Raw genomic sequence first — 57,671 nt, 5'->3', positions numbered from 1 at the left:
ACACGTAGGTAGCGCCGCTGCGGACGATCGACTCTCGGATCAGGGTGTCCATCGCGTCGATGCAGAGGTCGGGCACCTCGTGGTCGCGCTTGACGACGGAGAGCTCGGTGCAGGCGAGGATCACGGCGTCGCAGTCGAGGCGGATGAACTCGCGCATCACGCGGTCGAACTTGTGCATGTCCGCGGGCCTGCCCGCCTTCACGTCGTCATAGATGATCGACATGACGTCGGTCTGGCGCTCGGGGGAGGGCACGACCCACTCGACGCCGGCGGCCTCGCATTCGTGCGAGTAGATGCCCGTGCGGACGGTGCCGTCCGTGCCCATGATGCCGACGCGCTTGGCGCCGCGGCCCTCGACGGCCTCGCGCACGGCCTCGCGTGGCATGTGGATGATGGGCACCTTTGTGAACGACTGGATCTTGTCGTAGAAGTAGTGCGAGGTGTTGCATGTGATGGCGACGTGCGCGCATCCGAACGCCTCGAGCGCCTGGAGGTCGACGCGCATGCTCTCGAGCAGCTCGGCGTCGTCACCGGTGTTGATCGCCTCCGTGCGGTCGGGCATCGAGGCCTGGCTGATGAGGACGAGGTCGAGGTGGTCTTGGTCGCGCTCCGCCTTGGTATGGCGAATGACCTCGCTGTAGAAGTACGACGAAGCCTCGGGGCCCATGCCGCCGATGACGCCAAGCTTTTCCATGATGCACACCAGCCCGTCTTCTCCATGCGACCTGCGCATATTCGGTCTTACGTAGTGGTTAACTATACCCTTCGGAATGGATGCGTTGTGGCGGTCCTGCGAAGGCCCGCCTGCGAGCGATTTTATGGCGACCCGCGCGCGGGTCGCCGCGGACGGCGCGGCTTTGCCCCGCACCTCGCATGGAAAGCAACGGGGCTGCCCGCGCGGTGCCCGTCGGGAGGAGCCGAATGGCACGCAAGGAGAGGGTCCAGAAGACGAACGCCATGCGCGAGCTCGAGCGTGGCGGCGTGGCGTACGAGGCTATCACCTTTGAGGAGCCTGACTCGACCGGCGTGAGCGACCTCGGCGTGCGCATCGCGAACATGCTCGGCTATGCCCCCGAGCAGGGATTCAAGACCCTCGTATGCGTGACGCCCGCCGGCGGCCACGTCGTCTGCTGCGTCCCTTCCGGCGACGAACTTGACCTCAAGAAGGCCGCGGCCGCGGCAGGTGAGAAGTCCCTGTCGCTCATGCACGTCCGCGACCTCGAACCCACGACGGGCTATGTGCGTGGCGGCTGCTCGCCCGTGGGCATGAAGAAGCAGTTCCCCACCCTGATCGACGAGACCGCGCAGCTCTTCGATGACATCTACATTTCCGGCGGGCGCCTGGGCCTCACCCTCAAGCTGAATCCGGAGGAGCTCGTCTCCTTCCTGGGCGCCACCCTCGCCGACATCTGCCGAGAGGACCTCCGATGACCGACGACATTAAGGCGTCCGAGCAGGTCGACGCCCTGGCCGAGAAGCGTGGGGAGGCCGGAGCCGTCGCTGGTGTCACCGCCGTGCGTGCCGAGGCCGACGTGCCTGCCGAAGCCACCGAGGTCTCCGTGGCCGAGGCCGCCGAAGCCACCGATGCGGCAACCGACAACAACGTCGGCCGCAGCGCCGCGATGATGAGCGCCCTCGTCATCGTGAGCCGCCTCACCGGCTTCTTCCGCACCTGGGGCCAGGCGTTCGCGCTTGGCACCACGCTGCTCTCGAGTTGCTACACCGTGGCCAACAACCTGCCCAACCAGCTCTACGAGCTCGTTATCGGCGGCATGCTCATCACGGCGTTCCTCCCCGTCTACCTCGACGTTCGCGAGCACAAGGGTAAGGAGGGCGCCAACGCCTACATCTCCAACCTGCTCTCGATCCTGCTCGTCCTGCTCGGCGTATGCTTCGTCCTGTGCCTCGTCTTCGCCGCGCCCCTGATCTGGGTGCAGTCCGCCAAGACCGACCAGGCGCAGATGGCCGATGGCATCACGCTCTTCCGCTTCTTCGCGATCGAGATCGTCCTCTACTGCCTCTCGAGCTTGGCGTCGGGCATCCTCAACGCCGAGCGCGACTACTTCTGGAGCAACGCTGCCCCCATCTTCAACAACCTCATCACCATCGCGTCGTTCATCGGCTTTGCGGCGCTCGTCAACGTGAACTACTCGGCGGCCTTCCTCATCCTTGCGCTGGGTAACCCCCTCGGCGTCGCCGTCCAGGTCCTCATGCAGCTTCCGAGCCTGCGCCGCCATGGCATCAAGCTCACCTTCCGTATTGACCTGCATGATCCGGCGCTGCGCGAGACCGTGGGCATCGGCGCCCCCACCCTCATCGTCACCGCGTGCTCCTTTGTGACGACCTCGGTCATGACGTCGATGGCGCTTGCGGCCGTGCCCGAGCAGGGCGGCTCCATCCAGTACTACGCGCGCCTGTGGTACACCCTGCCCTACGCCGTGCTCGCCGTGCCCATCACCGTGGCGATGTTCACCGAGATGAGCGAAAGCTTCGCCAAGGGTGACGAGCATGCGTTCAGGCGCCAGGTCTCGACGGGCATGGGACACGTGATGTTCGCCCTCATCCCGTTCATGGTCTATCTGATGGTGTTCTCGAAGCCGCTCATGTCGCTTCTGCGCGTGGGCCAGTTCGATGCCGAGAGCGCCAACCTCACCGCCGCCTACCTCGCGACGCTCGCGCTTGCGCTCCCGTGGTACGGACTCCAGACCTTCTTCCAGAAGGTGTTCTCCGCGATGAGGCGCATGACGCTGTTCGCGCTCGCCAACGTCGCGGCCTCCGTCGTGCAGGTCGCGTTCACCGTCGGGATGGTGGGCGTCCTCGGCATCCACGCGGTTTCCCTCGGCAGCGCTATCTTCATGCTTATGCTGTGTGTGGTGTCACTTGCGTTCCTGCATCACTCCATGGGTCGGATTGGCATCCGCGGCCTTGTGATTAGTAGCGTCCGCGCGTTGGTGCTGGGGCTTGCGGGCGGCGCCGTGGGCGCGCTCGTCGTATGGCTGATGGGCGGCTTTGGCTCCCTGACGATTACGCGCGCGCTTGTCGTCATCGTTGCGGGCGGCATCCCGTCCGTGCTCGTGACCTACGGCATCGCCGTTGCGCTTAAACTCCCCGAGGCCAGCTTCGTGAGCAGTATTCTGCGTAAGTTCCGCCGCTAGGGCTCGCCCAGGCTGCGGCGCCCGCGCGCTCCTCGGGCGCGTTCGTGAACGACGCACGTGAGAGTGCGCGGGTTTTCTGCGCTTGGGCCCGCGTCAGGCGCTCAGTCGAGCGCCTGACGCGGGCCCTTTCAATTAGCGGAGTCGAAATGACGTGGCAAAAACGACGAACGCAAAGTAGACCTTTTTACAGCAATTAGTCTACCTGCGGTTTCCCAAATGAGGATCGGGCCTCTACTCGGCGCGGGCGAAAAATGCCACGTCATTTCGTCACTCTCTTCGGGGAAATCCAAAAACGACCGCCCATTTCCGCAAAGACGAAGGTGTCGGGCCAAGCTAGCAGGATGCCGTGACCGTCCTATACCGCTGACACGCCGCGACCACTTCGGACCGCCGACGTGCCGTCTGCCGCTTCGGGACGCCGGGACCGCCGAGATGCCTCGATTGTCCGGGGCCTCCGGCGTGCCGTCTGCAGTTCCGGGCCGCCGCTGACATGTTGCGATTGCTCTGGGCCTCGACACGTCGCCTGCCGCTGGGGCACCGGCGTCAACGGCCAAATTGCCGCCTGACCAGGCCGTGTGAGCATACAGTGACGCCATCTGTCTTCGGGGGTTGGGCGCGGCGGATTCCTCGCCTATACTGATACCACCCGAAAGGAGAGGGACAATGAACCTTAAACGCACAGCCCCCACCGTCGGCAAGCGCCTCGTCGTCACCGTTGTTACCGCGGGGCTTCTGTTTGCCACGTCGCCCACCGCCGCCCTCGCGGCGTCTTCGTCGGACCTCCAGGCCCAGCTCCAGCAGGCCGAGGCCCAGACCGCCAAGTACCAGGAGCAGGCTAACAGCGCCTTCGCCGAGCTCGAGCAGCTCCAGGCGGAGCTCGAGGACACCCGAGCTCAGATCGCCTCCACGCAGGAGGAGGTCTCGCAGAAGCAGACCGAGCTTGACGCCGCGCAGGACACCCTCGCCGGCCGCGTCTCCTCCAACTACAAGACCGGCGGTGTCTCACTCGTCTCGATTCTCTTCGACTCCTCGAGCTTCGAGGACCTCGTCAGCCGCGTCTACTACGCGAACCGCGTGGCGGAGTCTGACGCCGAGGTCATCAGCCAGGTCCAGGGCGTCCAGGCCGAACTCGCCGCCAAGCAGGCCGAGCTCGAGTCCCAGCAGGAGGAGCAGCAGAGGCTCGTCGATGACGCGCAGGACAAGGCCGGCGAGATCCAGAGTGCCCTCGAGCAGCAGCAGTCCTATGTGAGCTCACTGTCGAGCGAGGTCCAGGAGGCACTCGCCGCCGAGGAGGCCCAGCGTAGGGCCGAGGCGGAGGCCGCCGCGAACGCCGGCGGCAACGCTGGCTCGAGCAGCGCCGGCTCGAACAACGCCGCCTCCGGCAACTCCGGCTCGAGCAATAACTCGGGCGGCAACTCCGGCTCAAACGGCAACTCGAACTCCGGCTCGCACTCCAGCGGCAACCAGGACTTTGGCTCCGGCATCTCCGGCGCCATCGCCGCCGCCAAGTCCCAGCTCGGTGTCAGCTACTCGTGGGCCGGCAACGCCATTCCCGGCCAGGAGTTCGACTGCTCCGGCCTCGTGTGGTGGGCCTACAAGAAGGCCGGCATCTCCATCCCGCGCGGTCAGCGCATGAGCAACGGTCGCGGTAACTCGATGATCGGCTGGTGCCTCGACGGCGGTGGCTGGACGACGGATCAGAGCCAGCTCCAGGCGGGTGACCTCATGTTCTGGGGCGGCGGTGTCAACAGCACCACCCACGTTGGCATGTGCATCGGCGGCGGCCTCATGATCCACTCCAACTGGGGTGGCGTCGAAATCGCCAGCGTGTACTATTCGTCGGGCAGCTTCGTTGGCGGCGGCCCCATCGTCTAACGGGGCGGAAGAAAGCTAGACTTTGGCGGGGTGCCTTTCGGGGCGCCCCGCCTTCGTGTGAGTGTGAGACCCCGTCGCGCTGCTGGCGCGCGGCGGATGCAAGTGGGGCCACCGCGCCGGCTGCGTCGCGCGCGGCGGCTGCAAGCAAGACCGATCCGCGCGTCGAGATCGACCCGGCGCGCGTTCAGACATCCGATGCCGGCGGTGCCGGCGCGGGAGGGAGTGCGCATGAGCAGCACGGATAGGCGTCCGTTCGTCCCGGTTCTTCTCGGGACCGAGATTGCGGGATATGGCATGGCCCGCGCGTTCTATGAGGAGTTCGGCTCGACGTGCGTGGTGTACGGCACCTTTGGCCTCACGCCGACGGCCAACTCGAAGTTCATCGAGGTCCGCGTCGTGCCGGACCTGCTCGAGGGCACGCGTCTCACCGAGGTCCTGAACGCCGCGGCCGACGGCTTCGGCGATGTGGTCCCGCTGCTCGTTCCCTGCGGGGACGACTACTCCGTCGCGCTCTCGCACCAGATGGACGACCTCGACGCGCGCTACGCCGTCGTGTGCGCCTCCGGCGACATCGTCGACCGCATGAACGACAAGGAGAGCTTCTACCGGCTTTGCGAGGAGCGCCACGTCCCGTATCCCAAGACGGCCGTGACCGACGGCCCGACCGTCCCCGAGCTGCCCTTCGGCTTCCCCGTGGCGCTCAAGCCCTCCGATGCCCCGGCATACCGCGCCCACCCGTTCGAGGGCCAGAAGAAGGCCTTCGTCCTCGGCACGCCTGAGGAGCTCGAGGAGACCGTCCGCCGCATTTACGAGGCCGGCTACCCGGGCCGCCTCATCATCCAGGACTTCATCCCCGGCGACGATCGCAACATGCGCGTGGTCAACGGCTACGTCCGCGGCGACGGCACCGTGACCCTCATGAGCCTCGGTCACCCGCTGCTCGAGGACTACTCGCCCATGGCGATCGGCAACTACGCCGCGATCCTGTCGTACGCGGACGACGCCATCTACGACACGGTGGAGAGCCTGCTTGGCCACAGCGGCTACCGCGGCTTCTTCAACATCGACATGAAGTACGACCCGCGCGACGGCTCCTACCGCCTGTTCGAGGTGAACCCGCGTGCCGGCCGCAGTAGCTTCTTCACGACGCTCTCCGGCTACAACCTCGCCTGCTATGCCGTCGACGATCTCCTTGACGGCGGCGTGCTCGAGCCCGTTCGCGCGACCAACGAGGTCCTCTGGTACGGCGTGCCCAAGTGCGTCGTGCGCAAGTACGTGGAGGAGGGTCCGGAGAAGCGCCGCGCGCTCGAGCTCATGAGCCAGGGCAAGTGCGGCACGACCATCTTCGGCGCGAAGGACAACAGCCCGAAGCGCCTGTGGAACATGGCCAAGCTCTGGGTCCACTACGTGGTGGACTTCCGCAAGTACTTCGGCAAGAGGGACCTGTCCTAATGGCGGCCGAGAAGGGCGCGGGCGCCGCCGAGAAGCGCGCCGAACAGCGCGTGGGAGTCACGGGCGCGGGCACCGCCGAGAAGTGCGCCGAGCAGCGCGTGGGAGCCGAGGTCGCGGCCGTGGCCGAGAAGTGCGCCGAGCAGCCAGTGGGAGCCACGGGCGCGGCCGTGGCCGAGGCACCTGCTGCGGACACCCCCTCCGAGCTCGCCGTTCGCCAGATGCTGGCGGCGCGCTCCGGCACGAGGCCCGAGGACTGGCACCTCACGTTCAAGGCGCGTCAGGCGATGCGTGTCGCCTGCGACGCCATCGCGGCGGCGGGCGGCCGCGAGGTCGCCACGCAGCTCTTCACCTGCTGCACCGCCGTCGACCCGATTACCTCCGCGGGGCTCGTCCCTCGCTTCTGTGATATCGACCCCGACACGCTTGCGATCCCCGCCACGCTCGCCGGCGAGCCCTCCGCCGTCATGCTGCAGCACACCTGCGGCCTTATGGCGCCCGAGGCGGACGCCGCGCTCGCCTCCGCCGCTCACGCGCGCGGGGCGGTTGTGCTCGAGGACTGCGCGCACTGTGTGGGTCGTCTCGCCACCGATGCGGAGGGCAAGCCGCTCGCGGACCTGTCCTTCCACTCCTTCGGCGTCGAGAAGATGCTGCCGACGCACTTTGGCGGCGCCGTCTGGGTGAACCCAGGGTTCGCCGCCACGCCCCTCGGCGCGGACGTCGTCGCTCACCTGGAGGCGCTGCCTGTCCTCGACACTCGCCGCGCCAAGGCCGCGCGCCACTACCTCAACCAGATCCGCGTCCTCAATCACCTGCCGGCCGGCATCAGCCACGCGCTGCGCCGCCGCCTGACGGCCAGCGGGGCCTTTGAGCCCGCGATCGGCGAGATCGAGCTTGCGGGAGGGCTCGCGAGCGCGCCCGAGCGCCCGGGCGATTGGGTCTGCGACACCGCGCGCGCCGCGCTCGCGGGGCTCGACGCCAATGAGGCCCAGCGCCGCGAGGCCGTCGCTGCCTATTGCGAGGAGTTCGCGGACGTCGCCGGCGTGAGCGTTCCCGCTGCTGCCTTCGCGGGGGATGCCCAGCCGCTTTTGCGCTTCCCGGTCTTCCTCGAGGACGCCGAGCGTGCCGATGCCGCCATCAAGTCCGTGCGCGCCGCGGGACTCTATGCGGTCGCATGGTATCGCGAGCCGCTCTTCCCGGGCGTCACGAAGCCCGAGGCCTACGGCTGGGACGGCACGCTCGCCGCGTGGCCGAAGACCGCGCGTGCCTGCGAGGGTGCCGTGTCGCTCCCGACGGACGTCTCGCCCGAGCGCGCCCGCGAGGTCGCCCGCCTCGTCATCGAGGCCGCTCGCTAGCCCCGTCGGCTTTGCGCTCGGCCGCCGCCCCGCCGCCGGCCCGCTGGCCCCGCCGGCTTCGTGCCCGGCCGCTGGCCCGCCGCCAGCCCCCGCGTCCCGCCGTCAGCTCCCGTGCGCCCCGCTTCACCAACCGCATAGACACGTCCCTACATGGGCACAGTCAAGTGGCGTCGGCGTCCCCGCCGGCGTCACTTCCTATATTGAATTCGCTTACATGACCGGGCTTATATTTCGGCGATGTTAAAACGTTTTCACCTTATGGGTTTCCATCTTGCTATCCGTTTTATGCACGCTAGGATAGCTAACCAACGCGCTCGGGGGAGGCCTGACCGTGTGCGCTAAAACATCTCATCGGGCCGTATCGAGGAGGATGAAAGATGGAGTCCAAGCGTTTTGACATGACTCGTAGGAACTTCGTGAAGCTGTCTGGTGCCGCGAGCATTCTAAGCGCGACCGCTCTTGCCGGTTGCGGCAACTCCGGCTCTTCCGCGAGCACGGCCTCTGGTTCCGGTTCCGCTAGCGCGTTCAAGATCGGCAACATCGGCCCGCTGACGGGTGCCAACGCCATCTACGGCTCCGCCACCAAGAACGGTGCCCAGCTCGCCGTCGACGAGATCAACGCAGCTGGTGGCATTCAGCTCGAGCACAACTGCCAGGATGACGAGCACGATCCGGAGAAGTCCGTCAACGCCTACAACAACCTGAAGGACTGGGGCCTGCAGGTCCTCGTCGGCACCACTACCACCGCTCCGTGCGTGGCTGTTTCCGCAGAGACCAACACTGACAACGTCTTTGAGCTGACGCCATCCGCCTCTTCCAACGACGTCATCGGTGGCCAGGCTGACGCCGACGGCAACGTGACCACTCCGCGCAAGGACAACGTCTACCAGATGTGCTTCACGGATCCCAACCAGGGCACCGCGTCCGCTCAGTACCTCGCGCAGAAGCAGCTCGGCACCAAGATCGCCGTCATCTACGACAACTCCGATGCCTACTCCACCGGCATCTTCAAGAAGTTCGAGGCCGAGGCTGCCGAGCAGAACCTCACCATCGTCTCGACCACCACGTTCACGGCCGACAACGCCACGGACTTCTCCGTCCAGCTGAATGACGCGAAGAACGCCGGCGCTGACCTCGTCTTCCTCCCGATCTACTACACCCCGGCCGCGCTCATCCTCACCCAGGCTGCCAACATGGGTTATGCCCCGAAGTTCTTCGGTTGCGACGGCATGGACGGCATCCTCACCGTGGAGGGCTTCGACACCTCCCTCGCCGAGGGCCTCATGCTCCTGACTCCGTTCGTCGCCACCGCGACCGACGAGAAGACCTCCGCCTTCACCAAGGCCTACAAGGACGCCTATGGTGACGAGCCGATTCAGTTCGCCGCTGACGCCTATGACTGCGTCTACGTCATCAAGGACCTCCTCGAGAAGACCGGCTGCACGCCCGATATGAGCGCCTCCGACATCTGCGACAAGCTCAAGGCGGCCATCGTCGACGGCTACACCTATTCTGGCCTCACCGGCGAGAACGTGACCTGGAAGGAGACCGGTGAGGTCTCCAAGGATCCTAAGGGCATGGTCATCAAGGGCGGCGTGTATCAGCCGCTGGACTAGTCCTGCAGCGATCGGGCGGGCGTCTCGCACGTTCCGTCTAAGACGCGTCGTCCGTAATAGTGTGAATAGCGAGCGGGGGCCATCGGCTTGATGGTCCCCGCTCGTCGGTAGGAGACAAGGGTTGCCGGGAGGTTCCGCGCCAGTTGCGAACCGGTTTCGGTGACATGATTTGAAAGGAGGCGGCATGACATGGGCTTTCTGACGAACCTCATCAACGGCCTGTCGCTCGGCAGCGTCTACGCGATCATCGCCCTGGGCTACACCATGGTGTACGGCATCGCCAAGATGCTGAACTTCGCTCACGGCGACATCATTATGGTCGGTGGCTACATCTGCTTCTGTGCCGTGAACTACCTGGGACTTCCCACTGGAGTGGGCGTCCTGCTCTCCATCGTCGGCTGCACCGTCCTGGGTATCGTTATCGAGCGCCTTGCCTACAAGCCCCTTCGCAACGCGCCGTCGCTTGACGTGCTCATCACCGCCATTGGCGTGAGCTACTTCCTGCAGAACTCGGCGCTGCTCATCTGGGGCTCCGACACCAAGTCGTTCCCGTCCGTCGTGAACCTGCCGTCCGTTTCTCTGTTCGACGGGCAGCTCGTGGTGAGCGCCATCACCATCGTCACGGTCGTCACCGGCATCGTCGTCATGATCGGTCTGACGATGTTCACTGGCAAGACTCGTATGGGCAAGGCCATGCGCGCCTGTTCCGAGGACCGAGGCGCTGCCACGCTCATGGGCATTAACGTGAACTCGACCATTTCGCTCACGTTTGCCATTGGCTCTGGCCTCGCTGCCGTCGCCGGCGTGCTCATGTGCTCCGCCTACCCGACGCTGATCCCCACCACCGGCTCGCTTCCGGGAATCAAGGCCTTCACTGCCGCGGTCATCGGTGGTATCGGCTCGATTCCCGGTGCCTTTGTGGGTGGTCTCGTCCTCGGGGTCATCGAGATTTTCGCGAAGGCATACGTCGGCACGCAGCTCGCTGACGCCATCGTCTTCGGCGTCCTTATCGTCGTTCTGCTCGTGAAGCCGTCCGGCCTTCTCGGCAAGACCGTCAGGGAGAAGGTGTAGCGCCATGGCAGACAAGAACACCACCGCCGCAGCCGCTCCCCGCCGCATGAGCAAGCGACTGCAGTCCAACCTCATCACGTACGCCGTCGTTATCGGATTCTTCGTCCTCATGACGGTGCTCGAGGCCACGGGCATTCTGACCAACTCGCTCGCGGGCCAGCTGGTTCCCATCTGCGCCTATGTGTGCATGGCCGTGTCGCTCAACCTCGTCGTTGGCATTTCGGGCGAGCTGTCGCTTGGTCACGCAGGCTTCATGAGCGTGGGCGCGTTCTCGGGTTTCGTCGCGTTCAGCCTCGTGAACGGTATCGTCAACAACGCCCTTCTGGCTTACGCGCTCGCGCTCGTCATCGCCGCTGTCATCGCGGGCGTGGCCGGCTTTGTCATCGGCATTCCGGTCATGCGCCTGCGTGGCGACTACCTCGCCATCGTGACCCTCGCGTTTGGCGAGATCATTAAGAACATCCTGAACAACCTGTATGTTGGTCTCGATGGCAGAGGCCTGCACTTCTCGCTTGCCGACGCCAAGGCCCTTGGCATGCAGGGCGGCACGCTGCTCATCAACGGCCCGCAGGGCGCTACGGGCATCACCAAGATGTCGACGTTCGCCATCGGCATCGTGCTCGTGCTCGTTACCGTGACTGTCGTGCTCAACCTCGTGAACAGCCGTACCGGCCGCGCCATCATGAGTGTGCGCGACAACCGCATCGCCGCTGAGTCCGTGGGCATCAACGTCACCAAGTACCGCATGATCGCCTTCGTGGTCGCCGCCGCGCTCGCAGGTGCCGCCGGATGCTTCTATGCGATGGGCTACAGCTCCATCGTGCCGAAGAAGTTCGACTTCAACACCTCGATCCTGGTGCTGGTGTTCGTGGTTCTCGGCGGCATGGGCAACGTTCGCGGCTCGATCATCTCCGCCGCGCTCCTTACCGTCCTGCCTGAGATGCTGCGCGCCATCTCCGATTGGCGCATGCTCATCTACGCTGTCGTGCTGATCCTCGTGATGATCGTTTCCAACAACCCGACGCTGCGTCAGCTTGCAGGTGGCCTGAAGTCCAAGTTCAAGAGGCCCGTGAAGTCGCAGGACGACGCGACCGAGAAGGGAGGCGAGGCCGATGCCTAGCAACGCATCCTCGCGCCACGCCGCGGAGCGCCGCGAGCGCACCAAGATGGTGCCGCTGCCGAGCGACGCGATCATCCCCGAGCGCGATCTCTACGATCGTCCCGTCCTCGAGTGCCGCCACCTCGGCATTGATTTCGGTGGTCTCCGTGCGGTCGATGACTTCAACTTCACCGTTGGCAAGACCGAGATCGCCGGCCTCATCGGCCCGAACGGCGCCGGCAAGACCACGGTCTTCAACCTGCTGACCAAGGTCTATAACCCCACGCGTGGCATGGTCATGCTTGACGGCACCGATACGGCCGGCATGGATGCTGCCGCTGCGAGCCGCCTTGGCGTCGCGCGTACGTTCCAGAACATCCGTCTCTTCTCGTCGCTGACCGTCGAGGACAACGTCAAGATCGGCCTGCACAACCAGATCAAGGAGAGCGCCGTGAGCGCCGTGCTGCGCCTCCCCTCGTATTGGTCCGCCGAGAAGAAGATGCATGAGCGTGCCCTCGAGCTGCTCGACTTCTTCGACATGGGCGTCTATGCGAACCACATCGCGGGTTCGCTGCCCTATGGCGCCCAGCGCAGGCTCGAGATCGTCCGAGCGCTGGCCACCAACCCGAAGCTCCTGCTGCTCGACGAGCCTGCCGCTGGCATGAACCCGTCCGAGACGGCCGAGCTTATGGATAACATCCGCAAGATTCGCGACGAGTTCCAGATCGCCATCATGCTCATCGAGCACGACATGGACCTTGTCATGGGCATTTGCGAGGGCATCGCCGTCCTGAACTTCGGCAAGATCATCGCAAAGGGTACGCCCGAACAGATCCAGAGCAATCCGCTGGTCATCGAGGCGTATCTCGGCAAGCAGGATGACGCTCCCGCTGCTGCTGCCGCGTCTGCGACCACGACTGACGAGGAGGCCTAAGGCATGAGCATTCTTCACGTTGAGGACCTCAACGTCTACTACGGCTCCATCCACGCGGTGAAGGGTATCTCCTTCGACGTGGAGGAGGGCGAGATCGTAACCCTGATCGGCGCGAACGGCGCCGGAAAGTCCACGACGCTCAACACCGTCGCAGGTCTCCTGAAGCCGCGCGAGGGCAAGGTCGAGTTCGAGGGCGAGAGCCTTCTGGGCGTGCCGCCTCACACCATCGTGGGCAAGGGCATGGCCCTCTGTCCCGAGGGCAGGCGCGTGTTCCTGCAGATGAGCGTTCGCGAGAACCTCGAGATGGGCGCCTTCACGCGCCGTGACTCTGCGGAGATCGCCGATTCGCTCGAGATGGTTTTCGACCGTTTCCCTCGTCTGAAGGAACGCGAGGGCCAGAGCGCCGGTACGCTTTCCGGCGGCGAGCAGCAGATGCTCGCCATGGGTCGCGCGCTCATGAGCAAGCCGCGTCTTCTCATGCTTGATGAGCCCTCGATGGGCCTCGCCCCCATTCTCGTGCAGGAGATCTTCAACATCATCAAGAGCCTGCATGATACGGGCACTACGGTTTTGCTGGTCGAGCAGAACGCGCGCATGGCGCTTTCCGTCGCGGATCGCGCGTACGTGCTTGAGACCGGTCGCGTGTCGATGAGCGGCGACGCCGCTGACCTTGCGAACGACGATCGCGTGAAGCAGGCCTATCTCGGTGGCTGATGCGTTATGCACCGACGGGGGGTGCGTTCGCGAGCGGTGGTTGTCTCTCGGCGACTGCGGGCTGGTGCGGCGGCCGCGCCGGGAACGTGCGGTGCGGGGCGAACGAGCTGGGATGTGCGGTACTGGGGCAAACGCGCCTTGGCCGAGGCCGCGATGATTGCGATCCGGCGGCAGGAAAACGCCGCGCCCGAAGTCGCGAATGAGCGAGAGCTATGCAGATTACAGGAAAGGGTTGGCTTCTTTCGGGAGCCGACCCTTTCTTTTGTTCGCCCTGCCGCGGCCGAATCACGAGCGGCCACCCACGGCGCGGCCACCCACGGAGCAGCCGCCCACAGGGTAGCCATCCACGGGTCAGCCACCCGCGGGTCAGCCATCCACGGAGCAGCCGCCCACGGCGAACAAGCAGAGCTCGCATTTCCCGAGTGGCATCTTGGGTGCGTCCACGCGTTTCCACAACGCCCGGTTCTCGATTCGCCTCATCACGCATCAGTTGCGGAGGGCCAATTGCCATTTTGCGGAGGGCCAGTTGCCATTTCACCCGCTAAGTAGGGGGCTGAATCGAGTTACCTAAAGTAGAACCCCAAGTTGAGGTATATAACATACAGGTAAATTTATCGCATGCCGGCGGTCTACTTTGCGGGTTGCCAATCAGGCCCCTACTTAGCTATCGAATTCGTTTTTGGTGGGTGTTCTGAGCCTAGAAACCACACGGCTGACTGCGACAACGACACGCCGCTCGCGAAGGTGGACTCGCCGGGCCCGGCATGCCACACCGGCAACCGCAGCTGCTTCTTCAAGACCGTTTCCGAGGAGGACTAACCATGGGAGTGCACACCGCGAACGTCCAGTCCTGAAACATCGGCGAGACCCTCGACGAGCTCGCAGGTGAGCTCAACGCGCACATGAAGTAGGGCCCACGCGGCGGTGCGCAAAACCGCGCACGCGCGTGAGTAAATCGCGGTTCCCGCGCTGACATATGAGCAAGGCCAATCAGGCCGATGCGTCCGATGACTCGGGCGTGTCGGCCTGATTGCTACCGTTCGCCGGCGATAACCGACCGCTCACGCTCGCTTTTGCGTGAGTTTGCACACTATTGCTCAAATCTGCGCAGAAGTGTGCAATAGTACGCATTGTAAGATGCGAAAGCTCAGGCCCACGGGCACTCAGGCCCCACGGCTAGAGCCGGCTGAAGGAGCGTCATGCTCGCCGAGGAACGTCGCCAGCGTATGGTCGAGATGGTCGCGGAGAACGCCACGGTTTCCGTCGCGGAGTTCGCCAACCTGTTCGACACGTCAGAGTCCACGATTCGCCGTGACCTCGATCGACTCGAAGGTGCCGGTCTTCTCGTGAAGGTGCATGGCGGCGCCACCAGCGTCGAGACCGCGCTTACGCCCGCGCCCTTCGTCGCCGTCGAGCCCACCATGGCCGAGAAGCGCGACCTCCACACGCCCGAGAAGCACGTGCTGGCCGCCTGGGCAGCAGCTCAGATCCAGCCGGATGACTTTGTCTACCTTGACTCCGGCTCCACCACGCAGGCCATCGTTGAGCACCTCTCGGACACCGCCTGCCTCGCGACCTTCGTCACCAACTCCGTCTCCCTGGCGCTCGCGCTCGCCAACCGCGGCGCCCGCACGATCGTCATCGGCGGCGACGTCAAGGCTGGCACGGAGGCCATCGTGGGCCCCGGCGCGCTCGACGCGCTCTCTCGCTACAACTTCTCCAAGGGATTCTGGGGCGCGAACGGCGTCACGGTCGAGCAGGGCTTCACCACGCCGGACGCGAGCGAGGCCATGGTCAAGCTCGAGTCGATGAAGCACGCCCGCGAGCGCTTCGTCCTGGCAGACGCCAGCAAGATCGGCGTCGTGACGCCGGTCACCTTCTCCCGCTTCGAGGACGCGACGCTCGTCACCTGCGGCGCCGTTGACCCCGCCATTTCTGCCCTCTCCAACGTCGTGGAGGTATTCGCATGATCTGCACCGTAACGTTCAATCCCTCGCTCGACTACATCGTCCGCGTGGACGACATGCGCCTCGGCGTGATCAACCGCACCACCTACGAGCAGGTTCTCCCCGGTGGCAAGGGCATCAACGTCTCCATCGTCCTGGGCAACCTCGGCCACGCCTCCCGTGCGCTCGGCTTTCTCGCCGGCTTTACGGGCGCCGAGATTGCCCGTCGCGTGAGCGAGGCTGGCGTCTCCGCCGACTTCATCGAGGTCGCCGAGGGCATGAGCCGCATCAACGCCAAGATCAAGAGCAACGAGGAGACCGAACTCAACGGCCAGGGCCCGCTCATCACCGAGGAGAACATCGAGGAGCTCTGCGCCAAGCTCGACGTCCTGGGCGAGGGCGACACCCTCGTCATCTCCGGTTCCGTGCCCAACACGCTTCCCGGCGACATGTACGAGCGTATCATGGCGCGCCTCGACGGCCGCGGCGTCCGCATCGTGGTCGACGCCGAGCGCGACCTGCTCACGCGCGTCCTTCCCTACAAGCCCTTCCTCGTGAAGCCCAACAACATCGAGCTGGGCGACATCTACGGCGTGACCCTCAAGACCCGCGACGAGGTCGTCCCGTATGCCAAGCGCATGCAGGAGGCCGGCGCCCAGAACGTGCTCGTCTCCATGGCGGGCGAGGGCGGCGTGCTCGTCGCGGCCGACGGCCAGGTCTTCCAGAGTCCCGCCGCCAAGGGTACCGTCGTGAATTCCGTGGGCGCGGGCGACTCGAGCGTCGCCGGCTTCCTTGCGGGCCTCATGGAGACGGGCTCCTACGAGACGGCCTTCCGCATGGCTCTTGCCAGCGGCTCCGCCAGTGCCTTCTCCGACCACCTCGCCACGCGTCCTGAGGTCGAGGCGCTCATGGCAAGCTCCCACTAGTTCCTCCTCCTTGCCGGAGCGCCCCTCTCCCTTGCGCTCGCGCGCGGCGCTCCGGCCCTTCTGTCCTGCCGCACCGTTCCTGCGAGTTGGTGCTGCGAATATCGTCCGGGCATGCGCCCGGGAGAGAAAGGTTGAGTAATGAGAATCACCAGTCTGCTCAAGCCTGAGGCCGTCAAGATCGGGGGTGTCGCGTCTGACAAGGACGATGCCATCGCCAAGCTCGTCAAGCTGATGGAGACCCGGGGCAACGTCGTCGACGTTGACGCCTACACCGAGGCCGTCCATGCGCGCGAGTCGTTCGGTTCCACGGCGCTTGGCGAGGGCATCGCGATCCCACACGCCAAGACGGCCGCCGTCTCTGCACCGGGCCTCGCCGCGATGACGCTGCCCGAGGGCGTCGACTACGACGCGCCGGACGGCCTGCCTACCACGCTCATGTTCCTCATCGCCGCTCCCGACACGAAGGCCGACGTCCACCTCGAGGTCCTCTCGCGCCTCTCGATGCTGCTGATGGACCCGGAGTTCTGCAACAAGCTCCGTGCCGCCAAGACCTCGGAGGAGTTCCTCGCCGTCATCGACGCCGCCGAGGACGCCAAGCTTGCTGCCGAGAATGCGAAGGCCGCTGCTGCCGCCACCGCTGACGCCGAGGGCTATGACCTCGTCGCCATCACCGCCTGCCCGACCGGCATCGCCCACACCTACATGGCTGCCGAGGCCCTCGAGAACAAGGCCAAGGAGATGGGCCTGCGCATCAAGGTCGAGACCCAGGGCTCCGCGGGCGCCAAGAACGTCCTCTCGGCCGAGGACATCGCCGGTGCCAAGGGCGTCATCATCGCCGCCGACAAGAACATTGAGCTTTCCCGTTTCGACGGCAAGCCGCTCTTCAGCTGCCCGGTCTCCCGTGGCATCAACGAGCCCGAGGCCCTCATCAACGAGGTCATGGAGGGTCGCGCGCCCATCCACCACAACGCCGGTGGCGCTGCCGCTCCCGCCGCGACCTCTGACGGCGAGTCGACCTGGCACAAGATCTACAAGCACCTCATGAACGGCGTCTCCCACATGCTGCCGTTCGTGATCGGCGGCGGCATCCTCACCGCCATCGCGTTCCTCGTTGACCAGCCTGGCCTCGGCACCTCGGCCTATGGCTCCTCGATCCCGGCTGCGGCCCTGTTCAAGACCATCGGTGGTGAGGCATTCGGCCTCATGCTCCCGATCCTCGCAGGCTACATCGCGAGTTCCATCGCGGATCGTCCGGGCCTCGCTCCTGGCTTCGTCGGCGGCCTCTTCGCCAAGGCTGGCTATGACTTCGCCTACCTGGGAACGCTCGACGCGACCACGCTCGTCTCCGGCGGCTTCATCGCGGCGCTCTTCGCGGGCTTCGCTGCCGGTTACCTCACCCTGGGCATCGAGCGCGCCTGCGACAAGCTCCCGAGCTCGCTCGAGGGCATCAAACCGATGCTGATCTACCCCGTCCTTGGCACGCTCGCCATTGGCGTCGTGATGCTCGCGCTCAACCCGGTCTTCGCCGCGATCAACACCGCGCTTAACGGATTTCTCGCCGGTCTCGGCACGAGCAACATCGTGGTTCTCGGCCTCGTCCTCGGCGGCATGATGTCCGTCGACATGGGCGGCCCCTTCAACAAGGCTGCCTACGTGTTTGGCACCGCCGCCCTTGATCCCAGCTCCGGCCTTGGCACCACCGGCCAGGTCATCATGGCCTCCGTCATGGTGGGCGGCATGGTTCCGCCGCTGGTCATCGCCCTTTCCACCACGTTCTTCAAGAACCGCTGGACCAAGCAGGACCGCAACGCCGGCCTCGTGAACTACATCATGGGACTCTCCTTCATCTCCGAGGGCGCCATTCCGTTCGCCGCCGCTGACCCTGGCCACGTCCTGCCCAGCTGCATCATTGGCTCCGCCATCGCCGGCGGCCTCTCCGCGGCCTTTGGCTGCACCAGCCCCGCCCCGCACGGTGGCGCCTGGGTCGCCGCCGTCATCGGCAACCCCGCGATGTGGCTCGTTGCCTGCCTCGTGGGCTCCGTGGTGGGCTGCCTCATCCTCTCCTTCTGGAAGAAGCCGCTGGACGCCAGCGAGTCCGGTCTGGAGAAGTAGGGGCGCGCGGACGCGGGCGCCCTACGGGGGTGGGGCGCCCGCTGAGGCGAGACTCGCGGAATGCGCTGGCTCGCCCGCGCGAATGCTCGCTCGCAACATAGCGTGACGTCTGGGGCGGTCCTTCGGGGCCGCCCCTTTCGTTTTGGGGCGTTTGCTTGTCTTGCCCGCGCCGCATCCGTTCGCTACCGCTCCGTTACGGCTGGCCATGCCTTTCGCGCTGCCGCGCGCGAGCGGGTATCCTTCTAGGCGACGACTATCGAGGGGATGGGCATGGCGAGGACGGCAGACATCAAGGTGACGCTTGCGGATGGTGCGGTGGCGCGCGTGCGCGTCGAGGCCCCGGAGGGCGTGGCTGATGCTCCCGGGACGCCCTTTGGCATGACGTACGAGCCCGCGCCCGTGGTTGCTCTTGTCGATGACGGGCTTGCCGAGGATATTGCTCGCGACCTCGCCTCCCTTGGAAGAAGCGTCGCGAGCGTGTCCTGCGAGGCTCGCGAGCTCGAGGGACCGGACGTGGCCGAGGCCATGAGCGCGCTCGGCGTGACCCAGGCGCATCTGCTGGCGGGAGGTGCCGGCGCCCGTGCCGCGCGTTCCCTTGCCGAGAAGAGCCCGCATCGCGCGCTTTCCGTCGCGTGCCGTGAGGAGGGGGAGGACGCCTCCGCCTTCGTGCGCCGCGCCGCTCGCGCCATGGACGAGGCGGAGCCCTCGCGTAGGCATCGGCCGCTTGTGGTGTTCGAGGATGGCACGGCGCATGTCGCCCCTCGGGTCGAGGGCGTCCTCGTGAGGCCAGCGACGCTTGCCGATGAGCCGGCGATTCTCGCCATGTATGACCATCTCCTTGATTCCTGCGACGTCCCTGGCCGGGAGACCTGCGGCTGGCTGCGCGGCTTCTGGCCGCTCCCGGATGACGTGAGCCGCCGCTTGCACGAGGGGGTCACGTGGGTGGCCGTCGACGTGGGGGAGGGCGAGGCGGATCCTCGCAGGGAAAGCGATGCCTCGGACGCTGGCCCCGCGGTCCTCGGCGCCATGTCGCTCGATGGGGACTTTGGCCTTCCCGGGGCCGAGCCTGACTGGGAGCCGCTCGGGCCGGGCGAGTTCTTGACCTGCCACCTGCTGGCGACCGATCCCGTCGCTCGCGGCCGCGGTGTCGCGACGGCGCTTCTTGCGGAGTACGCGCGCGAGGCCATCGCGCGAGGCTGCAAGGCCCTGCGCATCAACACCAGCCCGGAGAGCCTCTCGAACCGCCTCTACCGCGAGCTTGGCTTCACGCTCCACGCGCCGCAGTGGTTCCCTTACGAGGGCCTTCCCATCACCGGCTGGACGAACGTCTACGAGCTGCGCCTCGACGGTCCCGCGGAGGGAGGCGAGCCTGCTGCGCCCAGCATGGCCGTCGCGGCTGACGAGCCCGTCGCATCCTGCGGATTTGCCGCGGCCTGCGATCCCGCCGCGCCCCGCGAGCCCGCCGCAGCCACCGAGGGGTCGTCCGCGCGCACCCTCGGCGACATCGACTTCTTTGGCGACGACGCCCTGCGCCAACGCCTCGTGCGCGCAAGCGCGCGGCTCCTCATCGGCGGGGCGGCACTCGCCGTGGCGCTTTCCGTCGTGACGGGCACCGGCGTCATCGAGGAGATGCGGGCGCTCCCGGGCGATTGGGGTGCCGCGCTGTGGCCTCTTGCCATGGCTGCCCTCTCCGTCGCGGCGCTCCCCGTGCACGAGCTCGTGCACGCGCTGTTCATGCGCGTCCTCGGCGGTCCTGGCACGCGGGTGAGCTTTGGCTACCAGGCAGGCATGCTCTATGCGGGATGCCCCGGCCTCGTGCTCTCCAAGCCCCGTTTCGTCGCGGTCCTTCTCGCGCCAACGGTTTTGGTCACGGCTGCCCTCTTGGGGCTGGGGCTTGTGCTCGGATATCCCTTCATGACCCTCTGGGCTGCGGTTCTGCACCTGTCTGGCTGTTCCGGAGACATCCTCGCCGCGGGCGCGATCCTGCGCGAGCGTGCCTGCACGCATTGCCGAGACACGGAACGGGGCGTCGAGTTGCTCTGCGAGCGGGTAGGATAAGGGGCACGCCTCGCCCAGAGAGAAGGAATGCAAATGAAGGTCGCCATTGCCCAGATGAACACCACCCCCGGCGATTTCGACGCCATCGTGGACAAGATGTGCTCCTATGACACGGTCGCCCACGCCTATGGGGCGGATCTCATCGTCTTCCCCTCGACCGTCATGATGGGCTGCGACCCTCTGTCGCTGGCGCAGTGCCCTGGCTATATTCTCGATTTCTCCTCCGCCATGGGCGCGCTCTCGGAGCGCCTGAGGACGCCCGCCATCGTGCCCTTCGTGGCGGGCGGCCTTGGCGAGTCCATGCCGGAGGCCGCGCTTATCCGCAACGGCGCGGTGCTTCCCCTCTCCATCGCGGGAGCCGTCTCGAACGCGGGCCGGGCAAAGCCCGGTATGGCCGCCTCCACGCTCGCGGGCTCTCCGGCAGTTGTCTCGATCGCGGGCGTCAACGTGGGCGTGGCCTACACCTTTGACGAGCTCGAGCTCTTCGCCTCGGGAAGCCTACCAGCGGATGTCATTTGCTTCGTGCCGTTCGAGGGGTACGACGTTGACGAGCGGGCGACCTGCTTCGCCCCGTCCGTCTCGGACGGGTGCTTTGTCGAGGAGGCCAAGGGCGCGGATGCCTGGATCGTCGCCGCGAATGCCGTCGGCGCCTTTGGCGACCTCGCCTTCGTGGGAGGCTCCTTCGTCATGGCGCCATGGGGCGAGCTCGCCGCTGCCTCTCGCTGCTTTGCCGAGGACGTCTTCGTGTGCGACATCGACGTCAAGGGCGAGGGTCCGCTGGCGAATCCGGTGGCGCCGCCCGCGTTCGACCGCGAGCGGATCCTGTGGGACGCCTGCGTGCTCGCGACGCGAGACCGCTGCGATAAGCAGGGTCTTTCTGGCGTCGCCGTCGTGTGCGACGGCAGCCTCTCCTCGAGCGTGACGTGTGCCATCGCAGTCGACGCCGCGGGTCCGATGCGCGTTCACGCGCTCGTGTGCGGCGCGGGCGAGGAGCTCGAGGACGCGCGTGGCGTCGTGCGCGCGCTCAAGATTCGCGATGTGGACGAGCTCGCGGCGCGCGACGTCGAGCGCGCCGCGGTGGCCCTTGGCGGCAACGAGACCGAGGACCTCGCGCGTGGCCTCGTCGAGGCGCGCCTGGGGGCCTGGGCCCGCGCGGGCGAGCTCCTTGCCCTCTCGAGCGCGGATAAGACCGAGCTTGCCGTGGGCTCCTCCTCGTTTGACCCCGCCCCTGCCGCCCGCGCGGCCGCCTTCGCCCCGTTGGGGGACATCTACCGTTCCGACGTCATGCGCCTCGCGCGTTACCGCAACACGGTCTCTCCCGTGATCTGCCCCCGCGCGGCACAGCGCCTCTGCGTCCCCGCTGACCTGGGGCTCGAGGGTGTCGCGGAGACTGACGAGCAGTGCCTTTCCGAGCTTGACGCCAGCCTGCTCGCGCACTTCGAGCACAACTACGGCCTTACCGAGCTTGCCCAGGGCCGCCTGGGCGAGGAGGGCGCGGCACGTCTGCTCGAGCGCGTGCGCGCCTGCGAGCTCGCGCGTCGTCACGGGCCGCTGTATCCGTTGTTCTCCTCTCGCTCGCTATCCGAGGCCCAAGTGCCGCTGATGGACGTCTGGCGTGACCGCATGCGTCCCGAGCCGCTCCACATGCCCGACGAGGGAGAGCTCACCCGGGCGGTTGTTGGCGCGGCGCATGACCTGGGCGTCTATGACGCCGCAGCCAAGATGGACGCGCCTGCGACTCCGCCTGCGCCCGCGGCTTCACCTTCGCTTGCGACTCCGAATGCCCCGGCCTCGGCGTCTGCGGTCGCCTTCATGGCCGACGATCCGGGGGTGCCCAAGGCGTCCATGCGCTCGCGCGTGAACGAGGCGCTGGGCTACCTGCAGGAGCTCTCTGACGGCAAGCGCATGCGCGAGGGGCTGGGCGGCGACAAGGGCGGCCAGGGTGGCGGTATCTGGCCCGACGGCTTCTTCTCTGATAACTAGGGGTGCGTGCGCTTTCGTTTGCGTGACGCGCACCAGTCGCTCTAGCTGCGCGTCTTTGTCGAAGTCTCCGCGCCGCGAGATGGCCGCGGAGACTTCTTGTTCACGCCCCTCGCGCCGCGGCGCCGTCGTGCTACTATAGAACCCATGTTCGATATCGGGAGACGCTAATAGCGGCGAGGGGAGGCGCGCATGATCGTGCTCGGCATTGATCCGGGCCTGGCAAACACCGGCTGGGGCGTCATCGAGACGCGCGGTTCCGTCGCGCGTGCCCGCGCCTACGGCTGCATCCACTCGGAGGCGTCGGAGCCGCTACATGAGCGCCTTGGCGCAATATGCTCGCAGCTGGCGGCAGTCATCGAGCGTTACCAGCCCTCGTCCGTCGCCATCGAGGACATCTTCTTCGGGCAGAACACGCGCTCCGCCATCCTCACGGCCCACGCACGCGGCGCGGCCCTCGTGGCGTGCTCGCAGGCTGGCGTCGAGGTCGCGTCGTACACGCCCATGCAGATCAAGCAGTCCGTCGTGGGCACGGGTGCTGCGGATAAGCGCCAGGTCACGTACATGGTGCGCAACGTCCTCGCGCTCGACCATGATCCAAAGCCAGACCATTGCGCGGACGCCCTGGCCGCCGCGGTGTGCCACGCCAACCTTTCCCGCACGTTCGCGGCATCTGCCGCGCAGAGCGGGGAGGCCGCGCGCAGGCTCGCCGCCACGCGCGCCGGCCTCACGGCGTCTTCGGAACACGATAGAAGGGTGGGCGCATGATCGTCCAGCTAACCGGTACCTTGGTTGAGTTCACGGCGAGCTCCGTCGTGCTCGACGTCCACGGCGTGGGCTATGAGCTCGGCGTCTCGGCCGTCACCGCGTCGAGCCTGCCCGAGGCCGGCACGCCCGGCGTGACCTTGCTCACGCGCATGCTCGTGCGCGAGGATTCGATGACGCTCTTCGGCTTCTCCTCCCGCGAGGAGCGCTCGCTGTTCGATCGCCTCTGCGCCATCTCCGGCGTGGGTCCCAAGCTCGCGCTCTCGGTCCTCTCCACGTTCACGCCCTCGCAGCTCGCGGGCGTCGTCGTGGCGGAGGACGCGGGCATGATGGCGACGGTCCCGGGCGTGGGCAAGAAGCTCGCGAGCCGCCTTCTGCTCGAGCTCGAGAGCGTCTTCTCCAAGGATCCCACGCTCGTCTCGCTGGCGAGCGCGGCCTCGCTTCCCGCTCACGGCGGCGTCGTCGCGGCGGCTCCTGCCGCGGGCTCCGGCGTTGACGCGGACGTCACGGCGGCGCTGCTCGCCATGGGCTTCACCGGCGAGGAGGCGACGCTTGCCCTCGAGGGTCATGAGGAGGCCGGTGCCACGTCCACCAAGGCCGCGATTCAGTACGCGCTCAAGCGCCTGGGGAGGAGGGCCTAATGTGGGAGGCGGATACCTCGCGTGACCTGTTCGCGGATTCCATGCCCGCGCCTGGTGCCCCCAGGCCCGTCACGTCGTCCCTTACGGCGGATGACCTGGAGATTGACCGCACGCTCCGTCCGCAGACGCTTGACGAGTACTGCGGCCAGCAGCGCGTACGCCAGAACCTCCGCGTGCTCATCGAGGCGGCGAAGAGCCGCCATGAGCCGCTTGATCACGTGATCTTCTCCGGCCCCCCGGGTCTCGGCAAGACGACGCTCGCCTCGGTCGTCGCGAACGAGATGGGCTCTAAGATCCACACCACGAGCGGCCCCGCTATCGAGCGTACGGGTGACCTCGCGGCCATCCTTACCAACCTCGAGGCAGGCGACGTCCTGTTCATCGACGAGATCCATCGCCTCAACCACAATGTGGAGGAGGTCCTGTATCCCGCGATGGAGGACTTCTTCCTCGACATCGTGATCGGCAAGGGCCCGGCCGCGCGGTCGATCAGGCTCGACGTGCCGCGTTTCACCCTCGTGGGGGCAACCACGCGCACGGGTCTGCTCACGGGCCCTCTGCGTGACCGCTTCGGCATCTCCTTCAGGCTTGACTACTACTCGGTGGAGGAACTCGCCCAGATCGTGGAGCGCTCTGCCGGCATCCTTGGCGTCAGCATCGACCATGACTCCGCGCTCGAGGTCGCGAGCCGCAGCCGCGGCACGCCACGCCTGGCGAACCGCCTGCTCAAGCGCGTGAGGGACTACGCCCAGGTGCGCGCCGCCGGTGCCATCACGGCGGAGGTCGCGGCAGAGGCCATGAGCTTCTTCGAGATTGACGAGCTCGGCCTCGACTGGATGGACACGAAGATCCTCCAAGCGCTCGCGGGAACCTTCCGCGGCAGACCGGTGGGCCTTTCCACCATCGCGAGCTCCGTGGGCGAGGACCCCTCGACGATAGAGGACGTCTACGAGCCCTACCTGCTCCAGCGTGGCCTCATCGTGCGTACCCCGCAGGGCCGCCAGGCCACGCTCGCCGCGTTTGAGCACCTCGGCCTCACCCCGCCACCCGGGGTGTAGGTGCTCCGTGTGGGCCATGCTATAGAACCGCTCTCTGCCGCGCGCTAGCTCTCGGGCCGGCGCGCGGCCGTCTTGCGTCTCACGCTTGCGTTGCCTAGGTGGTAGTTGCCCATCCGCGCATATTATCGCTGCCCAAACGAATAGAATCTAAAGAATGACTGTTCAGAGGAGGAAGCTCGTATGTTGCAGCGCGACTACATTGTTGAGTTGACCAGGCGTTTTGGAGAGGTGCTCTCGAAGCGCCTGCGTGCCGCCATGCTCGACGCGGACCCCGATGCCATCCATGACCTCGAGGACGCCGTGGGCAACCTGCTCGACCTCGACGGCGCGACGGCGCTCTCGCTCGACCCGGACTCCCTCGTCACGATGATGGAACTCTCCGGTATCGCGGATTCCCTGGCGGAGTACGTCACCTACGCGCTCCTGCGCATTGCGGACGCCTACGAGGCCCGCGGCAGTATGGGCATCGCGATTGCCCGTCGCCAGCAGGCGGAGGCCATCTGCAAGTCCTTCATGGTCAAGTACGGCCATGTCCCCGAGGAGTATCGCGAGCTAGACGCCGAGATTGCCGCCGAGAAGGAGAGGGCCTAGCATGGCCGCGGACAACGCTGTCATGACGGGTGCGACCGCGGCGGTGAGCGCGTCCACCGCGCCGCTCTCCGTCTTGAGCGAGATTGGCCAGCTCCGTCGCGTGTGTCTCCACCGCCCCGGCGACGAGCTCCTGAACCTCATCCCGGTCGACCTCGACAGGCTGCTCTTCGATGACACGCCGTTCCTCGAGCTCGCCCAGGAGGAGCACGACAACTTCGCCAACCTCCTCCGTAACGAGGGTGTCGAGGTCGTCTATCTCGAGCGTCTCGTCGCGGAGGCCATCGCCGCCGTGCCGGGAGCGCGTCAGGAGTTCACCAACCAGTTCCTGGCGGAGTGCGGCGTGCATGACAACGTCGCCCTTGCCGCCATCCGTGGCCTGCTCGACTCGATCGCCGATCCGTACGAGCTCGTCCTCAAGACGATGGCGGGCATCACGAAGCGCGAGCTCTGCCTTCCACTCGACGTTCGCTACGTCCCGGGTACGGGCCTCGTTCCCGGCTCATCCTCGCGTGGCGGCACCGGCTCCACGCTTGCGGGCATCCTCGGTGACGCGGCGGAGGCGGAGACAGAGCTCATCGTCGACCCGATGCCCAACCTCTACTTCACGAGGGACCCGTTCAGCGTGGTGGGCCCTGGCGTGTGCCTCAACCGCATGTACAAGGTGACGCGTCGTCGCGAGACCATCTACGGGCGCTTCTTGTTCGCCTGCCACCCCGCGTATCGCGACGTGCCGCTGTGGTATGACCGCGATCTCGCCTACCACGTCGAGGGCGGCGACATCCTCGTCCTGGGCGAGCGCACGGTCTGCGTGGGCATCTCCCAGCGCACGGAGGCGGCGGCAATCGACACGCTCGCATGCCGCATGATCTGGGACGAGGCCTGCCCCATCGAGGAGGTCTACGCCTTGCGTATTCCGGAGAACCGCGCGTTCATGCACCTCGACACGGTTCTCACACAGGTGGACTATGACCGCTTCACGGTCTATCCCGGCATCCTCGGAACGATGCAGGTTTTCCGCATCACGCGCGGCGCCCACGAGGGGGAGCTTGCCGTCGAGGAGGTCTCGGACTCGCTCGACCGCGTGCTCGCGCGCATCCTGCACGTGCCCGCCGTCCAGCTCATCCGCTGTGGCGGGGGAGACTCCATCGCTGCCGCGCGCGAACAGTGGAACGACGGGTCGAACACCCTCGCCATTGCGCCGGGCCGCGTCTGCGTCTACCAGCGCAACACCGCCACGAACGAGGCGCTCGCCAAGGCGGGCCTGGAGCTCGTGGTCCTGCCGTCGAGCGAGCTCTCCCGCGGCCGCGGCGGCCCCCGCTGCATGAGCATGCCCTTCGTCCGCGACGCCCTCTAAACCTGAAAAAGGGACAGTCCCTTTTTCAGGTTTTCGCGGGGTTGACAAGGGGACTGTCCCTTTGTCAACCGGCGCACCTGCACGGGTCGCTTTGTCAACTTTTGGTATCGTGGCAGGGATGGCGCTTGAAGGTGCTTGAATAGCTCGTTATAATCACGAAATGTTCTAAATGGCACTATTTATGCAAGATTATGAATATTACACCCGTATTTACGCATAACGCGCAGCGGCCAGACGAGAGGATCATCATGAACCACACCAAGGCGGACGAGACCTACGCGGCGAAGGGCGTCGACCTCTCTGGTCGCAACTTCCTCAAGCTCCTCGACTACACCCCGGACGAGATCCTCTATCTCATCGACCTCGCGGCCGAGCTCAAGGCCATGAAGAAGGCCGGCGAGGCGCACGACTGGCTCCACGGCAAGAACGTCGTGCTGCTGTTCGAGAAGACCTCCACGCGTACGCGCTGCAGCTTCGAGGTTGGCGCGATGGACCTCGGCATGGGCGTCACCTACCTCGATCCCAAGAGCTCGCAGATGGGCAAGAAGGAGTCCATCGAGGACACCGCCCGCGTGCTCGGCCGCATGTATGACGGCATCGAGTACCGTGGCTTCGCCCAGAGCATCGTCGAGGACCTCGCCAACAACGCCGGCGTCCCCGTTTGGAACGGCCTCACCACCGAGTTCCACCCCACGCAGATGGTCGCCGACATGCTCACCGTCCGCGAGCACACCGGCAAGCTCGCTGGCAACAAGCTCACCTTCATGGGTGACGCCGGCAACAACGTGGGCAACTCCCTGATGGTCGTGTGCGCCAAGCTCGGCCTCGACTTCTGCGCTTGCGGCCCCACCGCCCAGATGCCGGATGCGGAGCTCGTGGAGGAGTGCCGTAAGATCGCCGCGGAGAACGGCTGCACCATCACCCTGACCGAGGACCTCGACGAGGGCCTTGCCGACGCCACCGTCGTCTACACGGACATCTGGGTCTCCATGGGCGAGCCGGCGGACATCTGGGGCGAGCGCATCAAGCTCCTCTCGCCCTACCAGGTCAACGCCGAGGCCATGGCCAAGGCCGCGCCGAACGCCATCTTCATGCACTGCCTGCCCAGCTTCCACGACCTCAACACCACCACGGCCGTCGAGGTCAACGAGCAGTTTGGCATCGCCGAGATGGAGGTCACGGACGAGGTCTTCGAGTCCGAGAAGTCTGTGGTCTTCGACGAGGCCGAGAACCGCATGCACTCCATCAAGGCCGTGATGTACGCCACGCTGAAGTAGCGGCGGGGGGCGGCAAGCGTAGAGGCGAGCGGGCGAGCGCGTCTTGCCCGTGGCTCGCGCGAGCTGCGCGATAGCCAATGAGACCGAGGCCCGGCAAGCGACACGCTTGCCGGGCCTCGTTTGGTAAGAGGTGGTGAATGTCGGCCGGTCGCAGTGTCCATTTCAGCTGACAAGCTGAGCTCTCGTCCGCGGTGGCCACCCTAGAATGATGCAAACGCGTAAGCCGGCACGTTTCGTTTGAGAGCGAGGGGGCAGGATGAGGGCCATCGACGTCGCGAACTACCTGGTCGAGAGATGGAGGAGGTGCTATCCCGCCACCATCCACAAGCTCAACAGACTGGTCTACCTCGTGCAGGCCGAGGCCATCGCCACAACGGGTGAACCACTTTTCGAGGACTGCATCGAGGCCTGGCAGTGCGGCCCGGTGGTGCCCGCCGTCATCCATGCGTTTGGCGAGCGGGATGACACGGTGATTACCGAGCCGACCGGGCGCGCGGAGGTCAAGTCGGACGCCGCCTGCCTGATCGACTCCGTCGCGGAGAAGTATGGCCCGCTGTCCGCGCTTGACCTCGTCAGCCTCGTGCGCCGCCCGGGTGGCGCGTGGGCCAGGGTCTATGTGCCAGGCCGCGAAGCTGAGATCACGTCTGACGCGATCAGGGCCTCGGCGGACGCGGATGCGAGCAGGCCCGAGCTCTTCTCCGCGACGCTCGATACCGTTGCCCGGAACATGCCCCGTGCCCTCAAGATGCTGGAGACCTCCTGATGAAGACCATGGACGAGAAGTACTCGGCTGTGCCCGTCCTCGTGCTTGACGAAGAGGAGGCCATCGAGGACCTGGCCGCGAAGATCTGTGCCTTTCAGCGGGGGCTGGGGGAGGAGTTCGCGCTCTACTCGCCGGACCCGATAGGCGGGGGTGTGCCGGCGGCGCACGAGAAGCTGCAATCTGTGCTTGCGGCGACGTTCTGCACGTACTTTGGCCAGTCTCCGGCGGAGAGGTTCGCAGACCTCTTTGATCAGGCGACCTACCTTGCGCAGCACCTGGCCAAAGACCACCTGTTCCAGGACGGCAACAAGAGGACGGCGCTCGTCACCGCGCTCTCCATTCTGCGAAGCGCCGGCGCCTGCGTGGCGTTCGACGATACGGACGACCCCGCGACGAACCGCTACTACGCCTGGATCCAGGACATCGTCTCCGGTGCGCGAACGAACGAGGCACTCTCCGAGGAGCTCAGACAGAGCGCGGCCATCGGATAGCTGCTGCTGGCCGATATGCCCGTTCCGTACGAGGCCATCGGCAAGAGAAACGCGGTCATCGGATAGCTGCTGCTGACAGCGCGCCGACAATATCGGGGCCTGGCAGGCAATCGCGTCTGCCGGGTCCCGCGGATTTGCTCACGGCTCATGTTGACGATATCCGTGCCGTCGAAATCCCAGTCGATGCCAATGACGTTGCGATCGAGTCAGTCTGCCGCATGCGCCCCGCCGCGCCCCGCGCGGATCATCCAAGCTCCCATGGGTGCCTGCCTTTCTGATGCCTTACGCTCGCATTATCTCACCGAGTTAACCTTGTCGCTCCAAAAGTTTCGAAAACGGGCAGGGAAAATGACCCAAGGCTTTCGATGCCACGATGGTTACGACAATCGCTGATGGCATGGTGAGTCGCCAGGCGCGCTGCCACTTCTGTCGAGTTTGCTTCTGCTGTCCACGTGGACTTTGAGCGACATGCCCCCGTTACTCAAGGCACGCCTGATAAATGACGTCCGTCAGCTGGGATTGGACATTGCGGGAGTGCTACCTTGATAAATCGGGACAAGCGGGCAACTGCAGGCGACTGTTTACACCCAGATGACAGAACAATCAAAGAACACGCTATCCCCCCCGTGCATGCTTCATCTGTCGCGCATAGGCACGCCTAGCACGGGTTTTATGCCCTATTGAATGTTAAACTGTCACGGACTGAGCATCACGAGCGGTTACTTATTTATCTGCAACGATATTCTTGCCGCTTTTCTAGCCCCTAGGAGCCTTATGGCACGCAAAAGCACCAAGAAGAACGATTCCGAGCTTACGCTCGAGCAAGTGTTGTGGAACTGCCGCGTTGCGCTTCGCGGCGTCGGCAGCATGGAGAAGAACCGCGACGCTGTCATCAGCCTCGTATTCCTGAAGTTTGCCGGCGACAAGTTTAATAATCGCCGCAAGGAGCTCGTCGAGCAGTACGGCGACATCCCGGCGTTCCTCGAGAAGCCTTCTTTCTACAACGCGGTCAACGTGTTCTATTTGCCCGAACCCGCACGGTGGACCTACCTTGTCGACCACGCAGGCGACAACGCGATCGCCACCATCATCGACAACGCCATGAGCGAGGCGGAGAAGGCGAACCCCTCGCTCAGGGGCGCTTTGCCGCTGGGCCTGTTCGCCACGCTCGGCGCAACCAAGAGCTCCATTAAATCGCTCATAGACGAGATCGCTAAGATCAGCGAGAAGCGCTATCACGAGGAAGACCTTATCGGGCGCGCGTACGAGTACTTCTTGCAAACGTTTGCTGTGGGCAGCTCCAAGGAAGACGGCGAGTTCTACACGCCCGCCTGTGTCGTCCAGCTCATTGCCGAGCTCATCGAACCGTACGAGGGGGTCGTCTACGACCCGTGCTGCGGCTCCGGTGGCATGTTCGTGCAGTCTCACAAATTCGTTGAACGCCACCACGGCAACAGCAGCGCGGTCTCGGTGGTCGGGCAGGAGTCGAATCCCGACACGTGGCGCCTATGCAAGATGAACCTTGCCATCCGCGGCATATCGAATAACCTCGGCGAAGAAGCCGTCTCGACCTTCGAGAAAGACCAGCATAAGGACAAGAAGGTCGACTACATCATGGCGAACCCGCCGTTCAATCTGAAGAACTGGCGTGGCGCCGATGAGCTTCTTAACGATCCGCGTTGGAAAGGCTATCCCATACCACCCGCGTCCAACGGGAACTACGCGTGGATCTTGCACATGCTCTCGAAGCTCGACGTTAACCATGGGGTTGCCGGCTTTCTGCTCGCCAACGGCGCCCTCAACGCCGACGGAGACGAAGGCGCTATACGCCAGAAGATCCTCGAGAACGATAAGGTCGAGGCCATCATCGTATTGCCCCGCGACATGTTCTACACCACTGATATCTCGGTGACGCTTTGGATTCTGAACATGAACAAGGGAGCCGGCGAAAAGGCCAGCCGCAAGCTACGCGACCGCCGTGGCGAGGTGCTGTTCATGGACCTTCGCACGTGGGACGAGAATATCGAGAAGTACACGTACGACAAGAACAAGAACAAGAAGAAGACCGTGCTCACGTCTGAGCAAATCGCTCGCGTTAAAGACATCTTCGAGAGCTGGCGTTGTGTTGACGGCGGCTACGAGGACGTGCCCGAGCTGTGCAAATCCGTACGCATCAAAAGTGACGATTCCGATCAGATCACCATCGAGAGTCGCGGGTATGCGCTTACGCCGAGCAAGTACATTGAGTTCATCGACCATGATCTGGGCATCGACTACGAGAGGGAGATGGGCCGCATCCAGGCAGAGATGAAAGAGCTTTTGGCTTCGGAGAAGAAGTCCCAGGCCACGCTCGAGGCCGCGTTCGAGGGCATCGGTTATGGGATTAAGTAGATATCGGGTCGGCGAACTGGTCCTTCAATATAAAGAGGAATGCGGCGTCTCTAACTTGAGGGCAGATCAAGTTTCAGGGATTAACGCTGATAAAGAATTCTTTGAGCCTGCGAAGCAGGTCGGCCAGGATACCTCAAAATATAGAGTTGTTCCATGTGGTTATTACGCCTGCAACCTTATGCATGTTGGGCGAGATGTTGTTTTGCCCATTGCTTTAAACCGCACAGCCAGAAACAAGATTGTTAGCCCAGCGTATTCGGTATTTCAGTTAGTGGCAGATGAGATAGCTCACCCTGAGTATCTCTATATGCTTTTCAATTCAACTGAACGCGATCGATATTTCTGGTTTCACACAGATGGGTCAGTCCGAGACGGTATGTCGTGGGACGACTTTTGCGCTTGCGAAATCGAGTTGCCGCCGATTGAGGTGCAGCGGAAGTATGTTGCTATCTATGAGGCGATGCTGGCCAACCAGCGGGCTTATAAGCGCGGGCTCGATGATCTAAAGTTAACGTGCGACGCACTTGTTGAGAAACTCATGCGAGAGTTGCCCCATGAGGCCATTGGTCTTTATATCGAACAGTGCGACGATAGAAACAGCAAAGGCGAGTTCGATAAAGATGCTGTTCGGGGCCTATCCATATCGAAGCAGCTTATCGAGACAAAAGCAAATTTGGACGGCGTGAACCTTTGTAACTACAAAGTTATTGCCCCCGGTGCAGTAGCCTATGTTCCCGTGACCTCTCGAAATGGTGGGAAAATATCCATAGCGCTCAACGAGTCCAATGAGACGAATATCACCTCGGCAATCAATACCGTTTTCCGCGTTAAGAAGTCCGCAGAGCGGAAGCTGTTACCCGGTTATCTGATGCTCTTTTTTGGCCGTTCCGAGTTCGATCGCTACGCCCGCTTCAACTCCTGGGGCAGCGCGCGAGAAACATTCGACTGGGTCGAGATGTGCGATGTGCGCATCCCCCTGCCCGATATCGCTGTGCAACGGTATGCAGTCGAGTTGTACCAGGCATGGCGCACGCGCCATGCAATTAACGAACAACTTAAAGCCCAGCTCAAGAACATATGTCCCATCCTTATCCGGGGTTCTATCGAGGAGGCGTCGAAGTAATCATGGAACGCCTGTTCTCCGAGCGTTATGAGGAGCTGCTTCAGGACGAGCCTAATTGGCTTGGTGGAGATGAAGACGGCGACATTCCCTATAACGTAAAAGTCCTAATCGCCCGTATCATGGAGGACTTCCGTGAGCCGATTAGTTTTCAGCCGAATCGCTACGATAGCTACACCGTTGATGCCGACGCCCTTTATCTTGCAATCGAGGAGCTCAACGAGCATGTCGATTATCGGCTCGTCGGCTTGGATATGATGCGCTTGGGTTCGGGCCTTGACGAGATCCATGCCCTTGCAAACGTCTACACACCGCACCTCTTCGACCTCGTAGAGCTCCAATACAAGGAGCTTTCCGACGACGCCGAAAACGGCAAGGACGGCTTCCGCAACGAGATCAACAAGGTGTTCCGCGAGCACGATATCCCTTGGCTTCTCGTTGACGGGCATCTAGTCAAGATCGATCCCAGACAATTCGAGCAGGACCTGAAGCTCAAGGCCCTCAACGAGATGAGGGACCTCAAGGATGCGGACCCCCTCTACCAGGGGGCTTACGACGAACTGAGGAAGGCCATCGATTTCCTGGGACGCGGCGACTACGCCGAAGCCGTGATCAATGCCGAGAAGAGCTACGAGAGCGTTCTCAAGGTCATCCTGGGTTCGGAATCCGAGACGGTGGCTGCCAACGGCCTTACGAAGCGTTTGCTCGAGGCCGGCAAGCTGCCCCTCCCGGAAGGCCTTAAGCCCGAGGCCTTCCAGAGCAGCGTTCTCATGTCGCTTCCCGTCATTCGCAACAAGGCGGCAGCACATGGCTCCGGAGCAACGGGGCGCGAGGTGAGCGGCTCGATGGCCAACCTCGCCGTCAATCTGGCGTGCGCCCTCGACACATACCTCATCCAGGAAACGACCGACAAAGAGTAGGCAAGTGTGGAAGCGGCAGACCTTAAATTCGAAAACGGCAAGTTCACCGAGGACGAGCTTGAACAGGCGATCATCGAGCTGTTCCAGCAGCAGGACGCCAACGGCGTGCGCTGGAGCTATGCCAACGGCGAGCAGCTCCACCGCCGCTTCGACGAGCCGCTCATGGAAGACCGTTTGAAGTCGAGCCTTCGACGCCGCTATGCCGATATCGACCTGACCGAGGGCGAGCTCCAGACGCTCGTGGGCGAGCTCAAGCGCATTCCCTCGATCCCGCTCTACGACGGGTGTCGGCGAGCGTTCTGGCTCATCAACGAGGGGTACACCCTTCTTCGCGAGGACGCAAACAAGCCCGCCGTCCACATCGAGTACATCGACTTCGAAAACATCTCGAGCAACGACTTCCTCATCGTGAACCAATACACGGTCGAGGACGTGCGCACCCGCCGCCCCGACCTCCTGTGCCTCGTGAACGGCATACCGCTCGCCATCCTCGAGTTCAAGACCGCCATAGAGGAGGATAAGACCATCCACGACGCGTGGAAGCAAATTGCCATTCGCTATGCGCGCGACATCCCGAGTCTGCTCAAGTACTGCTGTATCGCCGCGGTCAGCGACGGCGCCAACAGCAAAATCGGCACCGTGTTCACTCCGTACTCGTACTTCTACGCTTGGAACAAGGCCAACGACGTCGACAAGGTGTCGAACGGCATCAGCTCGCTTTACACCATGGTCGAGGGCGCGTTCGCACCCGACCGCTTCCTGGCAATCGTTCGCGACTTCGTCTTCTTCCCCGACGACAGCAAGAGTTCCACCGAGATAGTCTGCCGCTACCCGCAGTACTTCGCCGCGACGAGGATACTCGATAATATCTGCGAGCACCTGCGCCCCGAAGGCGACGGCAAGGGCGGTACGTACTTCGGTGCCACCGGATGCGGCAAGACGTACACAATGCTCTTCCTCTCGCGCCTGATGATGCTTCGACGCAGCGAGGAGCTGGGCAATCCCACCATCGTGGTCATCGTTGACCGCGAGGATCTGGACAACCAGACAAGCGAGCTGTTCGTGACCGCGAAGCGGTTCCTGCACGACGAGAACGTTCGCAGCATCGAGACGCGCGACGACTTGGCGGAGACGCTGAGCGGGCGCGAATCGGGCGGCGTCTATATCACCACCATCCAGAAGTTCAGCGAGCAGATGGGCCTCCTTTCCGACCGCAGCAACATCATCTGCATTTCCGACGAGGCGCACCGCACCCAGACGGGCGTGGGCTCCAAGCTCATGGTCACCGGGAAAGGCGCCTTCACTCGCTACGGCTTCGCCAAATTCCTGCGTGATGGCTTCCCTAACGCGACCTACGTGGGCTTTACCGGCACGCCTATCGACGAGACGATCGCCGTGTTCGGTCCCGTGGTCGACCGTTACACCATGAAGGAGTCGAGCGACGACGGAATCACTGTGCGCATCGCCTACGAGCCCAGATTGGCGCGCGTGCTCCTCTCCGAAGACGAAGCGAGGAAGATCCAGGAATACTACGACCGCTGCGCCGAGGAGGGGTCGACCGAGGACGCCATCGAGGAGAGCCAGCGCGCCATGAGCTCGATGGAGGTGCTGCTGCGCGACCCCGACCGCCTGAAGAAACTCGCGGCCGACATGGTCGAGCACTACGAGCGCCTCTGCGGGGAGAAGCCGGGAGTGGTGCAGAAGGCAATGGTCGTCTGCTCTAACCGCACCCATGCCTTCGATCTGCTTAACGCCATCCTGGCCATACGGCCCGAATGGGGTGTGTCGAAGAAGGCCGAGGACGAGCGCAAGCTTTCGCCCGAGCAATTGGAGGAGCTCGAGGCGCTGCCCAAGATCAACATCGTGGCCACGCGCGGCAAGGACGACCCGAGGGACCTCTTCGACGCCTGCGGCAACAAGGAATGGCGCAAGAAGCTGGACAAGCAGTTCAAGAACAACGACTCGAACTTCAAGGTGGCCGTCGTGTGCGACATGTGGATCACCGGCTTCGACGTTCCCTCGCTCGCCGTCATGTATATCGACAAGCCGCTGCAGCGCCATACGCTGGTGCAGACCATCAGTCGCGTGAACCGCGTGTTCGAGGGCAAAGACCAAGGGCTTGTGGTCGACTACTTTGGCATCAAAGGGAACATGATGAAAGCGCTCAAGACCTACGGCGGCGATGATTCCGGCGCCATCGACGATCTGACCGTCGCCCTGGGCATCTTCCGCAACCACCTGGCCATGATAGACGATCTCATGGTCAACTTCGACTCGAGCGCCTTCCATACGGGCAGGCCCCTCGAGCGCCTCGGGTGCCTTAACAGGGCTGCCGAGTACGTTCAGCTCTCGAAGGAGTTCCAGACGCGATTCATGGGGCTCACGCGCATCCTGAAATCCGCGTACCAGATTTGCTTCCCCTCGGGAGAGCTTTCTGACCACGAGACCACGATGTCCCAGTTCTACCTGGCGATCCGTTCCATCGTCTACAAGCAGACCAAGGGCGACGCACGCGATGCCGAAATGATGAACGAGGTCGTTGAGGACATGGTGCGGCAGGCGATCAGCTGCACGGGCGTTGAGAGCGTTATCGATGCCGACGGCCCCGAGGACCTCTTCGGTGAAGAGGCGGTTGCCGAGCTTAAAGCAATGAAGATGCCCATCACCAAATTCAATGCTTTGATGAAGCTCGTGAAGCGCGCGATCAAGGACTACGGACGCACCAACAAGGTGAAGGCGCAGCAGTTTGACGAGCGCCTCCGCAAGGTGGTCGACGCCTACAACTCGCGCGACAACCTTACCTTTACGAGTGAGGTCGTATCCGATTTCGTCGACAACCTGAGCGACCAGCTCATTGATATTCTTCGCAATCTCAAGGAAGACAAGAACTCATTTGAGAGGATGGGCGTCACCTACGAGGAGAAGGCGTTCTACGACATCCTGGTTAAGGTACGTGACGACCACGGTTTTGTCTTCAGCGACGAGAAGTGCATTGCGCTTGCAAAAGAGATCTCGAAGCTCGTAAACGACAAGGCGCAGTACGCCGACTGGTCGACGCGCGACGACATCAAGAGCCAGCTGAACATGGACCTCACCGTGCTGCTCTACAAGAACGGCTATCCGCCCGAGTGGGATGAGGAGGTTTTCGAGAAGGTCATGGAGCAGGCAGAAAACTTTAAAAGAAACGAGTAGGCGTGTGCTCAGACCCGCCCGTCTATCGTTTCAGAAACCGTTCGAGAGAGTCTTCCTGAGATTCTTAAGTAATGGGCTGACGATATCCAATGGCTGGAATATGGCGAAAGAGAAGCCAACGATTGGAAAGGGTTGGTAAAAGGAGCGGATAATACTCTCAAGGGGTCTAAGAGGATGATACCTGGATAAAAACTTTGCGACGGCTTAAAGAGCTAAGAGGCGAGGCTCATTGTTTATTCACATAGAGAATTATAGAAATATCAACAGACTTGATTACGAGCTCGATGACGGAAAGGTCAATTACCTCTTCGGTGTGTGCGGTGTCGGAAAATCTTCCATCATCAGCGCAATTTCAAGAGAGCTGTCCCCTGCGGATGTGACTGTTGGAAAGGCCCCAGAAGAAACCATAATCACAGTTAACAACCAACAAGAATTGCCGGAGGGGATTCGCGTTTACAATTCCGAGGAACAGGCTGCTCTATTTCGAGAGGAAGAGACAGCGGGCTCCTATGAAGTGTTCGTGGGAAGTGAAAGAGCGCTGCATAGTCTTGAAGAGCAGTTCAATGACGCTGTTTCTGGTCTGCGTGGTTATAGTGAAGCCATGTTTGTGTATCAGGGCAAGATTAGGGAACTTCAGTCTGCTTTAGGTAAACCGAACAGGGGACAATTCACAAAAGCCGCGAAGGTATCAAAAGCCTCAAAAGTGGCCAAGAGCACAACGCCCTTCCTAAGGGAAGTCATTGAAAAAGGTGGGCTGGAGTATGCTGGTTGGTTGTCTGTTGGGATGGGCATTACTGATGATTTTGATGAGGGGCGTTGCCCGTTCTGCAACAAGTTGCTGAGCAACGATGAAGCAAATCCATTCAAGGTGCTTTCAGAACTAAAAGTATCTGACCTTAAGCCGGTTTTTTCTTCAACAACACTACTTGAAGAATTTGGTATCAGCCAAAAATCACTTGAAACCGACGAAGGAGAAGCTCGCATAAAAGAGCGTCTTCTCTTACTCTACAAGATCGCCGATGAGCTGCAGAAGGTTACGAGATTTTGCAATGTGCCTAAAACCTCTCTTCTTGATGACGGCATCCCCTGTTTGGAGGTTGACGATTGCGTCTATGCTGAATTCCCGCAGTTGGAAGAACCTATAAAAGCGATTCAAAATAAATCGGGTGAAATCAAACACCTTCTCGGGGACATGAAAAGTGCTTTCAACAGCATCATTAAGGACAATTGTCGAAAGCTGAATCTCGAGTTAAAACGATTGTCGGTACCGTATAGATTTAAAGTAAACTCCGCGACTCGAGGTAACAATACGGCTCGTTATTCTCTCGTTCATGTCAATGCGACGGATGATGAGGACATGAGGAACTCCTTATCCACTGGGGAGAAGAACCTTGTTGCGCTGCTGCTGTTTTTGGAAAATCCAGACGGAAAGGTCCTGTTAATAGATGACCCCGCCTCTTCCTTTGACGATTATCGGCGCACCCAAATATTTGACCTGATACAAAAGGTGCGAGGGAAAACCGTCCTAGTTGTGTCTCATGATCAAGCTTTCGTTAAAAGAGCAGTTTTGGCGGAAGGAAAAGGTGGGAAGGGAGGCAATCTCGGGAAAGTTCAAGCGCTAACCAGGAAAAATGGCTCTATTGTTCCCGTCAACATCTGTAAAGATGACGTTGTATATCTTCCCGACAGGATTAGAAACCGCATTTCTGAGGTTAGTTCATACCGGGTGAAGGCAATTAATTTGAGGTTGCTTTGCGATTTGAAGAAATCGACCCTTGGAGCTGCGTGGGGCTACTCGTCCATGATATTGCACGGACGTAGCAAACAAGAGATTATGGAAGAACTTGCAGGAGAAGGTACGGATGAACAGCGAGTTCTTGCCCTGATTAAAACTGAATGCGGAATTGATATGCCGGCGATTCCCGATGACTACCAATCGCAAATTGACATGGCAGAGATTACCGATTTTGAACGGCTGATTGAGCTCAGGGAAACCCTTGATAAAAATCAGTCTGAGCAAGCCGGGATATACGCAAAGATGCTGAACGATTTGGTTCATATGAATGACGCAGTGGCGTACTGCTTGGATCCCTATAAATTTCAGCTGTGGGCACCCGAGTTAACCTCTTTAGTGTCTCAAACAAAGTAGCCAGTGTCGTTCGAACTTCTTCGAATCAATAGTTTGGAAGTAGCTTGCATTGGGTGTAGCTTTGCCTTGCGCGGTTTGGATTTCAGTCGTTTATGTGAGGCGGTTTCCGGGGCGTTGAGCGGCGCGGCGGCGCCTCCTTGGGACGCGGCGCGGGCTCTTCCGAGTCTCTAATTAATGTCCGGTATCCTTGATATGGTTCCCTTAAATAAGCAAATGGCGAGGTAGTTGGTTTGGGCCATTTGCGGCTCCGCGAAGCCTCGTGGAGTTACACGACTGAAAGGGATGCAAATGGGAAAGAATCTGGCCGCATTCAAGGATAGATGTAAGCGCATTACGTGGGCGATGCTTCTATGCGGCATCGCGTTTATACTCTTCGGCATGATGGCCTCGGCGGACGCGTCGAGCGCCTATGACAGGTATTCGTCGAGCTATTCGGTCTATAGTGGCTACTCCTCTTCGAGCGCCCTGAGGGAGTACTCCTCCAAGATGGCCCTCTCCAGCACCTGCACGTATGCTGCCGCCGTGTGTGCGGCTGTCGGTGACATCGCGGTTTTGGGCTGGGTTGGCAGCAACATGCTCGCCGCCTTTGGTAAGGACCTCGCGGGCGTGGATCTCGAGGACGAGGCCGCCACGCCTGCGGAGGCAAAGGTTGCCGGCGGTGCCGGCGACGTGCCGAAGGACGGAGCGCCCCAGGATGCCGCAGCTGCGGATGGCGTCGCTATGGATGACGCTGCTCCTGCGGCTGAGGCTCCGGCTTCCGTGGCTGATACCGCTCAGCCTGTCAATGATGCCAACCTTCCGAAGGCTAATTAGCCACTGTCCTTGAGCTGTGCGATGTTTGGTTCCAGTCACCTCCGTCACAAAAACAGCCGTCCGAATTGCTTCGGGCGCCTGCGGGCTGCCGGCCGTGCCTGCGGACCTTTTTGACCGCCCGTGCGGCGTACCTAAGGCTCCTGTGGTACTTGTCGGGACTCATCCATCCCGACGACTCCTTGAGGTGCCCCTTGCAGCAGTGATTGAGGCGCACGCCGAGGCTTTCCTCGAACTCGTCCAGGGTGACCGCGCCTCGGCCACGGTGGTGGAAGAACTCGTTCTTCAACCTGCCAATAAGATAAAACTTGATGGGGCGAATGGAAGAAAGGATCGCTTTGTCTAGGACCACGAAAAAGACGAGAGCTCTCTCAGACGATGAAATTATGGGGCGTTTCGTTGTGCGTGCGCGGAGAGTTGAGAGCAATTCTCTAGTTAAAAGCGGGGCTATTAAGTGCTATGCCACTCCCAAGATGACGTTAAGCGTAAACGAAGCCAGCGGTGCGAGCATCCGGTATCATGTATGTGCCGACGAAGAGTCTATAGAATCGCTTGCGACGAGGCTTCGCCCCTTCATTGTTAAGAGCGAGCCAATATACCTGCCAAAAGTACTCGATGCCATTTCCGCTCAAACGTCTAGCGAATCACTCTCTGAAAACGAAGCCGAGATTCTGAAAGCCACGAAGAGCTGGTTCTCGCAGCGCTACGAAGAGAAGAATAGTGAGCGCTACGGCATTCAACTTGTTGGGAAAGACGGCGAGTCTCTAACTGGTCTACTTTCCGACGCTCTACTTGCCGAAGCATGGATTTACACGGATACCGTCCATGCCGACCCCGAGGGAGAGAAGGCAGAGGCGCAAAAGCTCAGCTATTCTAACCGCTATAGGGCAGCTTCCTCGTACTGGTGCGAATTCGCCATCGTAATCGTAAACTTGCTAAGCCTCGTCCGCTCGCTTTCGGAAAGGGGTCTGCTTAAAGTACCGGATTCCTCCTGGAGCGAACCAGTGTCTTATGCTGAAGCAGAGAAATACGAGCAAGAGCAGATTATCGCTGGCTCGGCGTATGTCTTTCCTCCGGGGACCGTAATTCCTGAAGGAGTTAACCCTGAAGACATTCCAGGCGCGCGCAAGGTAACCCCAGAAGTGATGATTAGGCTTCAGCATCCCGAGGGCGCTGCGTGGTAATGCCATTCGATGCGGAGGGTATACGGACTATTTCTTGGACCGCCTAGGTGCCGTATCAAGGTTTCTGCGGCGCCCGTTGGGGCTCGCCGCGAACGTGGACCTGTCGTTTTGGCGCAGTGTCGATCTGACTGGTAATCAAACAGGGAGGCGACCGACCTCTCGATCCCGAGCGGCAGTCACCTCTTTTGCTTATGTGTATCACGCTTCTCGGTTTTGGTGCAATGGCGATCTTACCGACAATCAAGCAGAGCGGCAGTCAAAGCCACCAGGCGTAGTGGGGACTGCCACTCTAGCAGCATTCTGTACCATCCAGTTCCACGGGAGGCCTGGCGCCCGGCACCGTCAATCTTGGCGCAATCTGGTCCTGGCGGGCGATCGGTCAAGAGAATCGCAACAGGTTATCCGCGCGGCCCCGCAAGTGGCGCCGTCAGCCGTGCTCGACGGTCTCTCCCTCGAGCAGCTCGATCGGAACGTCGAGGCTCGAGATGTCGACAACGACGTGGGGGCGTATGTCGCCCGGAGTCGACGGGCGTACGTGAATGTAGCGGAAGGGGAGCTCGTAGCCCGCGATGCGCAGCGCTGTTCCGTCTCCCTTAGGGAAGTCGCTGAGGGAGAGCCAGCCGAGATAGTTCCCGATGCGGTCTTCGAGTCCAGGGGTGATGGGCATGAGGGAGGCGGAATCGATTCGCGCCAGACGTGAGCAGTGAACAGTGGACGAGTGAACAGGGGACGTAGCACCGTTCAGATAGGGGTCCGGGTCGACACCGGTCAACGCTCGCGATGCTTTTTCATGCGCTTCAGATTCCGCTGTTCGAAGTGTGCCTCCGCCTTTTCCGCACGGCAATGGCTTCTTGCGCGAGCCGAGTCCTGTTCCATGGTCTCCCACTAATTCGCGAGCGCTTGCTGCGCCTTGGTGCTTACGGTCGGCTGCCTGACTTACAGCCGGCCGTCTGACGTCTTTGCTACCGACGCGGTTCGACCAGGATTCGACCCTCGATACGTCTTTGCCGCGCAAATTGCCTTATCAGTTTCGAAACTTCAATAATATTCGAGTTTCGAAACCGAAGAGGATCGAATGATGTCTTGGGTGAACCGCACTGCGTAAATTGCTTCGGGCGGCTGCTGACTCGCCGAGTCCGTTGCTGAGCTGCTACTGCCGGCTAGCGATTATGTTTGCCGCTACTCCTCGCGGCGCTTGCCGACGGCGATGCCTGCCGCGGCTACGGTCGCTACGGCAACGCCTAGGGCGGCGATCGTCAGTACGACGTCGTCGCCCGTGGCGGGTGGGGCCTTCTCGGCGGTCTTATCGGTCGCCTGCGCAACCAACGATTGCTTGGCAGCCCATCCGGCGGCGCTCATACTTGAGTCAGCAATCGAAACCGCAGGAAGGACCCACCATGGCATTCGCAGACAGGCTCGTGGCAGTTCGCCGTTCTCATGGTCTCACGCAGGAGGAACTTGCATCTAAGCTCTATGTCACGCGCCAGGCCGTGAGTCGTTGGGAGCGCGGCGAGGTGACGCCGGGCATCGACATGATGAAGCTCGTGGCTGCCGTCACGGGTGAGCCCCTCTCGCACCTGCTCGAGATGCCGGAGCACTATTGCGAGAGCTGCGGCATGTATCTCACGCCGGCCGACCTCGGTACGGACGCCGATGGCGAGAAGAACGACCACTACTGCAAGTGGTGCTATGACGGCGGCCACTACACCTATGAGACCACTATGGAGGCCATGATTGAGGACTGTGCTCCGCGACTGGCGGAGAACGAGGGCATGACGCTCGACGAGGCGGTGTCGCTCATGGGCGCGGTGCTGCCGCAGCTCGAGCGCTGGCGCGTGGTTCGCGAGAACGAGGAGCGCTATGGCGCTGAGACTCGCGAGCGCTACGGGGACGAGGCGGTTGACGCTGCTAACGAGCGGATTCTCGACATGGACGCGGCTGCGTGGAATGACCTGAAGGAGCTCGAGCGCGCGGTCCTGGGGCAGCTTTCGATTGCCATGGCTGACGGCGACGTTCGTGGGCCCGAGGCGGAGAAGCTTGTGGCGATGCATCGTCGCTGGGTTGGCCTGCATTGGGGCGCCGAGCCTGAGGATGCCGCGTATCTGGGCCTTTGCCAAGGATATCTCGCGGATCCGAGGTTCGTTGCCTACTACGACGGGCCTTGCGGCGAGGGTGCGATGGAGTTTCTCGTGCAGGCAGTCGTTGCATCGTGCGGTTTGAGGGTGAAGCGCGGCTAGTTTGTGGCTTGAGTGGCCTGCAGTCGGCGTTTTTGACGGCAGGTGGTCAAAATACCCATCCTGGCGTACGCGCGGGGTGGGTATTGAGGCTCGTTCGTAAAGCGCGCACAACAAGCCATTTGCAAATATGCAGGTAAATTAATTGGGCGGTTTTGAGAGCCAAAGGAGTCGATCCTTCGGATCCTTCAAGATGGTGCAGACATTCCTCAAATCGGCCGTTTTGGATGGTGAGGCGTACGCCAAGATGGTGTTTTTGACCACCGGAAAGGGGGAGACGTTCCTGGGCGTGACCTGGAGATCTAAAGTTCAGGGGTGCTTCTTGCTCATGAGATGAGGTTGACTTGTTGGAGGGCCCGTTTCGTCCGGAGCACAGACGAAACGGGCCTCGTGACGGCGGCGCGAGCGCGTCTCGAAACCTAATTCTGCCGTGAGTGGTCAAAAAGCTCATCGCGGCGGACACTTTCGAGGGGTTTGGAGCTCTGGCTTGGAAGCTGGAGCAATTGTCAATTTGCAAACACGCAGGTAGCTTCGTTGTTGTGTTTTAGCGCTACTCGGCTGTGTTCGCGACAACACCATCGAAACCCGCGAAAGGAGTCATTTTGGGCTATTCGGGCCCCTAAACTGTCCGCCGCGCAGGTGTTTTTGACCACCACTCGCGAAATTACTATTAACGGATACTCCGGATTGCCTTATCGCAAGCAAATGTAGGATGGTGGCGCGCTCGAAGGGGGCTGCGAGCCTATTTGGCACTGCGGGCGGGCTGCTGCGAGCCTATTTGGCGCCACGGACGGCTGACCGAGTCGCGAGACTTGCGCAGGCTTTTGCAAACCCCGCAATGAATCTAAGTAAAACGAGGGTGTTGGTCGATCCGTCTTGCGCCTGAAATGATTTTGCGGGAAGGGAAGCATCGCGGGCCGCGGGCCCGCGAATGGGGTGGGGGGCGCTGCCCCGCACCCCATTCGTTACAAGCATGAGAACATCTCGGGAACCCTTATCTGCGTTTGTTAGTATTTCCAAACCTAAAAACGGCAGATAGGGGGACCTAATGGCACAGCCAGGTGATGACAAGGAGATGACCGCAGCGGCCACCGCCGAGGCGTCCGGGCCCAAGTTCAAGGTGCCGCGCCTTCCGGGCGACATCATGATCTATCCGATGATCGTCGGCCTCCTCCTTAACACGTTCTGCCCGCAGGTCTTCGAGATTGGCGGCTTCTTCACGGCCGCTACGCGCGGCGGATCGAACGCCGTCGTCGCCGCGATTCTGTTGTTCGTCGGCGCCGGCATCTCGTTCAGGTCGACTCCGGGCGCCATCAAGACTGGCATCGTGATTCTCATCCCGAAGCTCGTGCTCGCCGCCGCCCTCGGCCTGGGCGTCGCCTACTTCTTCAACGATAACTTCCTTGGCCTGTCCTCGGTCTCCGTCATCGGCGGCATCTCGTTCTGCAACATGGCGCTGTACACCGGCATCATGGGCGAGTTCGGCGACGAGTCCGAGCGCGGCGCCGTGGGCATCCTGTTCTTTACCGCCGGCCCCGCGATTACGATGATCATCCTCGGCGTCTCCGGCCTGGCGAACATCCCCGTGGGCACCATCGTGGGCTCCGTTCTGCCGCTCGTAATCGGCATGGTCCTCGGCAACCTGTTCCCATTCGTCAAAAACCTGCTGGTACCGGGCACGAATCCCGCCATCGCGTTCCTGGGCTTCCAGCTTGGCGTATCCATGAGTCTGTCCAGCTTTATCTCCGGCGGCATCTCGGGCGTCCTTCTCGGCCTCATCACGCTGTTCATCGTTGGCCCGGCGACGTTCGCGTTCGAGCGCCTCTGCGGCGGCAACGGCAAGGCTGCCATCGCGTGCTCCACGGTCGCCGGTACCGCGATGACGACGCCGGTCGCCCTCGCCGAGGTCGCGTCGCGTTACGCCGAGCTCGCGCCGACGGCCTACGCCCAGATCGCGACGGCTGTCATCATCACGGCAATCCTCGCGCCGATCCTCACCGGTTGGGTCGACAATAAGTTCTGCCAGGGCGGGGAGGACCTCTCCGCCGCGGGTGTCGAGGCACTCGAGGAAGCCGTCGCGCGCGACGTCGACGGCGAGTAGTAGCCAGCTGCTAATTGAAACGCGCTTTCGCGTGTTGCGAAGGCCGCGAAATGCGTGTGTTGCTAGCATCGTCTGAAGCTAGCCGAGCCTCGCGTGCAACGAATTTGAGATTCTGCGGCTGAAAAATGCCGTCCGAGTCCATTTCCGTGAAATGGCATTCGAACGGTGGCAGATAAAACCCCTGTTGGGATTTGCTCGAACAAGGCCATGAGGCGAAATCGAGCCGCAGAATCTCAATTTTGTTGCACGGGTGCCGTTATTTTGTTGCACGGACGTCATGCTTTTGTCGCATGGGCACGTACTTTTCTTGCGCGGGCTTGCGGCGTCGGGCCGCGAGCCCCGCTCCATGCTCGCCGGATTCGGCCCCGCGGTACAATGCGGGTAAAACGCTCGACAGAACGGCGAGGCTTTGACGCTCGCCGCTCCGTCGACATGCCGAGCCGATATCGAGGTACCACCATGGCAAACTTCACGCTTACCTGCTGCTCCACCGCGGATAGGGATAAGAGTTTCTTCGATTCCCGCGAGATTCCCTACGCCTGCTTCCATTGGGACGAGAACGGCGTCGACCACCTCGACGACCTCTACCAGTCCGTCTCCCCGGAAGACTTCTACGCTGCCATCAAGGCCGGCGCCACCCCTACCACCTCGCAGGTGAGCGTGGGCGAGTTCGTCGAGCTGTGGGAGCCCATCGTGGCGGCGGGTTCGGACGTCCTGCACGTATCCCTCTCGAGTGGCCTTTCCGGCGCTTACGGTAGTGCTTGCCTTGCTGCGACGCAGGTCATGGAGGCGCACCCCGGCCGTCGCGTCCTCGTGGTTGACTCCCTGGGTGCGAGCTCGGGCTATGGCATGCTCGTGGACTATCTCGCCGATAAGCGCGACGAGGGCGTCACGCTCGACGAGGCCTTCGAGTGGGCGATGGAGAACCGCCTGCACGTCCACCACTGGTTCTTCTCGACTGATCTTTCTAGCTACGTCCGCGGCGGCCGCGTCTCCCGCGTGAGCGGCTTCGTGGGCACCGCACTCAAGATCTGCCCCGTTCTGAACATGAACAATGAGGGCAAGCTCATCCCGCGCGACAAGATCCGCACCAAGGCCAAGGCCGAGAAGGACATGGTCGCCCGCATGGAGGAGCATGCCCAGTATGGGCATGACTACGCCGGCAAGTGCTCGCTCTCGATGAGCGCGTGCCGCGAGGACGCCGAGGCCGTCCGCGACATGGTCGAGGCCAAGTTCCCGGCGCTCGCGGGTAAGGTCGTGATCAACAACATCGGCACGGTCATCGGCTCGCACACGGGTCCCGGCACCGTCGCGCTCTTCTTCATGGGAGACGAGCGCGGGGAGTAGGGCCGCGCCGTCGCTAGTCAGGCCAGACGAACTCGGTGCGTCCGGCCTCGCCGCCGTCGATGAGCAGGTTCTGCCCCGTCATGAAGCGGTTCGTGACCGCGACGAAGTAGATCCACTCGGCGATCTCCTCGGGCGTGGCCCAGCGACGGAGCGGCGTGAGGTCCATGATGCGGCCCCAGAGGCGCTCGTCCTCCATGACGGGGAGGTTGAGCTCGGTGAGGACGCCGCCCGGGTCAACGCTGTTGCAGATGGCCTGGGGCGCCAGGCGCCCAGCGACGTTCTTCGTGTAGGCGATGACGCCGCCCTTAGAGGCCGCGTACCTGGGAAACTCCGAGCCGGTGTGGCCGCTGGCCGAGCCCACGCAGACGACGGAGCGGATGCGCGGCGCGGGCGCGAGGCCCAGCTCGCGGCGGCCGCCCGTGGCGTCACCTGCAAAGGCGTACTTCTCGACCACGTTGATGGTGCCGTGGAGGTTCACGGCGATGTCGTCCTCTGTGCCCTGGACGCCGGCGTTGCTGATCACAACCTCCGGCTCGAGGCCATCAGGAAGACTCGCCGTATCACTGACGTCGCAAATGAAGTGCTGGTAGTTCTCGTGCTCGAGCGTGGGCTCGGCTACGTCGAGACCCCAGACGCGGTGGCCGCGCTCGAGGAAGAGCGCTGCCGTGGCGCGGCCGATGCCGGATGCGGTGCCAGTGATGAGGGTGTCCATTAGGCCCTTGCCTCTCGCTCTGCGGCGTGGGTCTGAACGTACTCGGCGCCCACGCCCTCGCGCTCCCAGCCCGCGGCGACCTTGAAGCCAACGGGGGAGAGGAGGATCTCGCAGGCGAGCTCGGCGAGGGCGCCGGTGATGGAGCAGGTGATGACCTGCAGCCACGTCCAGCCAAAGAAGACGTGCGAGACCACGATGGCGAACACGAGGTTGTCAACGAGCTGGCCGACACCCGTGCTCACGTAGCTGCGAAGGGCGAACGTGGCGAAGCTGCCGTTGTCGGTGAGGTGGCCGATGAACTGGTTGAGGTGCGAGTTCACGAACGACGAGCACAGCATCGCGAGGGAGCTGCCGAGGACGACGTACCACGAGCCGCCGATGGTGGCGTTGAGCGCGGCGTTGACCTCGAGAGAGCCGGTGTCATAGTAGGCGCCCCACATACCGGGCGCGAGGCTGATGAGCCAGAACAGGGCGCTCACGGCGAGGTTGATGCCCAAGGCGAGAAGCGACACCTTGACGGAGGCCTTGGGCCCGAAGCGCTTGCAGATCATGTCCATGCAGAGGAAGGACACCCACGAGAGGGTGAAGCCACAGTCGAGCGCGAGGAACGGAAGGCTGATGAGCTCCTTGTTTGCGAGGAGGTTCATCAGGATGACGCTCACGACGAAGCAGGTGACGGTGGACGCAGGGATGCTGCGCAGGAGGAGCTTGTAGTCCTCCAGGACGTTCTTGATCATGCGATTGTCTCTCTTTCCTTTGGTTTTAGTTTCTAACGCGCTGGATATCGGAGTAGAACAGCGCGGGCGGCGAATCCGCCGCAGGACATGGTAGCAAAAGCGCGTGGCGGTCGCGCGCCGGGCATGGCGAGACGCGCCGACGATGCACCTGCGAGATGGTTGTCGCAGGCGCTTTGCGCGCGCCGGCTGCATGGCGAGACGCGCTGGCGGCATGGCCTTGCGGGTGTGCGACCGCGGGGCGCGGGCCGTGGGCTGTGGGCCGTTGGCCGTGGAGGCGCGGGTCGTGTGGTGTGAGTCGCACCGGAACGCGGGACCCGACGAATGCGAGAACGTGCCGGCCCTCCTATAGATTTCCAAATAGTTACCCAGGGTTGTCTCTTAAAGTTAGGCGAACTAAACTTGCTAGTTGCAAGTGTGCCTAGGCTTACTTATCTACCTGGGCTCGGGGCGTCTCATCTCAAAGATGTGCGAAAAAGGAGAGGCAACATGAAGAAGTCCACGTATAACACCCTGCTCGTCGGCGGCGGCTTCCTGCTTGGCACGGCCGGCATCAAGCTGCTCAAGAGCGAGCCGGTCAAGAACGCGTGCGTGCAGGGCATCGCGTGTGGCATGCGCATCAAGAGCGACTACCAGGATATGGTCGAGCAGGCGAAGGCTGAGGTCGACGACATGGTCGCCAAGGCGTCGTACATCACCGCGAGCGAGCCCGTCGCCGCTACGGACGAGGCCGCCGAGTAGCGCGCTGACACAACTATGAGATTCTCGGTTATTAGCGAGATCCCCGGCAGGACCCGCCTACAGTTGGCGGGTCCTGTGCCAGAGGGGGACCTCGATGCTCTCATAAAGCTGAGCACGGATATCAAGGGCGTCACGAAAGTCCGGGTATATGGCCGTATCGGGCAGATGGCGATCGAGTATGACGCCCCTCGCCGCGCGGACGTGCTCGGCGGCCTTCGCGCGATCGACGCGCAGTCGGTCGCCGAGGCGAAGTCCGGTTACGCGATTCAGCTCGAGCCGCGCAAGCACAAGCTCGTCATGGACCTGGCGACGCTCGTTGGCGCCCATTATGCGCGCCGGTGGTTCCTGCCGACTCCGCTGCGAGCCGTGTTCGTCGTTGCGGGCTATATGGCCTTCCTGCGCGCCGCCCTTCACGAGCTAGCGAAGCCTCGCCTGACGGTGCCCGTGCTCGACGCCTCCGCCATTGGCATCTCGTTCGTGAAGCGCGACGTCAACACGGCGGGACAGACGATGTTCCTGCTGAACGTCGGTGAGCTGCTCGAGGACTACACGCGCGCCATGAGCGAAAACGAGCTCATCAACTCCCTGCTTGACGTGCCTGACAAGGCGCAGAAGGTCGTGGACGACACCGAGGTGAGCGTTCCCGCGACGGAGCTTGAGCCCGGTGACCTCGTGGCCGTTCGTACCGGCATGTCCATCTCCATCGATGGCGTGGTCGAGCGGGGGAGCGCCATGGTCAACCAGGCGACGCTCACCGGCGAGCCGCTTGCCGTCGAGCGCTCCGTGGGCGATGACGTGTTTGCCGGCACCGTCGTGGAGGATGGCAGTATCCTCGTGCGCGTGCGCGCCAACACGGCCCAGACCAAGCTTCGCTCGATCGTCTCGCTCGTCCAGACGGCGGACTCCCTCAAGTCCGAGGGGCAGTCGCACATGGAGGAGCTGGCGAACAAGATCGTTCCCTGGAACTTCCTGCTTGCGGGCCTTGTCGCCCTCACGACGCGCAGCATCGTCAAGACCTCTGCCGCGCTCATGGTCGACTATTCATGCGCTCTCAAGCTCACGGGTTCCGTTGCCGTCATGACGGCCATGAGCGACGCGGCCAAGATGGGCGTCATGGTCAAGGGCGCCAAGTACTTCGAGTCGTTCGCCAAGGCGGACACCATCGTGTTCGACAAGACCGGCACGCTCACCGAGGCACAGCCTAGGCTCGCTCGCGTGTTCGCGACCGACGGCTGGAGCGAGGACGACGTCTTGCGCTTCTCCGCCTGCCTGGAGGAGCACTTCCCGCACCCGGTGGCGCGCGCCGTCGTCAACGCCGCCAAGGCGCGCGGCCTCGAGCATCGCGAGCGCCATGCGGCGGTCGAGTACATCGTCGCGCACGGCATCGCCTCCTCGATCGAGGGAAGGCGAGCGGTGATCGGCTCGGCGCACTTCGTGTTCGAGGACGAGCACGTCCTCATGGATTCTGAGGAGCGGGAGAGGGTCGAGTCTGAGATGCAGGGCTTCTCTCCTCTGTACCTTGCCGTAGACGGCGAGGTCGTGGGAGTGCTTGGCATCGAGGACCCGCTCAAGGCCGGCGTCAAGGAGGCCATTGCCGAGCTGCACGCGCTTGGCGTCAAGCACGTCGTGATGCTCACGGGAGACTCCGAGCGCACGGCCAGGCGCATCGCTCGCGAGGCCGGTGTCGACGAGTACGCTGCGGAGCTTCTGCCCGAGGACAAGTACGCCTACGTTGAGCGTGTCAAGCGCGAGGGCCGTCACGTCGCCATGGTGGGCGATGGTGTCAACGACTCTCCGGCGCTTGGCCTGGCAGACGTGGGCCTTGCGATGGGCGGTGGGAGCGACATCGCCAAGGAGGTCGCTGACATCATCCTGGCGGACACGGACCTCGCCGCGATCGTGCGCCTGCGCAGGATGAGCCAGGGCCTCATTGACCGCCTGACGAGCTCCTACTCGAAGGTGATGCTCACCAACTCGGCGCTTCTGGCGCTTGGTATCGCGGGCTTCATCACGCCCCAGACGTCGTCGCTGCTACACAACGGCTCGACGATCGCATACAGCCTCGGCAACGCGAAGGCCTACCTGCCGTCGACGTATAGCCTCGGCAACGCGAAAGCCTACCTGCCATCGGCTTCGTAGTCGCATGCCGCCCGCGCTTGTGCCGACGCGCAAGCGCGGGCGTTTTTTCTCCTCGTCTGGCCGCTCGCCAGTGGCCTTGCGTCCATGCCGCCCATCCTGTTCTCGCGACCTTCGATAAGCGCTCGCGGGGATAAAATGGGCTTCTTTGTTTGACGGGCCATCGTACGAAAGGCAATGAATGACTGAATCTCCCAACCTCGCCGAGAAGGTCCGGGGCCTCCTGCTTTGTCTGGCAATCGCCGTGGTCGCCTGGATTTGCGGCCAGCATGCAGATGTGGTCGGAGGGCCGGTCTTTGGCATTCTGTTTGGCATGCTCCTGGCGCAGGTGCTGCGTGGTCGCGATGTCTCGGCGTTGCAACCGGGCATCAAGTTCACGTCAAAGTACGTCCTTCAGGTTGCGGTCGTCTTCCTGGGGTTCGGGCTTAACCTCGCGCAGGTTGCGAAGGTGGGGGCCACGAGCCTGCCGGTGATCGTCTCCACCATCTCCACGTCCCTCGTTGTCTCCTTCGTGATGTGCCGCGCCATGCACGTGCCCGGAAAGATCGCCACGCTCATCGGTGTGGGCTCCTCCATTTGCGGCGGCTCCGCCATCGCGGCGACCGCGCCTGTGATTCGCGCGGACGACGAGGACGTTGCCCAGGCCATCTCCGTGATCTTCCTCTTCAACGTGATTGCCGCGCTCGTCTTCCCCACCCTCGGCGGCATGCTGGGTCTCACCAACGAGGGCTTTGGTCTCTTTGCGGGTACCGCCGTCAACGACACCTCCTCGGTGACGGCTGCCGCGGCCGCGTGGGACGGCATGCACCCGGGCGCCAACACGCTTGACGCCGCCACCATCGTCAAGCTCACGAGGACCCTCGCCATCATCCCGATCACGCTCGCACTCGCCGTGTGGCAGATGCGCGTCGACCGTCGCGCGGGAGGGGAGGGCAAGAGCACCTTCAGCCTGCGCCGCGCCTTCCCGACGTTCGTGGGGCTCTTCGTGCTCGCGAGCCTCGCAACCACCGTGTTTGCCCTGCCCGCGGCCGTCACCGCGCCGCTGAAGACGCTCTCGAAGTTCCTCATCGTGATGGCCATGAGCGCAATCGGCCTCAACACCGACATCGTCAAGCTCGTGCGAACGGGCGGCAAGCCCATCGCGCTGGGGGCCTGCTGCTGGGTCGCCATCGCCTGTGTGAGCTTGGGTATGCAGCACGTTATCGGCATCTGGTAAGAAAGACGCGCCGTCACGTTTGTGGCGGCGCGTTCTGGTTTAGCTCGCTATGCGCTTCGCGCGACTAAATGCGGGGCACCCTTCCTTCGGTTCGTGCCCCCGCGTGCGGTCGGGTCCCTATTCCTGGACCTTCAGCGCCTCGGAGAGGCTCACGCGCTTGATGGAGCGTGTGTGCAGGAGTGCCACGACGAGGTAGGTCGCGAACCCGATTCCCACGCACGCCGCGATGGACCACCATGGCACGTAGATCTCGATGTTGCCGTTGTAGGCGAGGAGCATCGAGCGGAAGATCGCGGTGAGCGAGCCGATGATCACGGGCTGAGACAGCAGCAGCGCCGCAATGACGCACAGCGTGATCGAGCGGATGTAGAGGTGAGAGATTTCGCCGTCTCGATAGCCGAAGACCTTCATGTAGCTGATGGGGCGCGCGCTCCGGTCGATCACGGCCTTGGTCAGCAGGTACATGAAGAGGAGGAAGATGAAGACGGAGAGGCCGACCATCATGCCGATCAGGTCGCTCATCATGCCGATGAACTGGTCTCCCACGGCGCGCATATCGTCGGGCGTGGTGTCGCCGGCGAAGTAGCGCGAGTCGATGTCGAGCTCCTCGTCGCTTGCATAGCCGTTGAAGTACGAGGGATCATTGCCAAAGAGGCTGTTGAAGTCGCCGATGCTCATGTAGGCGTTCATGTCAGACTTGGAGCCCCACGAGTTGCCGTCGTAGTCGAATGCGTAGTCCTTTCCCTCGAACTTGTCGGTGAGGCTGACCTGCTGGCCATCCTTCCAGCCAAACTTGTCGACGAGGCCCCCGCCGAACACGACGCGTTCGTTGCCAACGCCCAGGTCCTTCCAGTAGCGAGAGTCCGGGGAGACGCCATAGACGGTTACGGTCTCTATGCCATTGCCCTCGCCGCGGTCATATTGCAGCTGGTAGACGGCGTACTTCTCGGCCTGGGCGATCTTCTCGGCGCCATTGTCCGTGGTGTTGACGGGGTGGATGTTGTCGGTGTCGATGCCGGAGGCGTCGTCGATGAGGTCGATCACCTCGTCGCGGTCGCAGCCGAGGGAGTCCGCGATGTCGTCGAGGCGCGCGTAGAGGGCATCCTTCTTGTTCTGCGCCTCCTCGAGCGCGTCGCTGGCTGCCTGCACGCTCGCGGCACTGGGCGACGCCATGGCGGCGTTGGCTGCCTCCTGGGCCGCGTCCGCCGCATCGTCGAGCTCGTCCTCCGCATCCTCGGCGGCGGTGAGGAGCGCGCCGTCGACGGACTGCAGGCGGTCGAGTGCCGCCCACTGCTCGCGCTCCTCGTCGGTGCCTTCGAGCTCGAGCGGGGCCTTGAGCGTGTACTGGTGCGCGGCCACGAGACTCGTCTCGAGGTTGTCCGCGTAGTGCGTCATCGTGGGGAGGATCGCCAGGCCAAAGAGCAGAAGCAGCGACGCGAATGCGACGCCCACGAAGAGCGTGGCGAAGTTGCCGAGGTTGCGCAGGAACACGCGCAGGCGGAAGCGCGAGACAAAGCCCATGCGCTCCGGCAGTTGCAGGCCGCGCTTGGTGCCGGTCTTGCCGCTTGCCTCGTGGCGGAGGAACTGCAAGGGCGTCTTCCCTATCTTTCGGAGGAGGCCCACGAGGGTGATGAGGATGAGCGCGGCGGCGGGGACCACGGCGCACTTGACGAAGATCTCCCAGCTCCAGTAGACGTGGAAGGGCGGCAGGCTGTAGGAGCCGTAGTAGAGGTTGCGCATGGGCTCGGTGAAGACGGTCACGCCGAGCGCGCAGCCCAGAAGCGAGGCGAGGATGCCTACCACGGCGGGGAGTGCCAGGTAGTGCAGCACGATCTCGCGCTTGCGATAACCGCTGACGAGGAGCGTCCCGATGATGGCGTTCTCCTCCTCGATGGTGGCGTCGGTGAGGACCACGAAGACGAAGGCCATGATCACGATGATGATGTCGAGGAGCGTCGTCCACATCATGGAGTCGCCGTCCACGTCGTCGCGCGCATAGCCGATACCCTGGTTGGAATCCGCGTCGATGAGGTCATCCACGCGCGCGTCGGCGTCCGTGAGGGCGTCGACCATGTCCTCCTCGGCATCGGTGCGGTCTGCGACGGAGAGGTCGCGATCGTTGAAGGTGAAGGAGTACGTGTGGGTTGGCGCCCCGCCTGAGTCCTCGAGTGCGGCGAAGCCGGCGTCAGTGACCTCGGCAACGCCATAGGTGATGGTGTTGATCGTGAAGTCCGAGTTGTTGAGGAAGAGCGCCTGGCTATCGGGCTGGGTCATGATGCCCGAGATGGTGTAGGTGCGGCCGCAGAGGTCGACCGTATCGCCCACGGCGAGTTCGTTGTTCGCGGCGAAGACGCGGTCGATGGCGACCTCGTCGTCTGCCTGGGGTTCCGTGCCCTCGCAATAGGATGCGAGGTTGACCTCGGTGCGGTGCACGTAGGTGCGGAGCGTTCGCTTGGTGCCGTCGTCGTCCGAGGTCTTGCGGAAAGTCGCGTCGATGGAGAAATCCTTGTAGAACGTGACGCCGCCGACGTCTTCGGCGGCGGCGTCTGCCGCCTCGAGCTGCGCGCTCGTCGCCTCGAATGAGGTCGTCACGCGGCCGTCCTCGATGGCGTATTCGTCGCGCATGCCGTCGATGATGCACCCGATGGAGTGAGCCGCGAGCAAAAAGCCCGACGTGAGGGCGATCGAGCCCGTCATGAGGAGGAAGATGCCGAGGTACTTGCCGAGGTTGTTGCGAAGCTCGCGGGGGAGCCGCCTTGCCAGGGGAGTCATCGCGCGCCTACCAATCGAGCTCGGAGGCGGACACGGGGGAGGCGTTGACCTCGTCTGAGGCCAGGCGGCCGTCGCGAAGGCGCAGCACGCGGTCTGCCATCTTGGCGATGGCGGCGTTGTGCGTCACGATCACGAGGGTGCAGCCGTACTCGCGGTTCACGCGCTCCATGAGCTCGAGGACCTCCTTGGAGGTCTTGTAATCGAGCGCGCCCGTGGGCTCGTCGCAAAGGATGAGGCCCGGATTCTTGACGAGGGCGCGACCGATGGCGCAGCGCTGCTGCTGGCCACCGGAAACCTGGCGCGGGAACTTGTTGCGATGTTCCCAGAGGCCGAGCGAGCGCAGAAGGTCCTCCATGGGCAGCGGGTTCTTGGAGAGGTGCGCGGTGACCTCAATGTTCTCCCTGATCGTGAGGTCAGGCACGAGGTTATAGAACTGGAAGACGAAGCCCAGCTCGCGACGGCGGTACTCGCCGAGGTCCTTGCTCGAGAGGGTTGTGAGGTCGCATCCATCGACGGCGATGCTGCCGCCGTCTGCGTCTTCGAGGCCGCCGATAAGGTTCAGGAAGGTCGACTTGCCCGAGCCGGAGGGGCCGAGCATGACGCAAATCTCGCCCTTATTGACGGTCGTGGTGATGCCATCAAGGACTTGGACGCGGGCCTCGCCGTCGCCGTAGTGCTTCTTGAGCCCATTGACGACGAGGTAGGGGGTGTTGCCCTTCATGGGACGCTCCAATCGTTGCGCGCGAGGCTAACGGAGCGGTCAGTTGCGAGGGCAGAGTTAGCCATGGTGAAGTTATGTCGAGCTAACAATAACATGCGCGAATAGTTGGCTTTGGTTAATTTTGAGTTATGAGCAGGTATTTCTGTCTGTTGGGACCGACGAAAGGGCCTGAGAATCGAGGGAAGGACGAAGAATAAACGAAATGTATGCCCTACCCCCCCTGGGGGAGGGGTATACTAGCGCCAAGTTAACCGTGGCACACAGGTGACAAAGGTGACAAAGGGACAGTCCCTTTGTCACCTACGGCGGAAAAGTTGACAAAGGGACAGTCCCTTTGTCAACCACGGTGCGGGAGCGGCGATCCGGTCGCCGCCACATACGTAAGGGGTACGTATGAAACACGAGAAGTTCGAGGTGGGAGGCATGACCTGCGCGGCATGCCAGGTCCATGTGGATAAGGCTGTCCGCGGAGTCACCGGCGTGAGCGAGGTCACGGTGAACCTGCTCTCCGGTTCGATGATCGTCGACTATGACGAGGGCTCGGTCTCGGCGGAGGACATCTGCCGCGCCGTCGACCGCGCGGGATATAGCGCTGCGTCGGAGGATGCGGGGGCGAGCGCACCGTCCGGAGCTGGTGCAGCCACGCCCGCGTCGCGTGCTGCCCTCAAGAGCCCCACGGCGAAGCTCGAGGCCACGGCGGACGCCATGAAGTGTCGACTCGTCGTCTCGATCGTGTTCCTCGTCCCGCTCTTCTACCTGGGGATGGGACACATGCTCGGCTGGCCCGTGCCGGCAATCTTCGCAGACCACACGCACTCCATGACGCTCGCCCTGACGGAGCTCCTCCTGCTCATCCCCATCGTCTTCGAGAATCGCGCCTACTTCACCAACGGCTTCAAGAGCCTCTGGCACCGCGCCCCCACGATGGACGCCCTCATCGCCATTGGCGCCACGGCTAGCATCTGCTGGAGCCTTTACGCGATGTTCGTCATGGCGGACCAACTCGCCGCAGCGGACGTCCACGCTGCGATGATGACGGCGATGGACAACCTCTACCTCGAGAGCGCCGGCACGATCCTCACCCTCGTGACCGTGGGCAAGTACCTCGAGACGCGCAGCAAGGCCAAGACCGGCGGCGCCCTCGAGAAGCTCATCGACCTCGCCCCCAAGACGGCGCACGTGGTCGATGCGGATGGCACGGAGCGCGAGGTCGCCGCTGAGGCGCTGCAGCCCGGCGACGTTATCCGCGTGCGTCCCGGCGAGTCGCTCCCCGTCGACGGCGTTGTGGTTGACGGCGCGAGCGCGGTTGACGAGAGCGCCCTCACCGGCGAGTCGATTCCCGTCGAGAAGCGTGCGGGCGACGCAGTGAGCGCGGCGACCATCAACCGCACGGGCACGTTCACGTTCCGTGCCACGCGCGTGGGCGCGGACACGAGCCTCGCCAAGATCGTGCAGCTCGTGGAGGACGCGAACGCCACCAAGCCGCCCATCGCCCGCCTCGCGGACAAGGTCGCGGGCGTGTTCGTGCCCGCGGTTATCGGCATCGCCGTCGTGACGTTCGTCGTCTGGCTTGCGCTGAGCGGTAGCGTGACCGAGGCCATAACTTCCGCCGTTGCCGTGCTTGTCATCAGCTGTCCGTGCGCGCTGGGCCTGGCCACGCCCGTCGCCATCATGGTGGGTACCGGCCGCGGCGCGGAGATGGGCATCCTGTTTAAGAGCGCCGAGGCCCTCGAGGCTCTGCGTGGGGTCAACGTGGTGGTGCTCGACAAGACCGGTACGATCACCCAGGGCAAGCCCGCCGTGACCGACGTCATGCCCGAGGAGGGCGTCTCCGAGAAGGCTCTGCTCAAGCTTGCGGCGACACTTGAGGTGGGGTCGGAGCACCCGCTCGCAGAGGCCGTCATGGTGCTCGCGGGGGAGCGTGGGATCGTGCCTCGCGAGGCGAGCGACTTCGCCGCGGT

The 57,671-nt window shown here is 63.1% G+C and carries 44 protein-coding genes and 1 pseudogene (2 of these 45 cut by a window edge); 38 read left to right on the top strand and 7 right to left on the bottom strand.

Going from position 1 to position 57,671, the window contains the following annotated elements; all coding sequences use genetic code 11:
* A protein-coding gene (locus tag ABCN07_RS04365) for an amino acid racemase (RefSeq protein ID WP_343005540.1) crosses the window boundary here: on the bottom strand, positions 1 to 694 show its 5' portion. The gene continues 2 nt to the left of window position 1, outside the view; the window shows 694 of its 696 coding nt (coding positions 1–694); its start codon is at positions 692 to 694; the stop codon is cut by the window's left edge — 1 of its three bases falls inside, at position 1.
* 227 nt (positions 695 to 921) lie between these two features.
* Between ABCN07_RS04365 and ybaK the strand changes: the two genes are divergently transcribed.
* The 31 genes and pseudogenes from ybaK (at position 922) to ABCN07_RS04210 (ending at position 40,996) form a co-directional block, all read left to right on the top strand.
* A complete protein-coding gene (gene ybaK, locus ABCN07_RS04360) occupies positions 922 to 1,431 on the top strand; it encodes a Cys-tRNA(Pro) deacylase (RefSeq protein ID WP_343005539.1) in 510 nt (169 codons plus the stop codon).
* Entirely contained in the window at positions 1,428 to 3,155 is a 1,728-nt protein-coding gene (locus tag ABCN07_RS04355; protein WP_343005538.1) for a lipid II flippase MurJ, read from the top strand. The genes ybaK and ABCN07_RS04355 overlap by 4 nt, the downstream gene beginning before the upstream one ends.
* A 663-nt stretch (positions 3,156 to 3,818) precedes the next feature.
* Complete coding sequence (locus tag ABCN07_RS04350; protein WP_343005537.1) at positions 3,819 to 5,030, top strand: NlpC/P60 family protein; 1,212 nt, start codon at positions 3,819 to 3,821, stop codon at positions 5,028 to 5,030.
* A gap of 228 nt (positions 5,031 to 5,258) precedes the next feature.
* Positions 5,259 to 6,482, top strand: a complete 1,224-nt coding sequence (locus ABCN07_RS04345; protein WP_343005536.1) for a hypothetical protein — start codon at positions 5,259 to 5,261, stop codon at positions 6,480 to 6,482.
* Positions 6,482 to 7,834 carry a DegT/DnrJ/EryC1/StrS family aminotransferase gene (locus tag ABCN07_RS04340; protein WP_343005535.1) on the top strand — a complete coding sequence of 451 codons (1,353 nt, stop codon included), beginning with the start codon at positions 6,482 to 6,484 and terminating at the stop codon, positions 7,832 to 7,834. Before ABCN07_RS04345 ends, ABCN07_RS04340 begins: the two co-directional genes overlap by 1 nt.
* A 377-nt stretch (positions 7,835 to 8,211) precedes the next feature.
* The gene (locus tag ABCN07_RS04335; RefSeq protein WP_343005534.1) at positions 8,212 to 9,450 is read left to right on the top strand and encodes an ABC transporter substrate-binding protein; all 1,239 of its coding nucleotides are present in this window, start codon (positions 8,212 to 8,214) and stop codon (positions 9,448 to 9,450) included.
* A 189-nt stretch (positions 9,451 to 9,639) separates the two neighbouring features.
* Positions 9,640 to 10,521 (top strand): branched-chain amino acid ABC transporter permease, encoded by an 882-nt coding sequence (locus ABCN07_RS04330; RefSeq protein ID WP_343005533.1) that lies wholly within the window; start codon positions 9,640 to 9,642, stop codon positions 10,519 to 10,521.
* A gap of 4 nt (positions 10,522 to 10,525) precedes the next feature.
* Positions 10,526 to 11,641, top strand: a complete 1,116-nt coding sequence (locus tag ABCN07_RS04325; RefSeq protein ID WP_343005532.1) for a branched-chain amino acid ABC transporter permease — start codon at positions 10,526 to 10,528, stop codon at positions 11,639 to 11,641.
* The gene (locus ABCN07_RS04320) at positions 11,634 to 12,554 is read left to right on the top strand and encodes an ABC transporter ATP-binding protein (RefSeq protein ID WP_343005531.1); all 921 of its coding nucleotides are present in this window, start codon (positions 11,634 to 11,636) and stop codon (positions 12,552 to 12,554) included. The genes ABCN07_RS04325 and ABCN07_RS04320 overlap by 8 nt, the downstream gene beginning before the upstream one ends.
* A 3-nt stretch (positions 12,555 to 12,557) precedes the next feature.
* Positions 12,558 to 13,268 (top strand): ABC transporter ATP-binding protein, encoded by a 711-nt coding sequence (locus tag ABCN07_RS04315; protein WP_293814660.1) that lies wholly within the window; start codon positions 12,558 to 12,560, stop codon positions 13,266 to 13,268.
* Positions 13,269 to 13,979: 711 nt separating this feature from the next.
* Positions 13,980 to 14,087, top strand: a pseudogene (locus ABCN07_RS04310) (phosphoribosyl-AMP cyclohydrolase); the annotation flags it as partial.
* Positions 14,088 to 14,467: 380 nt separating this feature from the next.
* Positions 14,468 to 15,238: a DeoR/GlpR family DNA-binding transcription regulator gene (locus ABCN07_RS04305; RefSeq protein ID WP_343005530.1), complete on the top strand. Its 771-nt coding sequence runs from the start codon at positions 14,468 to 14,470 to the stop codon at positions 15,236 to 15,238.
* On the top strand, positions 15,235 to 16,140 hold the full coding sequence (gene pfkB, locus ABCN07_RS04300) for a 1-phosphofructokinase (protein WP_343005528.1): 906 nt from the start codon (positions 15,235 to 15,237) through the stop codon (positions 16,138 to 16,140). The genes ABCN07_RS04305 and pfkB overlap by 4 nt, the downstream gene beginning before the upstream one ends.
* A gap of 138 nt (positions 16,141 to 16,278) precedes the next feature.
* Positions 16,279 to 18,252: a fructose-specific PTS transporter subunit EIIC gene (locus ABCN07_RS04295; RefSeq protein WP_343005527.1), complete on the top strand. Its 1,974-nt coding sequence runs from the start codon at positions 16,279 to 16,281 to the stop codon at positions 18,250 to 18,252.
* Positions 18,253 to 18,522: 270 nt separating this feature from the next.
* Positions 18,523 to 20,310, top strand: a complete 1,788-nt coding sequence (locus tag ABCN07_RS04290) for a GNAT family N-acetyltransferase (RefSeq protein ID WP_343005526.1) — start codon at positions 18,523 to 18,525, stop codon at positions 20,308 to 20,310.
* A 33-nt stretch (positions 20,311 to 20,343) separates the two neighbouring features.
* Entirely contained in the window at positions 20,344 to 22,293 is a 1,950-nt protein-coding gene (locus tag ABCN07_RS04285; RefSeq protein WP_343005525.1) for a hypothetical protein, read from the top strand.
* 189 nt (positions 22,294 to 22,482) lie between these two features.
* Positions 22,483 to 23,058, top strand: coding sequence for a crossover junction endodeoxyribonuclease RuvC (gene ruvC / locus ABCN07_RS04280; RefSeq protein ID WP_343005524.1), 576 nt, complete (start codon positions 22,483 to 22,485; stop codon positions 23,056 to 23,058).
* A complete protein-coding gene (ruvA, locus tag ABCN07_RS04275; RefSeq protein WP_343005523.1) occupies positions 23,055 to 23,696 on the top strand; it encodes a Holliday junction branch migration protein RuvA in 642 nt (213 codons plus the stop codon). The genes ruvC and ruvA overlap by 4 nt, the downstream gene beginning before the upstream one ends.
* Positions 23,696 to 24,754, top strand: a complete 1,059-nt coding sequence (gene ruvB, locus ABCN07_RS04270; RefSeq protein WP_293815930.1) for a Holliday junction branch migration DNA helicase RuvB — start codon at positions 23,696 to 23,698, stop codon at positions 24,752 to 24,754. Before ruvA ends, ruvB begins: the two co-directional genes overlap by 1 nt.
* 180 nt (positions 24,755 to 24,934) lie before the next feature.
* Complete coding sequence (locus tag ABCN07_RS04265) at positions 24,935 to 25,345, top strand: hypothetical protein (RefSeq protein ID WP_330027628.1); 411 nt, start codon at positions 24,935 to 24,937, stop codon at positions 25,343 to 25,345.
* 22 nt (positions 25,346 to 25,367) lie between these two features.
* Complete coding sequence (locus tag ABCN07_RS04260; RefSeq protein WP_343005581.1) at positions 25,368 to 26,699, top strand: arginine deiminase family protein; 1,332 nt, start codon at positions 25,368 to 25,370, stop codon at positions 26,697 to 26,699.
* 248 nt (positions 26,700 to 26,947) lie between these two features.
* Complete coding sequence (gene argF / locus ABCN07_RS04255) at positions 26,948 to 27,976, top strand: ornithine carbamoyltransferase (protein ID WP_343005521.1); 1,029 nt, start codon at positions 26,948 to 26,950, stop codon at positions 27,974 to 27,976.
* A 256-nt stretch (positions 27,977 to 28,232) separates the two neighbouring features.
* Complete coding sequence (locus ABCN07_RS04250) at positions 28,233 to 28,739, top strand: type II toxin-antitoxin system antitoxin SocA domain-containing protein (RefSeq protein ID WP_343005520.1); 507 nt, start codon at positions 28,233 to 28,235, stop codon at positions 28,737 to 28,739.
* Complete coding sequence (locus tag ABCN07_RS04245) at positions 28,739 to 29,230, top strand: Fic family protein (RefSeq protein WP_343005519.1); 492 nt, start codon at positions 28,739 to 28,741, stop codon at positions 29,228 to 29,230. Before ABCN07_RS04250 ends, ABCN07_RS04245 begins: the two co-directional genes overlap by 1 nt.
* Positions 29,231 to 30,004: 774 nt before the next feature.
* Complete coding sequence (locus ABCN07_RS04240) at positions 30,005 to 31,621, top strand: N-6 DNA methylase (protein WP_343005518.1); 1,617 nt, start codon at positions 30,005 to 30,007, stop codon at positions 31,619 to 31,621.
* Positions 31,608 to 32,744 (top strand): restriction endonuclease subunit S, encoded by a 1,137-nt coding sequence (locus ABCN07_RS04235; RefSeq protein ID WP_343005517.1) that lies wholly within the window; start codon positions 31,608 to 31,610, stop codon positions 32,742 to 32,744. The genes ABCN07_RS04240 and ABCN07_RS04235 overlap by 14 nt, the downstream gene beginning before the upstream one ends.
* A 2-nt stretch (positions 32,745 to 32,746) precedes the next feature.
* The gene (locus ABCN07_RS04230) at positions 32,747 to 33,661 is read left to right on the top strand and encodes a hypothetical protein (RefSeq protein ID WP_343005516.1); all 915 of its coding nucleotides are present in this window, start codon (positions 32,747 to 32,749) and stop codon (positions 33,659 to 33,661) included.
* Between the two features lie 6 nt (positions 33,662 to 33,667).
* Positions 33,668 to 36,853 (top strand): type I restriction endonuclease subunit R, encoded by a 3,186-nt coding sequence (locus ABCN07_RS04225; protein WP_343005515.1) that lies wholly within the window; start codon positions 33,668 to 33,670, stop codon positions 36,851 to 36,853.
* Between the two features lie 229 nt (positions 36,854 to 37,082).
* The gene (locus tag ABCN07_RS04220; protein WP_343005514.1) at positions 37,083 to 39,002 is read left to right on the top strand and encodes a hypothetical protein; all 1,920 of its coding nucleotides are present in this window, start codon (positions 37,083 to 37,085) and stop codon (positions 39,000 to 39,002) included.
* 288 nt (positions 39,003 to 39,290) lie between these two features.
* Positions 39,291 to 39,815 carry a hypothetical protein gene (locus ABCN07_RS04215; protein ID WP_343005513.1) on the top strand — a complete coding sequence of 175 codons (525 nt, stop codon included), beginning with the start codon at positions 39,291 to 39,293 and terminating at the stop codon, positions 39,813 to 39,815.
* Between the two features lie 317 nt (positions 39,816 to 40,132).
* The gene (locus ABCN07_RS04210) at positions 40,133 to 40,996 is read left to right on the top strand and encodes a hypothetical protein (RefSeq protein WP_343005512.1); all 864 of its coding nucleotides are present in this window, start codon (positions 40,133 to 40,135) and stop codon (positions 40,994 to 40,996) included.
* Between the two features lie 427 nt (positions 40,997 to 41,423).
* Here the strand turns inward: ABCN07_RS04210 and ABCN07_RS04205 are convergent, their stop codons facing one another.
* Positions 41,424 to 41,663 (bottom strand): hypothetical protein, encoded by a 240-nt coding sequence (locus tag ABCN07_RS04205; protein ID WP_343005511.1) that lies wholly within the window; start codon positions 41,661 to 41,663, stop codon positions 41,424 to 41,426.
* Positions 41,664 to 42,175: 512 nt separating this feature from the next.
* On the bottom strand, positions 42,176 to 42,400 hold the full coding sequence (locus tag ABCN07_RS04200; RefSeq protein ID WP_343005510.1) for an LPXTG cell wall anchor domain-containing protein: 225 nt from the start codon (positions 42,398 to 42,400) through the stop codon (positions 42,176 to 42,178).
* Here ABCN07_RS04200 and ABCN07_RS04195 point away from each other — a divergent pair.
* The 3 genes from ABCN07_RS04195 to ABCN07_RS04185 all read left to right on the top strand — a co-directional run bounded on the left by ABCN07_RS04195 (position 42,394) and on the right by ABCN07_RS04185 (position 46,678).
* Entirely contained in the window at positions 42,394 to 43,233 is an 840-nt protein-coding gene (locus ABCN07_RS04195) for a TipAS antibiotic-recognition domain-containing protein (RefSeq protein WP_343005509.1), read from the top strand. The genes ABCN07_RS04200 and ABCN07_RS04195 overlap by 7 nt on opposite strands.
* Before the next feature lie 1,045 nt (positions 43,234 to 44,278).
* The gene (locus ABCN07_RS04190; protein ID WP_343005508.1) at positions 44,279 to 45,331 is read left to right on the top strand and encodes a 2-keto-3-deoxygluconate permease; all 1,053 of its coding nucleotides are present in this window, start codon (positions 44,279 to 44,281) and stop codon (positions 45,329 to 45,331) included.
* Positions 45,332 to 45,790: 459 nt separating this feature from the next.
* Positions 45,791 to 46,678 carry a DegV family protein gene (locus ABCN07_RS04185; protein ID WP_343005507.1) on the top strand — a complete coding sequence of 296 codons (888 nt, stop codon included), beginning with the start codon at positions 45,791 to 45,793 and terminating at the stop codon, positions 46,676 to 46,678.
* A 13-nt stretch (positions 46,679 to 46,691) separates the two neighbouring features.
* Here ABCN07_RS04185 and ABCN07_RS04180 read toward each other — a convergent pair whose 3' ends face one another.
* Positions 46,692 to 47,390, bottom strand: coding sequence for an SDR family oxidoreductase (locus ABCN07_RS04180; protein WP_343005505.1), 699 nt, complete (start codon positions 47,388 to 47,390; stop codon positions 46,692 to 46,694).
* Positions 47,390 to 48,127, bottom strand: a complete 738-nt coding sequence (locus ABCN07_RS04175; RefSeq protein ID WP_343005504.1) for a VUT family protein — start codon at positions 48,125 to 48,127, stop codon at positions 47,390 to 47,392. Before ABCN07_RS04175 ends, ABCN07_RS04180 begins: the two co-directional genes overlap by 1 nt.
* A gap of 486 nt (positions 48,128 to 48,613) precedes the next feature.
* Between ABCN07_RS04175 and ABCN07_RS04170 the strand changes: the two genes are divergently transcribed.
* The 3 genes from ABCN07_RS04170 to ABCN07_RS04160 all read left to right on the top strand — a co-directional run bounded on the left by ABCN07_RS04170 (position 48,614) and on the right by ABCN07_RS04160 (position 52,217).
* Positions 48,614 to 48,865, top strand: a complete 252-nt coding sequence (locus ABCN07_RS04170) for a DUF6110 family protein (protein WP_330028348.1) — start codon at positions 48,614 to 48,616, stop codon at positions 48,863 to 48,865.
* A gap of 75 nt (positions 48,866 to 48,940) precedes the next feature.
* Positions 48,941 to 51,004, top strand: coding sequence for a heavy metal translocating P-type ATPase (locus ABCN07_RS04165; RefSeq protein ID WP_343005503.1), 2,064 nt, complete (start codon positions 48,941 to 48,943; stop codon positions 51,002 to 51,004).
* Positions 51,005 to 51,182: 178 nt separating this feature from the next.
* On the top strand, positions 51,183 to 52,217 hold the full coding sequence (locus ABCN07_RS04160; RefSeq protein WP_343005502.1) for a YeiH family protein: 1,035 nt from the start codon (positions 51,183 to 51,185) through the stop codon (positions 52,215 to 52,217).
* Between the two features lie 117 nt (positions 52,218 to 52,334).
* On the opposite strand, the gene ABCN07_RS04155 is transcribed toward ABCN07_RS04160, so the two are convergent.
* Together ABCN07_RS04155 and ABCN07_RS04150 are read right to left on the bottom strand one after the other, a co-directional pair.
* Positions 52,335 to 54,989: an FtsX-like permease family protein gene (locus ABCN07_RS04155; protein ID WP_343005501.1), complete on the bottom strand. Its 2,655-nt coding sequence runs from the start codon at positions 54,987 to 54,989 to the stop codon at positions 52,335 to 52,337.
* A 7-nt stretch (positions 54,990 to 54,996) separates the two neighbouring features.
* On the bottom strand, positions 54,997 to 55,710 hold the full coding sequence (locus tag ABCN07_RS04150; protein WP_343005500.1) for an ABC transporter ATP-binding protein: 714 nt from the start codon (positions 55,708 to 55,710) through the stop codon (positions 54,997 to 54,999).
* Between the two features lie 393 nt (positions 55,711 to 56,103).
* Between ABCN07_RS04150 and ABCN07_RS04145 the strand changes: the two genes are divergently transcribed.
* Positions 56,104 to 57,671: the 5' portion of a heavy metal translocating P-type ATPase gene (locus ABCN07_RS04145; RefSeq protein ID WP_343005499.1), read on the top strand. Its footprint extends 748 nt past the window's final position; 1,568 of the gene's 2,316 nt are visible here — the first part of the coding sequence; the start codon lies at positions 56,104 to 56,106; its stop codon lies beyond the right edge, outside the window.

The sequence above is a fragment of the Collinsella sp. 1033st1_E11_1033SCRN_220408 genome (genome assembly GCF_039062465.1).
Taxonomy (GTDB): domain Bacteria; phylum Actinomycetota; class Coriobacteriia; order Coriobacteriales; family Atopobiaceae; genus Parolsenella.
This window is presented reverse-complemented; position numbering and strand designations above follow the sequence as displayed.

Excerpts from the sequence above, each read along its gene's own strand:
- ybaK (WP_343005539.1), top strand. The coding sequence starts at position 922 with ATGGCACGCAAGGAGAGGGTCCAGAAGACGAACGCCATGCGCGAGCTC.
- ABCN07_RS04355 (WP_343005538.1), top strand. The coding sequence starts at position 1,428 with ATGACCGACGACATTAAGGCGTCCGAGCAGGTCGACGCCCTGGCCGAG.
- ABCN07_RS04350 (WP_343005537.1), top strand. The coding sequence starts at position 3,819 with ATGAACCTTAAACGCACAGCCCCCACCGTCGGCAAGCGCCTCGTCGTC.
- ABCN07_RS04345 (WP_343005536.1), top strand. The coding sequence starts at position 5,259 with ATGAGCAGCACGGATAGGCGTCCGTTCGTCCCGGTTCTTCTCGGGACC.
- ABCN07_RS04340 (WP_343005535.1), top strand. The coding sequence starts at position 6,482 with ATGGCGGCCGAGAAGGGCGCGGGCGCCGCCGAGAAGCGCGCCGAACAG.
- ABCN07_RS04335 (WP_343005534.1), top strand. The coding sequence starts at position 8,212 with ATGGAGTCCAAGCGTTTTGACATGACTCGTAGGAACTTCGTGAAGCTG.
- ABCN07_RS04330 (WP_343005533.1), top strand. The coding sequence starts at position 9,640 with ATGGGCTTTCTGACGAACCTCATCAACGGCCTGTCGCTCGGCAGCGTC.
- ABCN07_RS04325 (WP_343005532.1), top strand. The coding sequence starts at position 10,526 with ATGGCAGACAAGAACACCACCGCCGCAGCCGCTCCCCGCCGCATGAGC.
- ABCN07_RS04320 (WP_343005531.1), top strand. The coding sequence starts at position 11,634 with ATGCCTAGCAACGCATCCTCGCGCCACGCCGCGGAGCGCCGCGAGCGC.
- ABCN07_RS04315 (WP_293814660.1), top strand. The coding sequence starts at position 12,558 with ATGAGCATTCTTCACGTTGAGGACCTCAACGTCTACTACGGCTCCATC.
- ABCN07_RS04305 (WP_343005530.1), top strand. The coding sequence starts at position 14,468 with ATGCTCGCCGAGGAACGTCGCCAGCGTATGGTCGAGATGGTCGCGGAG.
- pfkB (WP_343005528.1), top strand. The coding sequence starts at position 15,235 with ATGATCTGCACCGTAACGTTCAATCCCTCGCTCGACTACATCGTCCGC.
- ABCN07_RS04295 (WP_343005527.1), top strand. The coding sequence starts at position 16,279 with ATGAGAATCACCAGTCTGCTCAAGCCTGAGGCCGTCAAGATCGGGGGT.
- ABCN07_RS04290 (WP_343005526.1), top strand. The coding sequence starts at position 18,523 with ATGGCGAGGACGGCAGACATCAAGGTGACGCTTGCGGATGGTGCGGTG.
- ABCN07_RS04285 (WP_343005525.1), top strand. The coding sequence starts at position 20,344 with ATGAAGGTCGCCATTGCCCAGATGAACACCACCCCCGGCGATTTCGAC.
- ruvC (WP_343005524.1), top strand. The coding sequence starts at position 22,483 with ATGATCGTGCTCGGCATTGATCCGGGCCTGGCAAACACCGGCTGGGGC.
- ruvA (WP_343005523.1), top strand. The coding sequence starts at position 23,055 with ATGATCGTCCAGCTAACCGGTACCTTGGTTGAGTTCACGGCGAGCTCC.
- ruvB (WP_293815930.1), top strand. The coding sequence starts at position 23,696 with ATGTGGGAGGCGGATACCTCGCGTGACCTGTTCGCGGATTCCATGCCC.
- ABCN07_RS04265 (WP_330027628.1), top strand. The coding sequence starts at position 24,935 with ATGTTGCAGCGCGACTACATTGTTGAGTTGACCAGGCGTTTTGGAGAG.
- ABCN07_RS04260 (WP_343005581.1), top strand. The coding sequence starts at position 25,368 with ATGACGGGTGCGACCGCGGCGGTGAGCGCGTCCACCGCGCCGCTCTCC.
- argF (WP_343005521.1), top strand. The coding sequence starts at position 26,948 with ATGAACCACACCAAGGCGGACGAGACCTACGCGGCGAAGGGCGTCGAC.
- ABCN07_RS04250 (WP_343005520.1), top strand. The coding sequence starts at position 28,233 with ATGAGGGCCATCGACGTCGCGAACTACCTGGTCGAGAGATGGAGGAGG.
- ABCN07_RS04245 (WP_343005519.1), top strand. The coding sequence starts at position 28,739 with ATGAAGACCATGGACGAGAAGTACTCGGCTGTGCCCGTCCTCGTGCTT.
- ABCN07_RS04240 (WP_343005518.1), top strand. The coding sequence starts at position 30,005 with ATGGCACGCAAAAGCACCAAGAAGAACGATTCCGAGCTTACGCTCGAG.
- ABCN07_RS04235 (WP_343005517.1), top strand. The coding sequence starts at position 31,608 with ATGGGATTAAGTAGATATCGGGTCGGCGAACTGGTCCTTCAATATAAA.
- ABCN07_RS04230 (WP_343005516.1), top strand. The coding sequence starts at position 32,747 with ATGGAACGCCTGTTCTCCGAGCGTTATGAGGAGCTGCTTCAGGACGAG.
- ABCN07_RS04215 (WP_343005513.1), top strand. The coding sequence starts at position 39,291 with ATGGGAAAGAATCTGGCCGCATTCAAGGATAGATGTAAGCGCATTACG.
- ABCN07_RS04210 (WP_343005512.1), top strand. The coding sequence starts at position 40,133 with ATGGAAGAAAGGATCGCTTTGTCTAGGACCACGAAAAAGACGAGAGCT.
- ABCN07_RS04205 (WP_343005511.1), bottom strand. The coding sequence starts at position 41,663 with ATGCCCATCACCCCTGGACTCGAAGACCGCATCGGGAACTATCTCGGC.
- ABCN07_RS04195 (WP_343005509.1), top strand. The coding sequence starts at position 42,394 with ATGGCATTCGCAGACAGGCTCGTGGCAGTTCGCCGTTCTCATGGTCTC.
- ABCN07_RS04200 (WP_343005510.1), bottom strand. The coding sequence starts at position 42,400 with ATGCCATGGTGGGTCCTTCCTGCGGTTTCGATTGCTGACTCAAGTATG.
- ABCN07_RS04190 (WP_343005508.1), top strand. The coding sequence starts at position 44,279 with ATGGCACAGCCAGGTGATGACAAGGAGATGACCGCAGCGGCCACCGCC.
- ABCN07_RS04185 (WP_343005507.1), top strand. The coding sequence starts at position 45,791 with ATGGCAAACTTCACGCTTACCTGCTGCTCCACCGCGGATAGGGATAAG.
- ABCN07_RS04180 (WP_343005505.1), bottom strand. The coding sequence starts at position 47,390 with ATGGACACCCTCATCACTGGCACCGCATCCGGCATCGGCCGCGCCACG.
- ABCN07_RS04175 (WP_343005504.1), bottom strand. The coding sequence starts at position 48,127 with ATGATCAAGAACGTCCTGGAGGACTACAAGCTCCTCCTGCGCAGCATC.
- ABCN07_RS04170 (WP_330028348.1), top strand. The coding sequence starts at position 48,614 with ATGAAGAAGTCCACGTATAACACCCTGCTCGTCGGCGGCGGCTTCCTG.
- ABCN07_RS04160 (WP_343005502.1), top strand. The coding sequence starts at position 51,183 with ATGACTGAATCTCCCAACCTCGCCGAGAAGGTCCGGGGCCTCCTGCTT.
- ABCN07_RS04155 (WP_343005501.1), bottom strand. The coding sequence starts at position 54,989 with ATGACTCCCCTGGCAAGGCGGCTCCCCCGCGAGCTTCGCAACAACCTC.
- ABCN07_RS04150 (WP_343005500.1), bottom strand. The coding sequence starts at position 55,710 with ATGAAGGGCAACACCCCCTACCTCGTCGTCAATGGGCTCAAGAAGCAC.